The sequence below is a fragment of the Nocardioides sp. SYSU D00038 genome, assembly GCF_016924665.1.
Lineage (GTDB): Bacteria > Actinomycetota > Actinomycetes > Propionibacteriales > Nocardioidaceae > Nocardioides.
Genome location: NZ_JAFFJT010000023.1, coordinates 113,206 through 170,876, shown reverse-complemented (window position 1 = coordinate 170,876; position 57,671 = coordinate 113,206). Strand labels below are relative to the sequence as shown.

Annotated in this window: 52 protein-coding genes (2 of these 52 only partly in view); 24 read left to right on the top strand and 28 right to left on the bottom strand. The window is 73.8% G+C overall.

The features are described 5' to 3' along the window. The 5 genes in view from JT721_RS21440 to JT721_RS13485 are tightly spaced (at most 26 nt apart) and all read left to right on the top strand, a layout consistent with a single transcriptional unit that may run on beyond the window. Positions 1-1,603 carry the 3' portion of a TIGR03773 family transporter-associated surface protein gene (locus JT721_RS21440; RefSeq protein WP_205473662.1) on the top strand. 1,052 nt of this gene lie to the left of the window's left edge, so only the last 1,603 of its 2,655 coding nucleotides appear in the window; its start codon lies beyond the left edge, outside the window; it ends in the stop codon at positions 1,601-1,603. Beyond that, the gene (locus JT721_RS13500; RefSeq protein WP_205473661.1) at positions 1,600-3,153 is read left to right on the top strand and encodes an anchored repeat ABC transporter, substrate-binding protein; all 1,554 of its coding nucleotides are present in this window, start codon (positions 1,600-1,602) and stop codon (positions 3,151-3,153) included. Before JT721_RS21440 ends, JT721_RS13500 begins: the two co-directional genes overlap by 4 nt. Positions 3,154-3,179: 26 nt before the next feature. Next, positions 3,180-4,127 (top strand): choice-of-anchor M domain-containing protein, encoded by a 948-nt coding sequence (locus JT721_RS13495; protein WP_205473660.1) that lies wholly within the window; start codon positions 3,180-3,182, stop codon positions 4,125-4,127. Further along, positions 4,124-4,867 carry an anchored repeat-type ABC transporter ATP-binding subunit gene (locus JT721_RS13490; protein WP_205473659.1) on the top strand — a complete coding sequence of 248 codons (744 nt, stop codon included), beginning with the start codon at positions 4,124-4,126 and terminating at the stop codon, positions 4,865-4,867. The genes JT721_RS13495 and JT721_RS13490 overlap by 4 nt, the downstream gene beginning before the upstream one ends. Continuing rightward, on the top strand, positions 4,864-5,766 hold the full coding sequence (locus tag JT721_RS13485) for an anchored repeat-type ABC transporter permease subunit (RefSeq protein ID WP_205473658.1): 903 nt from the start codon (positions 4,864-4,866) through the stop codon (positions 5,764-5,766). The genes JT721_RS13490 and JT721_RS13485 overlap by 4 nt, the downstream gene beginning before the upstream one ends. Here the strand turns inward: JT721_RS13485 and JT721_RS13480 are convergent. From JT721_RS13480 to JT721_RS13470, 3 genes are read right to left on the bottom strand one after another with little or no spacing between them, the layout of a single operon-like run. Continuing rightward, positions 5,760-6,176 (bottom strand): hypothetical protein, encoded by a 417-nt coding sequence (locus JT721_RS13480; protein WP_205473657.1) that lies wholly within the window; start codon positions 6,174-6,176, stop codon positions 5,760-5,762. The genes JT721_RS13485 and JT721_RS13480 overlap by 7 nt on opposite strands. Then, the gene (locus tag JT721_RS13475; protein ID WP_205473656.1) at positions 6,173-6,901 is read right to left on the bottom strand and encodes a TIGR03943 family protein; all 729 of its coding nucleotides are present in this window, start codon (positions 6,899-6,901) and stop codon (positions 6,173-6,175) included. The genes JT721_RS13480 and JT721_RS13475 overlap by 4 nt, the downstream gene beginning before the upstream one ends. Beyond that, complete coding sequence (locus JT721_RS13470) at positions 6,898-7,821, bottom strand: permease (protein WP_307828044.1); 924 nt, start codon at positions 7,819-7,821, stop codon at positions 6,898-6,900. The genes JT721_RS13475 and JT721_RS13470 overlap by 4 nt, the downstream gene beginning before the upstream one ends. 244 nt (positions 7,822-8,065) lie before the next feature. Here JT721_RS13470 and JT721_RS13465 point away from each other — a divergent pair, with 244 nt between their 5' ends. Together JT721_RS13465 and JT721_RS13460 are read left to right on the top strand one after the other, a co-directional pair. After that, positions 8,066-8,485 (top strand): Fur family transcriptional regulator, encoded by a 420-nt coding sequence (locus tag JT721_RS13465; RefSeq protein WP_205473654.1) that lies wholly within the window; start codon positions 8,066-8,068, stop codon positions 8,483-8,485. A 204-nt stretch (positions 8,486-8,689) separates the two neighbouring features. Beyond that, positions 8,690-12,334, top strand: coding sequence for a hypothetical protein (locus JT721_RS13460; RefSeq protein WP_205473653.1), 3,645 nt, complete (start codon positions 8,690-8,692; stop codon positions 12,332-12,334). A 2-nt stretch (positions 12,335-12,336) separates the two neighbouring features. On the opposite strand, the gene JT721_RS13455 is transcribed toward JT721_RS13460, so the two are convergent. Continuing rightward, a complete protein-coding gene (locus tag JT721_RS13455) occupies positions 12,337-13,689 on the bottom strand; it encodes a serine hydrolase domain-containing protein (RefSeq protein ID WP_307828043.1) in 1,353 nt (450 codons plus the stop codon). A 96-nt stretch (positions 13,690-13,785) separates the two neighbouring features. On the opposite strand from JT721_RS13455, the gene JT721_RS13450 reads away from it, so the two are divergent. Continuing rightward, entirely contained in the window at positions 13,786-14,211 is a 426-nt protein-coding gene (locus tag JT721_RS13450; protein WP_205473652.1) for a hypothetical protein, read from the top strand. Here the strand turns inward: JT721_RS13450 and JT721_RS13445 are convergent. Next, positions 14,197-15,990: a GAF domain-containing protein gene (locus JT721_RS13445; protein WP_205473651.1), complete on the bottom strand. Its 1,794-nt coding sequence runs from the start codon at positions 15,988-15,990 to the stop codon at positions 14,197-14,199. The two genes, JT721_RS13450 and JT721_RS13445, sit on opposite strands and share 15 nt — an antisense overlap. Before the next feature lie 153 nt (positions 15,991-16,143). On the opposite strand from JT721_RS13445, the gene JT721_RS13440 reads away from it, so the two are divergent. The 7 genes from JT721_RS13440 to JT721_RS13410 are packed head-to-tail and all read left to right on the top strand — an operon-like array spanning position 16,144 to position 23,899. Continuing rightward, on the top strand, positions 16,144-17,262 hold the full coding sequence (locus JT721_RS13440) for a sugar ABC transporter substrate-binding protein (protein WP_205473650.1): 1,119 nt from the start codon (positions 16,144-16,146) through the stop codon (positions 17,260-17,262). Then, complete coding sequence (locus JT721_RS13435) at positions 17,259-18,842, top strand: sugar ABC transporter ATP-binding protein (RefSeq protein WP_205473649.1); 1,584 nt, start codon at positions 17,259-17,261, stop codon at positions 18,840-18,842. Before JT721_RS13440 ends, JT721_RS13435 begins: the two co-directional genes overlap by 4 nt. Further along, positions 18,839-19,819: an ABC transporter permease gene (locus tag JT721_RS13430; RefSeq protein ID WP_205473648.1), complete on the top strand. Its 981-nt coding sequence runs from the start codon at positions 18,839-18,841 to the stop codon at positions 19,817-19,819. Before JT721_RS13435 ends, JT721_RS13430 begins: the two co-directional genes overlap by 4 nt. Next, a complete protein-coding gene (locus JT721_RS13425) occupies positions 19,816-20,835 on the top strand; it encodes a hypothetical protein (protein WP_205473647.1) in 1,020 nt (339 codons plus the stop codon). The genes JT721_RS13430 and JT721_RS13425 overlap by 4 nt, the downstream gene beginning before the upstream one ends. Next, a complete protein-coding gene (locus tag JT721_RS13420; protein ID WP_205473646.1) occupies positions 20,828-21,670 on the top strand; it encodes an SMP-30/gluconolactonase/LRE family protein in 843 nt (280 codons plus the stop codon). Before JT721_RS13425 ends, JT721_RS13420 begins: the two co-directional genes overlap by 8 nt. 11 nt (positions 21,671-21,681) lie before the next feature. Continuing rightward, on the top strand, positions 21,682-23,307 hold the full coding sequence (locus JT721_RS13415; RefSeq protein WP_205473645.1) for a long-chain fatty acid--CoA ligase: 1,626 nt from the start codon (positions 21,682-21,684) through the stop codon (positions 23,305-23,307). A 46-nt stretch (positions 23,308-23,353) separates the two neighbouring features. Beyond that, positions 23,354-23,899 (top strand): cupin domain-containing protein, encoded by a 546-nt coding sequence (locus JT721_RS13410; RefSeq protein WP_205473644.1) that lies wholly within the window; start codon positions 23,354-23,356, stop codon positions 23,897-23,899. Between the two features lie 365 nt (positions 23,900-24,264). Here JT721_RS13410 and JT721_RS13405 read toward each other — a convergent pair whose 3' ends face one another. Together JT721_RS13405 and JT721_RS13400 are read right to left on the bottom strand one after the other, a co-directional pair. Then, positions 24,265-25,341 (bottom strand): GTP-binding protein, encoded by a 1,077-nt coding sequence (locus JT721_RS13405; RefSeq protein ID WP_205473643.1) that lies wholly within the window; start codon positions 25,339-25,341, stop codon positions 24,265-24,267. After that, positions 25,341-25,592 (bottom strand): type B 50S ribosomal protein L31, encoded by a 252-nt coding sequence (locus tag JT721_RS13400; RefSeq protein ID WP_205473642.1) that lies wholly within the window; start codon positions 25,590-25,592, stop codon positions 25,341-25,343. Before JT721_RS13400 ends, JT721_RS13405 begins: the two co-directional genes overlap by 1 nt. Here JT721_RS13400 and JT721_RS13395 point away from each other — a divergent pair. Further along, entirely contained in the window at positions 25,579-26,001 is a 423-nt protein-coding gene (locus JT721_RS13395) for an HU family DNA-binding protein (protein WP_307828041.1), read from the top strand. The two genes, JT721_RS13400 and JT721_RS13395, sit on opposite strands and share 14 nt — an antisense overlap. A gap of 94 nt (positions 26,002-26,095) precedes the next feature. On the opposite strand, the gene JT721_RS13390 is transcribed toward JT721_RS13395, so the two are convergent. The 10 genes from JT721_RS13390 to JT721_RS21435 all read right to left on the bottom strand — a co-directional run bounded on the left by JT721_RS13390 (position 26,096) and on the right by JT721_RS21435 (position 38,982). Further along, complete coding sequence (locus JT721_RS13390; RefSeq protein ID WP_205473640.1) at positions 26,096-27,628, bottom strand: ABC transporter ATP-binding protein; 1,533 nt, start codon at positions 27,626-27,628, stop codon at positions 26,096-26,098. Next, the gene (locus tag JT721_RS13385) at positions 27,625-28,461 is read right to left on the bottom strand and encodes an ABC transporter permease (RefSeq protein ID WP_205473639.1); all 837 of its coding nucleotides are present in this window, start codon (positions 28,459-28,461) and stop codon (positions 27,625-27,627) included. The genes JT721_RS13390 and JT721_RS13385 overlap by 4 nt, the downstream gene beginning before the upstream one ends. Next, positions 28,458-29,426: an ABC transporter permease gene (locus JT721_RS20970; protein ID WP_205473638.1), complete on the bottom strand. Its 969-nt coding sequence runs from the start codon at positions 29,424-29,426 to the stop codon at positions 28,458-28,460. Before JT721_RS20970 ends, JT721_RS13385 begins: the two co-directional genes overlap by 4 nt. After that, positions 29,423-30,970, bottom strand: coding sequence for an ABC transporter substrate-binding protein (locus JT721_RS13375; RefSeq protein ID WP_205473637.1), 1,548 nt, complete (start codon positions 30,968-30,970; stop codon positions 29,423-29,425). The genes JT721_RS20970 and JT721_RS13375 overlap by 4 nt, the downstream gene beginning before the upstream one ends. A 248-nt stretch (positions 30,971-31,218) precedes the next feature. Further along, positions 31,219-31,371, bottom strand: a complete 153-nt coding sequence (locus JT721_RS13370) for a hypothetical protein (protein ID WP_205473636.1) — start codon at positions 31,369-31,371, stop codon at positions 31,219-31,221. Between the two features lie 122 nt (positions 31,372-31,493). Next, positions 31,494-34,157: an ABC transporter permease gene (locus tag JT721_RS21775; RefSeq protein ID WP_205473635.1), complete on the bottom strand. Its 2,664-nt coding sequence runs from the start codon at positions 34,155-34,157 to the stop codon at positions 31,494-31,496. Continuing rightward, positions 34,154-35,920 (bottom strand): FtsX-like permease family protein, encoded by a 1,767-nt coding sequence (locus JT721_RS13360; RefSeq protein ID WP_205473634.1) that lies wholly within the window; start codon positions 35,918-35,920, stop codon positions 34,154-34,156. The genes JT721_RS21775 and JT721_RS13360 overlap by 4 nt, the downstream gene beginning before the upstream one ends. A 1,453-nt stretch (positions 35,921-37,373) precedes the next feature. Beyond that, positions 37,374-38,060 carry an ABC transporter ATP-binding protein gene (locus JT721_RS13355; RefSeq protein ID WP_205473633.1) on the bottom strand — a complete coding sequence of 229 codons (687 nt, stop codon included), beginning with the start codon at positions 38,058-38,060 and terminating at the stop codon, positions 37,374-37,376. Beyond that, positions 38,057-38,641 carry an ATP-binding cassette domain-containing protein gene (locus JT721_RS13350; RefSeq protein ID WP_307828040.1) on the bottom strand — a complete coding sequence of 195 codons (585 nt, stop codon included), beginning with the start codon at positions 38,639-38,641 and terminating at the stop codon, positions 38,057-38,059. The genes JT721_RS13355 and JT721_RS13350 overlap by 4 nt, the downstream gene beginning before the upstream one ends. Then, positions 38,629-38,982, bottom strand: a complete 354-nt coding sequence (locus JT721_RS21435; RefSeq protein WP_307828039.1) for an ATP-binding cassette domain-containing protein — start codon at positions 38,980-38,982, stop codon at positions 38,629-38,631. The genes JT721_RS13350 and JT721_RS21435 overlap by 13 nt, the downstream gene beginning before the upstream one ends. Before the next feature lie 173 nt (positions 38,983-39,155). Between JT721_RS21435 and JT721_RS13345 the strand changes: the two genes are divergently transcribed. From JT721_RS13345 to JT721_RS13335, 3 genes are read left to right on the top strand one after another with little or no spacing between them, the layout of a single operon-like run. After that, positions 39,156-41,270, top strand: coding sequence for an MMPL family transporter (locus JT721_RS13345; RefSeq protein ID WP_205473632.1), 2,115 nt, complete (start codon positions 39,156-39,158; stop codon positions 41,268-41,270). 24 nt (positions 41,271-41,294) lie between these two features. Further along, positions 41,295-42,449, top strand: coding sequence for a sensor histidine kinase (locus tag JT721_RS13340; RefSeq protein ID WP_307828038.1), 1,155 nt, complete (start codon positions 41,295-41,297; stop codon positions 42,447-42,449). Then, positions 42,446-43,090, top strand: coding sequence for a response regulator transcription factor (locus JT721_RS13335; RefSeq protein WP_205473631.1), 645 nt, complete (start codon positions 42,446-42,448; stop codon positions 43,088-43,090). Before JT721_RS13340 ends, JT721_RS13335 begins: the two co-directional genes overlap by 4 nt. Positions 43,091-43,176: 86 nt before the next feature. On the opposite strand, the gene JT721_RS13330 is transcribed toward JT721_RS13335, so the two are convergent. The 11 genes from JT721_RS13330 to JT721_RS13280 form a co-directional block, all read right to left on the bottom strand. Continuing rightward, a complete protein-coding gene (locus tag JT721_RS13330) occupies positions 43,177-44,346 on the bottom strand; it encodes a thiolase domain-containing protein (protein ID WP_205473630.1) in 1,170 nt (389 codons plus the stop codon). Next, positions 44,340-45,863, bottom strand: coding sequence for a class I adenylate-forming enzyme family protein (locus tag JT721_RS13325; RefSeq protein ID WP_205473629.1), 1,524 nt, complete (start codon positions 45,861-45,863; stop codon positions 44,340-44,342). The genes JT721_RS13330 and JT721_RS13325 overlap by 7 nt, the downstream gene beginning before the upstream one ends. 2 nt (positions 45,864-45,865) lie before the next feature. Beyond that, on the bottom strand, positions 45,866-46,459 hold the full coding sequence (locus JT721_RS13320; protein WP_205473628.1) for a carboxymuconolactone decarboxylase family protein: 594 nt from the start codon (positions 46,457-46,459) through the stop codon (positions 45,866-45,868). Beyond that, on the bottom strand, positions 46,456-47,163 hold the full coding sequence (locus JT721_RS13315) for an ABC transporter ATP-binding protein (RefSeq protein ID WP_205473627.1): 708 nt from the start codon (positions 47,161-47,163) through the stop codon (positions 46,456-46,458). Before JT721_RS13315 ends, JT721_RS13320 begins: the two co-directional genes overlap by 4 nt. Beyond that, positions 47,156-47,884: an ABC transporter ATP-binding protein gene (locus JT721_RS13310; protein WP_205473698.1), complete on the bottom strand. Its 729-nt coding sequence runs from the start codon at positions 47,882-47,884 to the stop codon at positions 47,156-47,158. The genes JT721_RS13315 and JT721_RS13310 overlap by 8 nt, the downstream gene beginning before the upstream one ends. Continuing rightward, entirely contained in the window at positions 47,881-48,903 is a 1,023-nt protein-coding gene (locus tag JT721_RS13305; protein ID WP_205473626.1) for a branched-chain amino acid ABC transporter permease, read from the bottom strand. Before JT721_RS13305 ends, JT721_RS13310 begins: the two co-directional genes overlap by 4 nt. Continuing rightward, positions 48,900-49,811, bottom strand: coding sequence for a branched-chain amino acid ABC transporter permease (locus JT721_RS13300; protein ID WP_205473625.1), 912 nt, complete (start codon positions 49,809-49,811; stop codon positions 48,900-48,902). The genes JT721_RS13305 and JT721_RS13300 overlap by 4 nt, the downstream gene beginning before the upstream one ends. 64 nt (positions 49,812-49,875) lie before the next feature. Further along, complete coding sequence (locus JT721_RS13295) at positions 49,876-51,192, bottom strand: ABC transporter substrate-binding protein (protein WP_205473624.1); 1,317 nt, start codon at positions 51,190-51,192, stop codon at positions 49,876-49,878. Between the two features lie 15 nt (positions 51,193-51,207). Beyond that, positions 51,208-52,008 (bottom strand): cyclase family protein, encoded by an 801-nt coding sequence (locus JT721_RS13290; protein WP_205473623.1) that lies wholly within the window; start codon positions 52,006-52,008, stop codon positions 51,208-51,210. A gap of 20 nt (positions 52,009-52,028) precedes the next feature. Further along, positions 52,029-52,994, bottom strand: a complete 966-nt coding sequence (locus JT721_RS13285; RefSeq protein ID WP_205473622.1) for a fumarylacetoacetate hydrolase family protein — start codon at positions 52,992-52,994, stop codon at positions 52,029-52,031. Between the two features lie 110 nt (positions 52,995-53,104). Then, entirely contained in the window at positions 53,105-54,736 is a 1,632-nt protein-coding gene (locus JT721_RS13280) for a helix-turn-helix domain-containing protein (RefSeq protein ID WP_205473621.1), read from the bottom strand. Between the two features lie 98 nt (positions 54,737-54,834). Between JT721_RS13280 and JT721_RS13275 the strand changes: the two genes are divergently transcribed. The 5 genes from JT721_RS13275 to JT721_RS13255 form a co-directional block, all read left to right on the top strand. Beyond that, entirely contained in the window at positions 54,835-55,452 is a 618-nt protein-coding gene (locus JT721_RS13275) for a TetR/AcrR family transcriptional regulator (RefSeq protein ID WP_205473620.1), read from the top strand. Between the two features lie 44 nt (positions 55,453-55,496). Next, complete coding sequence (locus tag JT721_RS13270) at positions 55,497-56,048, top strand: GNAT family N-acetyltransferase (RefSeq protein WP_205473619.1); 552 nt, start codon at positions 55,497-55,499, stop codon at positions 56,046-56,048. A gap of 132 nt (positions 56,049-56,180) precedes the next feature. Continuing rightward, on the top strand, positions 56,181-56,882 hold the full coding sequence (locus tag JT721_RS13265) for a nitroreductase family protein (RefSeq protein ID WP_240340682.1): 702 nt from the start codon (positions 56,181-56,183) through the stop codon (positions 56,880-56,882). Next, positions 56,879-57,574, top strand: a complete 696-nt coding sequence (locus JT721_RS13260) for a nitroreductase family protein (RefSeq protein WP_205473617.1) — start codon at positions 56,879-56,881, stop codon at positions 57,572-57,574. Before JT721_RS13265 ends, JT721_RS13260 begins: the two co-directional genes overlap by 4 nt. After that, positions 57,571-57,671, top strand: the beginning of a protein-coding gene (locus tag JT721_RS13255) for a zinc-binding dehydrogenase (protein WP_205473616.1). The gene runs 853 nt beyond the window's last position; only the first 101 of its 954 coding nucleotides appear in the window; its start codon is at positions 57,571-57,573; its stop codon lies beyond the right edge, outside the window. Before JT721_RS13260 ends, JT721_RS13255 begins: the two co-directional genes overlap by 4 nt.

Below are 57,671 nucleotides of genomic sequence, written 5' to 3'. Positions count from 1 at the left end.
GACCTGGCGCCTCGATGCCGTGGACGGCCCCGGTCAGCTCTTCGTCCACCAGCTCGGCGCGTTTGGCAGCGTCACCCGGGTGCTGGGCACGGCAGCGGGGTGGCCACGTCAGCTGTCGATCCCGCGCAACACCCACGCCCACGCCACCTGGTCGTTCACGAGGCCGGGCACGTACCGGGTCGCGACCACGCACAGCGCGCGGCTGACCTCCGGTCGCACGGTCACCTCCAGCTCGACGCTGTTCTTCCAGGTGGGCCCCTGCCAGCAGGGGGCGCGGCCCACCGCTCCGGTGGCCCCGTCGGTGCTCGTGGCGGCCGACCGGCTGGTCGCCGCGAACAGGGGTGGGGTGGTGGCGACGCCGCGCACGGTCGCCGCCGGTGACCGGCTCTCGCTGCGGGTGCCGGCCGCCGAGCCCGGCAGCTGGGCGATGCCGGTGCTGGCGAGCCGCGGGCAGCGCCAGCTCGGCTGGCGGACCGCCGGTGCCGCGCGGTCGCTGGTCGACGTGCGCGTGCCTCCCGGCACTCCGGCGGGCCGGCACCGGCTCGCCGTCTACGCCAGCGACCGGCTGCTCGGCTGGGCGCCGGTGACCGTGGCTCGCAACGCCTCGGGCAACCCGGGCAGCTCGGGCAACTCGGCGGGCGGACCCGCCTCGAACCCGTCGGCGCCGCCGGCGCCGTCCGCGGCGCGTGGGCCCGGCGCGCCGCCGGCGCCGCAGGCCCCGGTCTGCGTGCCCGCGCCGACCGCCAGCGGCGCCGAGGGCTCGGCCGGCGGAGCCCAGGAGCCGACGGGACGGCAGACCCCGGTGAGCGACGGACACTTCGACTTCGGCGCCGAGATCGCCGGGGGAGCGCTGGTCGCCCGGGTCAAGGACGACCGCACCCAGCCGCCGAGCTGGGTGGTGCCGGAGTCGGTGCGCTTCGTGCTGGATGAGGGCGCCCGCCAGCAGGTGCCGGCCGGGTCGGCGTACGCCTTCCTGGGCAGTGCGGGGTCGCCGATCTGGCTGATGCCGCAGACCCAGGCCTCGGGAGTCCCGTGGCTGGGCTGGAACACCCAGCACCCGACCGTCCGGTCCGAGGTGCGGGGGCCGGTGCGGTTCACCCTCGACTCGGTGACCGGTCCGGGCCGGCTGGCGATCTACCAGACCGACTCCTTCGGCGGGGTGGGCGACAAGGTGCTCGGCACGGCGCCCGGCTTCCCGCGCTCGTTCGACGTGCCGCTCAACGTGCACGCCCACGCCAACTGGGTCTTCACCGAGGCGGGCAGCTACGACGTCACGCTCACCCAGTCCGCGACCCTGGGCGACGGCCGACGGGTCTCGGACCAGGCGACCTTGTCGTTCACGGTCGGCGCCGGTGCGGGTACCGCCGGACGCGCCGCCCCGGCCTGGTCGCGCGTCCAGGCGAGCCCGTCCGCGACGACCAGTGCGGAGCCGTCGCCGACGGGCGCCCCTTCCGCGCCGCCCGTGCACCGGTCGGCCGTCGGGTGCGTGCTGCCCGACACGGGTGCTCCGGCCGGGCTGGTCCCCTTGGCGGCGGCCGCCCTGGTGTCGGTCGCCGGCGGCCTGGGGCTGCTGGTCCTGGCCCGCAGGAGACGGTCGGCGTGAGGCGGGTGACCGCCGCCGCGGTGGGGGTGGTCGCCGCCTGCCTGGTGACCGCCTGCGCCCCACCGCCGGCGCTGTCCGACCGCAGCGACCGGCTCCAGGTGGTGACCACCACCGGACTGCTCGCCGACATCGTCGGCGAGGTGGGCGGCGACGACGTGGACGTGGTGCCGATCGTCCCCGACGGGGCCGACCCGCACTCCTACGAGCCGACGCTGCGCCGCGCCCGCGACGTGGTCTACGCCGACGTGGCCTTCAGCAACTACCTGCTGCTCGAGGAGCACAACGTCATCAAGACCCTCGACGCCAACCTGCCCGAGGACGCCGTCAACGTCTCCCTGGCCGAGGACGCCGTGAAGTACGCAGCCGAGATCATCCCGATGGTGGAGAAGGTTAACCTCGACACGATCTGGCTCGGGTTGCGCGCCGCTGGGCAGGGTGAGCGCTACGGCGCCAGCCGCGTCTCCGACGTGCTGCTGAGCGCGACCGGGCTGGAGGGCCCGGGCCGGATGGTCGGCTACCTCACCGGGTCCTTCGGCGACCCCGAGGTCTACTTCGACAGCGGTGACGGCTTCGACGCCGCCGACGGCTGGCGCGACGACACCGCGGTGCTACCGGTCGACGCCCACACGCACATGTCGTGGATGTTCAGCGAGCCCGGCACCTACCGGCTCCACCTCGCCGCACGGATCCAGGTCGACGAGCAGACCGCCTCCGAGCCGGTCGCCGAGGCGACCTTCACCTTCGCGGTGGGGGTGCCGCCCGCGGCGGCGGTGCCCGGCCGCACCGTGCTCGACCACGGTCACGCCGACCTGTCCGTCGACCTCGACGCCGGCACGCTCGGGGTCCGCCACGACCCGAGCGGCGGCGGCGAGGCCACCCAGCGGTCGTTCGCCGCCGAGGAGGTCGTCATCGACGTACCGGCCAAGGCGCTCGTGGAGATCCCGTCCGACCGCCGCCTGGCCTTCCTGGGCGAGCCTGGCACACCCGTGCACCAGCTCGCCCAGGCCGTGCTGGGCAAGCACGTCCACGGCGAGATCGACCCCCACCTGTGGCAGGACGTCGGCAACGTGATGGCCTACGTCGAGCTCATCCGCGACACCCTGGTCGCCGCCGACCCCGACCACGCGCTCGACTACCGCCGGCGCACCAACGCCTACCTCGCCGAGCTCGAGGAGCTCGACGACCACGTCCGCAGCACCATCGCCGAGGTCCCGGAGCACCGGCGCTACCTCGTCACCACCCACGACGCCTTCGCCTACCTGGGCCACGCCTACGACGTCGAGATCGCCGGGTTCGTCACCCCGCACCCCTCGGCGGAGCCGTCGCTGGCGGACCGGCGCAAGCTGGTCGCGACGATCCGCGACCTCGACGTGCCGGCCGTGTTCCTCGAGCCCGGCCTCGCCGCCCGGGCGCCCGTGCTGACCCAGGTCGCCGACGAGGAGGGCGTCGACGTCTGCCCGATCTACGGCGACACCCTCGACGACCGGGTCTCGTCGTACGTCTCGATGATGCGCTTCAACGCCGAGTCGCTCCGTCGCTGCCTGTCCTGACCCCCACACCCTTCTGAGAGAGACCGATGCCGTCCTTCCTGTCCCGTGTCCTGCCGCTCGCAGCACTGCTGCTGCTCCCTGCGGCCCCGGCGTCCGCGGACGACCTGTCCCAGCAGATCGACGAGGGCCAGGCCGTCGCCGAGGGCCCGGCCGTGCTGGAGCTGGGCCACGTCGACCTCGGCCCCCGCTACGTCGACGGCGACTGGTCGCTCATGATCCACGACGACACCAAGGTCGAGGGCTCGGTGTGGCGCTCGCCCGACCGCACCGTCGTCAGGGTGGCCGACACCGCCGAGCGCGAGGTGCCGGACGACCCCGCCTACGCCTTCCTCGGCGTGCCGGCCGGGCAGCCGGTGCACGTCGTGCCCCAGACCCAGGACACCGAGGTGGTGTGGCTGGGCTGGAACACCCAGGACCCCCAGGTGATCGAGCGCGTCGATCGCGGCGTCACGCTCTCGCTCGCCGCGGTCGAGGGTCCCGGCGAGCTCCTCGTCTACCTGCAGGACGGCGGCTTCGGCGCCCCCGACGTGCTCTGGGACTCGCGGGCGACGGGGCAGCCCCAGGACCTCTTCGTCGACGTCAACACCCACACGCACGCCAACTGGGTGTTCACCCGTCCGGGCACCTACCTGGTCTCGGTGACGGCGAGCGCCACCCTGGTCGACGGGTCCGAGGAGACGACCACCCGCACGCTCCGGTTCGCGGTGGGCGACGAGACCGATCCCCAGCAGGCGCTGGCGGTCCCGCCGCCCCCTGCCGAGGGTGCTGCCGACGACCCGACCGACCCCGCCGACGACCCGGCCGGCGCCGTGACCGCGGACCCGGAGGGCTCGGCCGCGTCCGACGACGAGGGCGGCCTGCCGGTGCTCGTGCCGGTCGCGGCCGGCGCGCTGGTGCTGGCGCTGCTCGCCGGGCTGGTCGTGGTGCGCGGACGGCGCGCGCGGGCCGCGGCGCTGACGGGAGGCGACCGGTGATCCTCGAGATCCGCGGCCTGGCCGTCGACCTGGGCGGCCGCGGGGTGCTGCGCGACGTCGACCTGCGCGTCTCCTCCGGCGAGCTGGTCGGGCTGATCGGCCCCAACGGCGCGGGCAAGACCACGCTGCTGCGCGCGGTCCTGGGGCTGACCCCGACCCGCGCCGGGTCGGTGTCGGTGGACGGCGACCGGGTGCGACCGCGTGCCGGGACCGTGGGCTACGTCCCGCAGCGCCACGAGCTCGACTGGTCGTTCCCCGTGTCGGTGGAGCAGGTGGTGCTGACCGGCCGCACCGGCGCCTGGCGACCGGGGCGGCGGCCCCGGGTCGAGGACTGGCGCGCGGTCGACCGGGCGCTGGAGCTGGTCGAGATGCAGCACCTGCGCCAGCGCCAGGCGGGCCAGCTGTCGGGTGGTCAGCGGCAGCGGGTGCTGGTCGCGCGGGCGCTCGCCCTCGACCCCGGTGTGCTGCTGCTCGACGAGCCTTTCACCGGCCTCGACCTGCCGACCCAGGAGTCGCTGCTGGTGATGCTCGGCGGCCTGGCGGCCGCGGGCCGCGCCGTGGTGCTCACCACCCACGACATCGCCTCGGCGCTGTACACCTGCCACCGGGTGGTGCTGCTCAACCGCACCGTCGTGGCCACCGGCACCGCCTCCGAGCTGCGACACCGCACCGAGGTGTGGACCCGGACCTTCGGGGTCGGGCCCGACAGCCCGTTCCTCTCCGTCGTCAGGGCCTCGTGATGTCACCCCTCGACTTCCTCGGCGACCTGCTCAACCCCGACCTGCGCTTCCTGCCCAAGGCCCTGGCCGTGGCGGTGATGTCGTCGGTGGTGTGCGGCGTCGTGGGATGCCACGTGGTCCTGCGCGGGATGGCGTTCATCGGGGACGCGGTGGCACACGCGGTCTTCCCCGGCCTGGCGATCGCCTTCGTCGTGTCCGGCAACCTGATCGTCGGGGGCATCGTCTCCGGGGTGCTGACCGCCGTGCTCATCGCGGTCTTCAGCCAGGGCGGACGGTTGCGCGAGGACTCCGTCATCGGGGTCTTCTTCGTCGCGGCGTTCGCGCTCGGGGTCGTGATCATCTCCCGGGCACCGGGCTACGCGGGATCGCTCCAGCAGTTCCTCTTCGGCTCGTTGGCCGGCGTGCCCGACCGCGACCTCGTCGTGATCGGCGCAGTGGGGCTGCTCGTGCTCGCCGTGCTCCTGGTCGTCCACCACCCCCTCGTGACCGTGTCCCTCGACCGCGAGATGGCCCGGGCGCTGGGGCTGCCGGTCTTCGTCTACGACCTGGTCCTCTACGTCCTCGTCACGCTCGCGGTGGTGATCTCGGTGCAGACCATCGGCAACGTCCTGGTGCTGGCCCTGCTCGTGGCCCCCGCCGCGACGGCGCGGCTGCTGACGGACCGGCTGGTGGTGATGATGGTCGTCTCGCCGGTCATCGGAGCGGTGTCGGCGCTCGTCGGCATCTACGTGTCGTGGACCTGGGACCTACCGGTGGGCGGGACCATCGTGCTCGTGCTCGCCGCCGCGTTCCTGGTCGCCTGGCTGGTGGCGCCCCGGCACGGGCTCCTCGCCCGGTCGGGACGGCTGCCGGCGGCGGACGACGAGCGCGCGGTGCTGGTGACCAGCGCCGTTCAGTAGGTCGCCGGGCAGGCCGTCTCGAGGAACCGCGAGAACTCCGCGAGCTCCACCGTGGTGGCCTGCGAGGGCTCGCCGAGCAGACCGGCGACGAAGCCCTCGAGCCCGGCTCGGATGGGCTCCGGCACCGGCAGGGCCGAGCCGAGCTCCCGGACCTGCCGGGCGGCCTCCTCGACCTCCCGGCGCGAGACCTCCGTGCCGTTGGCCAGGTTGTTGGCGTGGGTGACCGCCATCCGCTCGAAGGCGGGGCAGAAGGTCTCGATGCTGGTGACCGGCGGTGGGCTCGACGGCTCTGCCGCGCCCGCGCCGGCGTCGTCCTCGCCGGGGTCGCGCACCAGGAGCGCAGCCACGACGACCCCGCAGGCCACGACGCCGAGCACTGTCCGACGGACCAGCCGCTCGAGCGCGCTCACTCGTAGGTCTGTCGCGGCTTGTCGACCGGGGTCACCTCGCTGGCGGCCATCACCGGAGCCGAGTCCATCGAGGAGCCGGACCCCTCGACGTAGCGACCGACCACGGAGACCCACTGGTCGCGCGGCGGACGGTCGGCGTCCCGGACCTCCACCCGGAAGGCGAGCGCGTCGGCGGCGCAGCAGCCCAGCGTCAGCCGGGTGACGAACCACGCGTCCTCCTCGTGGGTGACGAAGCCGACGAGCTCGACATCGCGCTCGACCAGCGTCGTGCCGCCGCTCTGGGCCCGCCAGACGAACTCCTGGACCGGGATGGCCACGACCCCGCCGTCCTGGAGCGGCTGGAGGTCGCCGGGCGCGGCGGCCGCGGCCTGGTTCGCCCTGCGCTCGGCGAGGTACGAGCCGAGCTCGGGCGGGTAGATCGTGAAGAGCACCAGGCCCGGGAGCAGGATCAGCCACGCCGAGGCCGGCACGCCGTGGGCTCCGTGGTCATGGCCGTGGCCGTGGCCGTCGTCCCCGGCGTGCGGGTCGCCGTCCGGCTGCCGCCCGTCCTGCCCGCGGCCGGCGAGGACCGGCCCGATCGCCAGGAGCAGGAGCAGCACGCCGCTCGCGATGAGCGGCCACCGCATCCACGCGGTGACGTAGCGCAGGTAGCCGTCGCCCAGCGCGAGGCGGAGCAGCACCGCACCCAGGAAGGCCAGGACGATGCCCTGGGTCGGACGAGTCACAGCAACCACCATCCCGTCAGGCTCGCCGCGACCACGGCCGTGCCGATCACCACCGGCACGAACTGGCGGGCGAACGCCCCGCCGAACTGCCCTGCCTCCATCGCCGCGAGCTTCACGTCCATCGCCGGCCCGACCACCATGAACACGAGCTTGGCGGTGTCGGAGAAGGCGGTGAAGCTGGCCGCGACGAAGGCGTCGGACTCGGAGCAGAGGGCGACGACGAAGGCGAACAGGGCCAGGGTGACAACGCCCAGGACCGCCTGGCCGGCCACGGTGTCGACCCAGCTGCGCGGGACGAAGCTGTTGACGGCGGCAGCCAACCCGGCGCCGACGACCAGGAAGCCGCCCGCGTGCAGGAAGTCGTGGCGCACGGTGGCGACGAACCGCCCCCGCGCGCTGGCCCCCTCCGAGAGCATCGGCGCGGTGCGTCGCACCGGCAGCCGGTCACCACGCGAGAGGCACCACCAGCCCACCAGGACGGCGGTGGCCAGCGAGGCCGCGAAGCGGGCCGCCACCATCTCGTGCTGGCCGGGGAACGCCACGGCGGTGGAGACGAGCACGGCGGGGTTGATCGCGGGTGCGGCCAGCAGGAAGGTCAGGGCCACGGCGGGCGCCACCCCGCGTCGCATCAGGCTGCCGGCGATCGGGACGGCGGCGCACTCGCACCCCGGGAGGCCGACGCCGGCGACGCCCGCCACCGGCACGCCGAGCACCGGGTTGCGGGGCACCACCCGTCGCAGCACCCGCTCCGAGAGGAGGATGGAGATGGTGGCCGAGAGCAGCACCCCGGCCACCAGGAAGGGCACCGACTGCACGACGATGGCGACGAAGATCGTGCTCCAGGTCTGAAGGCTCGCGACCTCCAGGCGGGGCGCGATCCAGCTGCCGGCTAGCATCACCCCCAGCAGCGTTCCGCCCACGATCTCCGGCTGCCCGAGCACGGGTCTCGGCGGAGTCCCCGGGGGGACGGTGGTGCGGCTCTCGGACGTCGCCATGGCTCCTCGGATTCGTCGGACTGAGGCCCATTATCGATAGGAACGACCGAAATGCCACGCACGCCGCGCGGCGGTGTGGACGGCGACCCGATGCGGGCCGCGGAGGGGCGCGGCCGGCCCCGGTGCGGCGGACGTCCGGGGGGCACCCGGCGCGGGGTAAGTTTCCCCCGTGACCGACAGTCGTCCCCGGAGCGCCGCCCCGCGACAGCGGCAGACCCGACAGTGGCAGGTGCTGCAGGCCGAGCTCAGGGCCACCGACGACTTCCGCAGCGCCCAGGACATCCACGCCGCCCTGCGGCAGCAGGGCGAGACGGTCGGGCTGGCCACCGTCTACCGCACCCTGCAGACGCTGGTCGACGCGGGCGAGGCCGACCAGGTGCAGACCGATGCCGGCGAGGCCGTCTACCGCCTGTGCAGCCCGACCCACCACCACCACCTCGTCTGCCGCCAGTGCGGTCGCACGGCCGAGATCGAGGGCCCGGCGGTCGAGCGCTGGGCCTCCAAGGTCGCCGAGGAGCACGGGTTCGTCGACGTGCGGCACACCGTGGAGCTCTTCGGCCTCTGCGCCTCCTGCAGCCGCGCCTCCTAGCCGGGCGCGGGCGCTGCGCTCGTGGCAATGGCACCTTCGGGCTATTGAGCCGGTCTGGACCACGGCCCACCATCGACGGTGGGGGTCGATATGCACGCAATGGTCAGGACGTTGGTCGCGACGGTTTCCGTCGCCCTCGTGACGGGCGTCCTCACGGCGTCCCCGACGACATCGGCGGTGGCCGCGGGGCCGGACGATCCCGTGGTGCTCACGACGATCCCGGGTTTCACGGTGGAGGGGACGCCGGTCTCCGGCACGACGTGGACCTGGGACCCCGTGACGACGCAGACCGACGTCGTGATCGGCGACGTGCCGCTCCCGCCGCAGTGCACCGGCATCCCGGGCGAGGACGCGCCCGAGGACGTGCGGCTGTGCATCGGCGAGACCTACGTCAAGCAGCAGCTGGGCACCGGCACCACCGTGCCCGAGCCGTTCATCGAGACCGTCGGCATGGGCGGCTCCAACGGCTTCTTCCGGCCCAACCTCGCGTGGCTGGAGGAGGAGGCGGTCGACGCGATCAACGTGCTGCACGGCACCGACGACCCGGACATCCTGAGGAGCTACCTCCGCGGCGAGATCCGGGCCTACATCCTGGCGCGGCTCAACAGCATCCTGAACCTGCGCCTCTACGACCCCGAGCGGATGACCTCCGACGAGCGGCGGACCTACGACGACCTGGTGCGGTTCCTCGTCTCGCGGGAGGTCGCCCGCGCCAAGAACGCCCTCGCCGAGTACGAGCGGTGGGAGAAGGACCCCTGCAGCTACCCGATCCCGCCGCGGCCCAACACCGAGGTGCCGCTGTTCACCAACCCGGCCAACACGGCGGCGCGCTGCAACCGGGCCTACGGCTACCAGCAGATGTTCGAGTACGCCAAGAACCCGCCCTCGGTCGAGGCGTTCGAGGCGTGGGGCACCTACCGCCACCCCACGCCGATGCTCCAACACGCCACCCACCCAGAGGTCAGGAAGATGGCCGCCGGGATGGACTACGGGGTGGCGACCCTCTACGGCATGGGGGGCAGCGTGCTCGGCGCCGGGGTCGCGGCCACGATCACCGCCGCCACGCCGAGGCTCTCCGGCGCCGTGCAGAAGGCGCTGTCGCCCTACACCCGCTCGTACTTCGACGTGGAGAACGTGACCCAGACGATCAAGGTCGTCAGCAAGGCGGTCCGCGGGGCGACCCTGGTCTTCGGCATCGTGGGGGCCGTCCTCGACGTGCTCATCACCACCGCGATCGCGATCTGGCAGCTGGTCGAGGAGGCCACGGTGCCTCAGACGTTGCGGCAGCGCCACGAGCAGGCGGCCCAGAACGACGACCCGCTCGGGATCGACGCGCTGGCACCCTCCTACGCCGGCCTCGACATGGAGACGGGCGAGCGACCCGAGGGCGCCCCGGCGCCGTTCCACCAGACCCCGGCGTTCCAGGAGCAGCTGCGCGGCATCGTCAGCGAGTGGACGATGTTCGAGGGCGGCAAGGTGCGACCCGACCCCGAGACGGGTCACGACGACGTGCTGCCGGACGACGGCGACGTCTGGTTCGACGACGGCCCCGAGGACGGCAGCACGCTCCCGGTGTCGACCGCCGTGGTGGCGGCCAACGACGAGACGACGACCGGCCAGCCGGTCATCTCCCGCAAGGTCCACTTCAGCCGTGGCCACCTGATGGTGGCCCCGAGCGTGCCGGGCGGGTGGGGCACCGCGAGGCCGCAGGGCTCGGTGCGCTACGAGATGCCGGACGGCACCCCGGCCCTCATGTCGATCCGGCTCATCGACCCGGACGGCGCCGGCCCGCAACCTCCTCAGCGGCGGTTCGTCATCACCGAGCTCGGCGAGGAGCGGAGCGATCCCTACCTCACCGACGAGTGGCTGGTGAAGAGCTTCGGCAACGAGCCGCAGACCTACCGGCTCGTCGACGCCCACCCCCGGGTGCAGCCGGCACTGAGCGTGGTCCCGACGCTCCAGGGCGCACTGCTCCCCGGCCGCGACGTGGTGCTGCGTGCCCACGCCAGCCAGGCCGTTCCGGTCGGCCACGCCTACCGGTGGCGGGTCGACCGGCTCGACGACGAGGGCCGGCCCACGACGATCCAGACCCACGCGCAGCCGGCGTTCGTCACCGACTTCGACGAGCCCGGCGACTACCGCGCCGTCGTCGAGCTGGTCGACCTGGACGACCAGGAGGTCACGGCCACGGGCTTCATCGAGTTCACCGTGGCGGTGCCCAACGTCGAGGTCGTCAAGGCGGAGCTGGTCGACGAGCGGCTGACCCACGACGGCAACCTGTTCGTCGACCTCGAGCTCGCCCAGGACACCCCGGGCGACACCTTCGACGTGCAGATCGAGTGGGCCGACGACAACCGCGGCAACCGGGTGGTCCGCGACTACACCGTCACCTGCCAGGACCTCGGCGACGGCGGGTGCCTCACCCAGCCGCTCACCCAGGGTCCGCCCTCGGCGCCGACCAACCAGAACTGGAGCGCCTCGCCGGTCTTCAAGCTCCCCGAGGACCAGTCGTTCCTCGAGGACGTGACGGTCACGATCACCAACTCCTACGGCTACCGCACCACCCAGAGCTTCAAGATCGACGGCGAGCACCGGGCGACGTACGACGACCGCACGCCGTACACGCGGATGCCGGTGGGCGTCCACAGCGAGGTGGTGATCACCAGGGTCAAGCCGTCGGAGGTGATCCCCGACGCCACCATCGGGATCGCACCGTTCATCGGAGAGATCGCCGACCAGCTTCCCGCCGGGCTGACCCCGGCGGTCGACGGCCCGGACGACCAGGGCCGGTACACGCTCTCGGTGGTCGGCAAGCCGGAGACGGCCGACCTGGGCCTCTACTCCTTCTACTTCCCGGTCGACCAGCTCTCCGGCGGGATCTCGCTGCCCGAGAGCCGACCCGCGCCGGCCCAGGCCGTGCTGGCGATCGTGCCGACCCTCCTGGAGGGCTACCGCGCGATCCTCTCGGGCGTCCCCTCCGGCGACACGAACGTGATCACCCGGACGGGCTTCCCCGAGTGGGTCGTGCAGGTGCCCTACGAGCCGTCGCTCGACGCCGCCGACCCCACGGCCGAGCCCGGCTTCACCGGCACCGTCGTCTGCGACCTGCAGAGTTCGGGACAGCAGGTGCCCGGCTTCCCCAAGCCGTGCGCGGTGGACCAGCCGTTCCCGTTCCCGGCCGGCGCGCCCGACGGCGACTGGGAGGTCAGCGTGCACGTCGAGACCGCCGGTCCCGAGCCGGTCGACCCGACGCCGTACACCCGCGGCCTCACCACCCGGGTGCTGCGGGCCACGCTGAGCCGCGACGGCGCCCGGTCCGACGCGCTGACCGAGATGCTCCGGCTGAAGGTCAGCGACATCCTCGGCAACGTCGACAACCCCACCGGCCCCGTCTCCACGCCGTACTCCTCGCGCGGGTTCCAGGTCACCTGCCGCTTCGGCACCGCCGCCGCGACCCGCTGCCTCGACTCGGGCACCCAGCAGGTGCTCCGGACCCCCGGCCCGCACCGGGTCGTGGTCCGGGTACGCGCCCCCGACGGCACGACCATCGAGCGCCAGCTCGCCTGGACCGTCGCCACCCCGCCCCGGAGGCTGCAGGTCCGGGCCCCCGGCACCGCCCGGGCCGGGGACAAGGTGCGGGTGCGGGTCGGCGGCCTGCTCCCCGGGGAGCGGTTCACCGCGACGTTCCTCGGCAGGAGGGTGCGCGGCGTCGCGACCGCGCGCGGCACCGCGGTGGCCCGATTCACCGTCGGCAAGCGGGTCCGCGGAGTGAAGAAGGTGACCGTCCGCGGCGCTACCAAGCAGCGGGTCGGCTCCGACCGGGTCCGGGTGGTCGTCCGCCGGCGCTGAGGTCAGCTCGCCCGGTGGAGCGTGATCGGGTGCCCGCCCTGCTCAACCGTGATCGAGCCGTCGTCCGCCAGCAGGACGCGGAGGTCGAGGTGGTCGGTCGTCAGGGTCGTGGCGCCCTCGCGACGGAGGGTGACCGGCGGCTGGTGGGGGACCGTGAGCACCACCCGGCCGTCGTCGTCCGCCAGGGTGACGACCAGCCCGTCGTCGCTGCAGTAGGTGCCGGCGCGGTCCGCCAGGACGGTCACCCCCTCCGCTGCCGGACCCTCTTCAGGGACCACGTCGTCCCACCCCAGCACGGTCGCGACCGCGCGCAGCACGCTCGTCACGACCGGCGTGCCGTCGTCGCCGTTGGTCATCACGACGGCGCCGTGCCGACCGCGCAGGCCGGCCACCGCGGCGCACCGGAAGCCGACGTTGGAGCCGGTGTGGCCGAACCAGGCGGGTCCGTCGTCCCGGACGGCGACGAAGAAGCCGAGGCCGACGTGGGTCATCCGGGTCAGGTCGGGACCCGACGGCAGCGCCACGACGGGCGTCAGCAGCTCTCGCGCGGTCGCCGGGGCGAGGATCGCGCCGGCCTCGCCCGCGTAGGCCCGCTGCACCCCGTCGAGGAACCGCAGGTAGTCGGCGGCCGTGGTCCACAGGCCGGCCGCGCACTCCTCGGGCTGCACCCGCCAGCCGCCCGGCACCGGCCGCGAGCCGGCCAGGTGGCCGTGTGCCCGCTCGGGGTCGTCGAGGTCCTGGGCGAACGTGCTGTCGTGCATGCCCAGCGGCTCGAGGACCAGCTCGGCGAGGAGCTCGTCGGCGCGCGTCGCGGTCACCTCCTCCAGCACCAGCTGCAGGAGCGACGTGCCGGCCCCCGAGTAGCGGAAGCGGAGCCCCGGCACCATGTCGACGCGCACCCCGGGCGCGTTTGCGGGGTGCTGGCCCCCGAGCGACTCGACCAGCGTCGGGACGCGCTCCCCCCGCCGGTAGCCGGGGAACCCGGGGTGCGCGGTGAGGCCGGCGGTGTGGCTGGCCAGCTGGCGCAGGGTGAGCCGCGGTCGCCAGTCGCCGCTCGGCGGCACCGCCCACCGGGTGAGGTAGTCGGACACGTCGGCGTCCAGGTCGAGCAACCCCTGCTCGATCAGGCGCATCGCCCCGACCACGGCCACGGGCTTGCTCATCGAGCAGGCCTGCAGGCGCGTCGTCGACGTCAGCCGCTCCCCGGTGGCGGCGCGACTCGTGCCGAGTCCCTGGTCCAGCACGACCTCGCCCGCCTCCCGGACCGCCACCGAGCAGCCGGGCACGCCGTACCGGTCGAGCACGTCCTGGGCGTCCGGTGAGATCCGGTCGAGGTCGGGCCGTCGCGCACGCACGCCTCCACCCTCCCCGGGCCGAGCGATCCGGGCAACCGGCAGGAGCGCACCGGGGCTGCGGAGTCACGAACCAGGCGGCGGGCTCGTCCACCAGGCATGCGACCCACCACGCTCCACGTCACCACCGGCCTCCTCACGGCCTCGGCGCTCTACGTCGGGCCGTGGGCGGCGCTCGCGCCGCGGTCCTTCTACGACAGCTTCCCAGGGTTCCACCGGGTGTGGGTGGGCGTGGACGGGCCGTTCAACGAGCACCTGGTCCGCGACGTGGGCGGGCTCTACCTGGCGCTCGCCGTGGCCGGGGTGATCGCGCTGTGCCGCCTGGACGCCACGGCGCTGCTGGTGCTGGGTGGGGCCTGGACCGTCTTCGACCTCACCCACCTGGTCTACCACCTGCACCACCTGGCCGAGCTCGCGGCGCTCGACGCGGTCGGCAACGTCGTGGCGCTCGGCGGCACCCTGGTCCTGGCCCTGCACCTGTTGGTGCACGGCCTCCAGCGCAGCGTCGTCTCAGCCGGTGAGTGACTGACCGCGCAGCTCGTGCAGCCGCAGCGCGAGCTGGAGGTGCAGGGCGCGGTCGGGCGACCGCCATCCCGCGCCGAGGAGCGCCTCCACCCGGTGGAGGCGCTTGTGCAGGGTGTTGAGGTGGATGTGCAGGGTCCGGGCGGTCCGGCTCAGGTTGCCGGCGTGGTGGAAGTACGCCGTCAACGTCGCCACGAGCTGGGTCGAGCGGAGCGCGTCGTGGGCGGCCAGCGGCTCGACGGTGTCGCGCAGCAGCGCGTCCAGCTCCTCGCTCCGCTCGGGATCGAAGACGAGGGCGAACATCGAGTAGCGGCCCGCCGTCGTCCCCTGGTCGGTCACGCCGAGCGTCTGCATCAGCCCGCAGCACCGGCTGGCCAGCTCGAAGGCGCGACCCCAGCCCTGGTCGACCACCCGCTCCGCGACCACCCGCACCGGTGTGCCGAGGTCGCGCCGCAGGCGCGCGTGCAGGCTCTCGGCCACCTCGGCGACGTCGGTGGCGTGGGCCAGCATCGTCGCCCGGCCCAGGTGCTCGCCGGCGAGCCCGCCCCAATCGCCGGAGAGCTGGTGCAGCCGGCGGCTGACCTCCGCCGGCGACCGCGTGGCCGACGCGGCGACCACCAGGACGTCGAGGGTGGCGACGTCGATGCCGCGCGCCTGGGCCCGGGCCCGCTGGGTGGGTCCCACGGGCGGCGAGGAGACCAGGAGCTCGGTGAGCAGCTCGCCGCTCACGCGCTCCTCGGCCTGGGCCACCGCCGTCTCCTTGAGGATCAGCAGGCCCATGATCTGGGCGGCGCGCTCGAGGGTGCGGATGTCGACGGGGGCCGGCTCGTGCGACCGGGTCAGCAGCAGCGCGCCGAGGTGGCTGTCGCCGGCCTGGACGGTGGCGGCCGTGCGCCACACCCCCGTGCTGTCGGTGGTGGTGGCCCACCGGCCCGACTGCCGGGCCTGCTCGACGGCGTCGGGTGAGGAGCGCTGCACTGCCGGCTCCGGCGCCCCGTCGGGACTCCCGGCGGCGATCACCGCACCGGTGCGGTCGAAGACCGTGACCGTCCCCTGGAGGTGGTCGACGAGGAGCTGCGCGATCTCGGCTGCGCCCCCACCCTTGAGCACCACGTGGGTGAGCGACTCGTGCACCGCCTGGGCCCGCTCCATCACCGCGACCTGCCGCTCGATCGTCTCGTACGCCGACTGCAGCTCCTTGAGTGCCGACCGGGTCTCGTCGTAGAGGCGTGCGTTGTTGAGCGCGACGGCCGCGTGGTCGGCGAAGGCGCTGAGCAGGGCGACCTCGTCGTTCTCGAACGGCCGCTCGGTGCGGTCGGCCGCGAACAGCACTCCGACGACCTCGTCGCCGACCAGCAGCGGCACGCCCAGCAGGGCCACCATCCCCTCCGGCAGCACCAGGTCGTCGAAGCTCCGGTCGTGCGGCACGTCGCGGGTGGCGAGGTAGTTGCTCACCCAGGCCGGCGCGCCGGTGGCGATGACGCGCCCCCCGACCCCGGTGCCCGAGGGCACCCGGGCGTCGGCGAACGTCGACGAGATCGTGCCCTCGGAGGCCTTGAGCGTCAGCTCACCGTCCGGTCCGAGGAGGGACAGGTAGGTGAAGTCGGTGCCGATGAGCTCGTGGGCCGCCCGCACGATCGAGTCCAGCACCACGTCGGTCTCGCCCAGCGCCGTCAGCGACCGCGCGGTGGCGTAGAGCGAGCTCAGCTCGCGCTCGCGCCGCTGGCGGTACGACGCCAGGTCGGGACTCGCGGTCCGGTAGCCACCCGCGTCGGTCGTCACCCGGTGAGTGTGGCCCAGGGTGGAGGAATCCGCCACCGAGCGCGGCACAACGGTGTGGGGATCACCCCTCTCTGGGGTGCTCCAGCCGCCCTAGTGTTCCGGCAACCGAGCTGTGGCGCACGCCACATGCCCCGCGTTCCTCCAGGAGACTCCATGCCCAGGTCCACGCTCAAGCACGTCCTCGGGGCGCCCGTCCGGCGCAACGACTCCTCCCTCCCCGGCGGCCCGCTGCCCGGCCGTCCGCGTCGCGGACGCTCCGTCTCGCTCCGGCTCGCGGCCGGGCTCGGCGCCCTCGCCCTGACCGCCGCGGCCTGCGGTGGCGACGACGGCGGTGGCGGCTCCGGCTCCGACTCCGGCGGCGGGGACGCCGGCGGACTCGACGGCAAGACGATCAACTTCGTGGGCTACGGCAACGACAACCCGTGGGGTGCCTACTACAACCAGGTCTTCACCGACGGGCTCGAGAGCCAGGGCGCGGAGGTCGTCGACCTCACGACGATGGATCCGGGCACGGCGGTGACGAACTTCAACCAGGCCATCTCCAACCAGCCCGACATCATCGTCGCCGCCCTGCTCGACACCTCCTCGATGATCGTGCCGATCCAGAAGGCCAAGCAGGCCGGGGTGCCGGTGCTGGTCTTCGACGGCCGGCCGGATCCCTCGGTCGAGGGCGACGTGCTGCAGGTCCTCTCCGACAACGAGGCGCTGGGCGTCGCCGCGGCGCAGAACCTGGTCGAGGGACTCCAGGCCCAGGGCAAGGAATCCGGCAACATCATCGTGATCACCGGCACCGCGTCCGGGTTCGCGTCGCAGGACCGCATGGTCGGGTTCGACGCCGAGATGGCGAAGTCGCCCGACTACGAGGTCATCGAGGTCGAGGACGGCAACTGGGACCCGGCGTTGACCGGCAGGATCGCCACCCAGCTGTTCGCCAAGCACGGCTGCTCCGGGGTGCAGGGCGCCTACGGCATGGCCGACTACCAGGCGCTGGCGATCATCGCCTCGGCCAAGCAGGCAGGGTGCGAGGTGGGTGGCGACGACGGGCTGATCGTCACGGGCAGCAACTGCTTCAAGTCCGGGATCGACGCCATCCGGGAGGGCACCCTCTACGGCACGGCGACCGAGGACCCCGGCACCATCGCGCAGGAGACGGTCGACTACCTGGCCGCCTACTTCTCCGACGACAAGCCGGACGAGAAGGTCGTCGTCGCGGAGGAGCGGGTCACCGCCGCGAACGTCGACGAGTTCGCCGAGCAGTGCAGCAAGGCGTGACCGTCGCGTCCACGTCCGCGCGGACCGGCCACGAGCTGGTCCGCGTGGACGGCCTGGTCAAGAGCTTCGGGAGCACCCGGGCCGTGCGCGGGGCGTCGTTCGGCATCGAGGCGGGGGAGATCCACGCCCTGTGCGGCCACAACGGCGCCGGCAAGAGCACGGTCGTGAAGATGCTCTCCGGGCAGGAGGACCCCGACGGCGGGGAGATCTCCATCGGCGGCGAGGTCGTCGACCTCCGCAGCCGCCAGGCGGCCCAGCGCGCCGGCGTGGCGCTGGTCGACCAGGAGCTCAGCGTCGTGCCGTCGCTCAGCGTCGCCGAGAACCTGATGCTCGGCGACGCCCGCACCGGCTGGCTCAACCGGGCTCGCCGTTCGCGTCGGCGGTTCCGTGCGCTGCTCGACAGCGTCGGCCTCACCCACGTCGCCCTCGACCGGCCGCTGTCGTCGCTGGGCATCGGCGAGCGGCAGCTGGTCGAGATCGCCCGGGCCCTGGGCCAGGACGCGCGGCTGCTGATCCTGGACGAGCCCACCGCGACCCTCAGCGACGTGGAGAGCGAGTACGTCTACGCCTCGGTGCGCAAGGTGGCCGCCACCGGCTGCGCCATCCTCTTCGTCTCCCACCGGCTCGGCGAGGTGCTGGCCCTGTGCGACCGGGTCACGGTGATGCGCGACGGCGCCGTCGTCGCCACCGCAGCGGCGGACGGGCTGACCGTCGACTCGCTGATCGAGCAGATGCTGGGGGAGGCGCCCTCCCGCCTCGACCGGACCCGGGCCGGGCGGTCCGGCGACGTCGTGCTGTCCGTGACCGGGCTGTCGGTGCCGGGTCGCGTGCACGACTTCAGCATCTCCCTGCGGGCCGGGCAGGTGTACGCCGTGGCCGGGCAGCTCGGCTCGGGTGCGTCCGACGTGCTCCGCGCGCTGGCCGGGCTGGTGCCGGCCGCGACCGGCGTGGTCGAGGTCGACGGTCGGCGGGTGCGCACCGGCCGGCCCACCGTCGCCAGCGCCGCGGGCATCGCCTTCGTCTCCAACGACCGCAAGACCGAGGGACTCTTCCTCGACAAGCCGATCGGCTGGAACCTCCTCGCGACCCGCCTGCCCACGCTCACCCGCCTGGGCGTGGTCAGCCGCGCACGGTGGTCGCGGTCGGTGGCCGAGCTGCTCGGGGTGTGCGCGATCGAGCCGCACCGCGCCCGCGACGCCGTGGGGTCGCTGAGCGGCGGCAACCAGCAGAAGGTGTTCGTCGGTCGGTGCCTGCACCGCGACGACGTCCGCGTCCTCCTGCTCGACGACCCGACCCGCGGGGTCGACGTCGGCGGCCGAGCGGCGATCCACGACCTGCTGCGTAGCGCCGCCACCGACGGGCTCGCGGTGCTGTTCAGCTCCACCGAGCTCGAGGAGCTGCTCGACCTGGCCGACGTCGTGGTCACCATGCACAAGGGCGATGTCGTGCGCACCCACGTGGGCGACACCGCGGGCTCGGTGCTGCTGCGCGAGATCACCCACGGAGGTCACGACCCCCACGACCCCCGCGACCCCCACGACCGCGGGGTCGGAGCGCCGGCGAAGGAGCTCCTGTCGTGAACACGCTCACCGTCCCGGCGTCCGGGGCGACCGCACCGAGCCGGAGCCGCCGCCGAGGCGACCTGGCCACCGACGCGGTGGTCGTCGTGGCCGTCGTCGCGGTGCTGGTCGTCGGCCTGTCCACCGACCGGTTCGTCTCCTACGCCAACCTCAAGGCCATCCTGACCTCGGCGAGCCTGGTCGGCATCGCGGCCCTCGGCCTCACCCTGATCATGGTCGGCGGGGCCGCGGTCTCGCTCGCGATCTCCCAGACCGTGGCGGCGAGCGGGATGGTGTTCCTGTCCGCCCAGTCGCTCGGGCTCGTTCCCGCCCTGGTCCTGGCGGTCGTCTGCGGCGCCGTGGTGACCGGCCTGCAGGGCGCGGTGGTCGGCTTCGCCGCGGCCAACCCGGTGGTGCTCACCATCGCGGCCAGCTTCGCGATCACCGGGGTCGCGACCGGTCTGACCGGTGGGACGTCGGTCTCCCCGTCGGGCACCGGCTACGACGTCCTCAACGCGACGCCCGGCGGGGTCCCGCTCTGCGTCTTCGTGCTCCTCGCGCTCACGGCGGTCGTCGAGTGGGTGCTGCGGCGCACCGGGTTCGGCCGGTCGCTCTACCTCGGCGGGGAGAACCGCCGGGCCGCCCGGGCGGCCGGTCTGCCGGTCGGCCGGACCACCACGGTGGCGTGGCTCGGAGCGGGATCGCTCTTCGCCGTCACGGCCGCGTTCACCGCGGCGTTCAACACCGCGGCCAACGTCAACCTGGGCGGCACGCTCACCTTCGACGCCATCGCCGCGGTGCTGGCCGGCGGCACCCCCATCTCCGGCGGCCGTGGCTCGGCGGTGCGCACGCTGGCCGGCGCCGTGCTCATCGCCGCGGTCTCCGACATCCTCCTGCTGCGCGGCTACTCCACCGGGGTGCAGATCATGGTGAAGGGCGTCATCGTGCTGCTCGTCGTCGTGCTGGTGCACCTGCGCTCGAAGGGACGTGCCTCGTGACGTCGCACCCGCTCGGCCGCCCCGCGGTGCTGCTGCCCCTGACGGCGTTCGGGGTCACGCTGGTCGCCTTCGTGCTCGTGCCCACCTACTCCGACGCGACCATCGGCTCCTTCGACGTCTACAACACCCTGCAGATCTTCGCCCGACTCGGGCCGCTCGCGCTCGCCCTCGGCCTCACGATGATCGCCGGCGAGTTCGACCTCTCCGTCGTCGGCACCTACGCGCTCGGCGGGATGCTCACCGTCCAGCTCGGCCAGGAGCACGTCGCCCACGGCGTCCTCGCCGCCGTGGGTGCGGGTGCGGCGATCGGTCTGGCCCAGGGCTGCCTGATCGCCGGGCTGAGGCTGCCCTCGATGCCGGTGACGCTGGCGACCTACATCGCGCTGCTCGGCCTGACCAGCGCGCTGTCCGGCGGCCTCACCAAGACCTACGCGAACGTCGACGTCATCCTCTGGGTCGACCAGACGGTGCTGACCTGGTTCTCCCCGCGCAGCCTGATCACGCTGGCGCTGTTCGCCCTGGCGGCCCTCGTGCTCGCCGCCACCCGGTGGGGCCGGGAGCTGCGGGCCATCGGGGGTGACCGGCGCGCCAGCAGGGTGGCCGGCGTGGCGGTCGGCCCGCTGCTGGTCGGCACCTTCGTCGCGTCGGGTGTGATCGCCGGCCTGGGTGGCTCGCTGCTCAGCCTGAGCCTCGGGTCGGCCAACCCCGACCCGGGCGTCCAGCCGCTGATCCTCGCGGCGGCCGCAGCCCTGCTCGGCGGCGTCTCCCTCGCCGGGGGTCGGGGCAGCGCCGTGGGCCTGCTCGGCGGCATCCTGGCGGTGGCCCTGCTGGCCGAGATCGCCACGGTGACGGCGCTGCCGGCGTACGTCACCCAGCTCTTCTACGCCGGACTGCTCGGCATCATCGTCGTCGTCGACGCACCCGACCTGCACAGCGCGCTGGTCCGGCTCCGCGCCGACCTCGGGCCCGGGAACGCCCGGGTCCCCGCCCACCCAGCGAGGAACCCCCATGTCTGACCTCTCCCTGATCTTCTCCGACCTCCGGTTCCCCGAGGGGGCTCGGTGGCACGGCGGCCAGCTGTGGTTCTCCGACATGCACACCGGCCAGGTGTTCCGGTCCGACCCCGCGGGGCGGACCCTCGAGGAGGTCGTGGTCGTCGACGACCAGCCCTCGGGCCTGGGCTGGCTGCCTGACGGGTCTCTGCTCGTCAGCTGCATGCTCGACCGGGTGGTCCGGCGGCTCGGGCCGGACGGCGGGGTGAGCGTGTTCGCGGACCTCTCGGGCCTCACCGAGGCGCCCGTCAACGACCTCGTCGTCGACCCGGCCGGTCGGGTCTTCCTGGGCGGTTTCGGCTACGACCTCTACGCCGACGCACCGCAACGGCCAGGGCCGATCTTCCGCATCGACCCGGACGGCACGCCGACGGTCGTCGAGCACGACATGACGTTCCCCAACGGCTCGGTGGTCCTGCCGGGCACCTCGACGCTGGTGGTCGCCGAGACCTGGGGCGCCCGGCTGAGCGCGTTCGAGATCGACGAGCGCGGTGGGCTGGTGGCCAAGCGAGTGTGGGCCGAGCTGCCGGAGGGTTCGACCCCCGATGGCATCTGCACCGATGCCGCCGGGGCGGTGTGGGTCTCGTCGATCACCACCTCGCAGTTCCTGCGGGTCGAGGAGGGCGGCCGGATCACCAAGGTCATCGACGTCGACGGCCGCTGCGCGACCGACTGCGTGCTGGGCGGGCCGGACGGGCGCACGCTGTTCCTGCTCACCTCCAACAGCTGGATGCCGGACGAGACCACGGTCCGCGAGGGCCGCATCCAGGCCGTGCAGGTGGAGGTGCCCGCCCCGTGATGCGAGGCCTCATGCAGGACCGTCCCCTCACCCTGCCCTCGTTGCTGGCCCGGGCCGAGCGCAGCTTCGGGCACAAGCGGGTGATCACCGGCGGCGCGACGGAGACCGTCGCGACGTGGGCCGAGGTGGCACCCCGGGTGCGCCGGCTGGCGCACGTCCTCGACGCCCTCGGGGTGCCGGCGGGGGCGTGCGTGGGCACGTTCGCGTGGAACAGCCAGCGACACGTCGAGCTCTACCTCGCCGTGCCCAGCTCCGGACGGGTGCTCCACACGATCAACCACCGGCTGCACGCCGACCAGATCAGGTTCATCGTCGACGACGCCGCCGACGACGTCGTGTTCGTCGACCGCACCATCCTGCCGGTGGTGTGGCCGCTGGTGGCGTCCTCCGAGCGGGTCCGCCACGTCGTCGTGATGGACGACGGCGGCGACGTGCCGCTGCCCGACGACCCGCGGCTGCTGGACTACGAGCAGCTGCTGGCGGAGCAGGAGGACCGGCCGATCGCCGTCGCGGTCGACGACGAGGACGCCGCGGCCTCGCTCTGCTACACCTCGGGGACGACCGGCAACCCCAAGGGCGTGCTCTACAGCCACCGGTCGGTCGTGCTCCACAGCCTGCTGCTCCTGGGCGCCGACGTCTTCGCGCTGAGCGAGGGCGACGTCGTCGCGCCCGTCGTGCCGATGTTCCACGTCAACGCGTGGGGGCTGCCCTACGCCGCCATGCAGTGCGGCGCCGACCTGGTGCTGCCCGGGCCCGCGACGGCGCCCGAGGAGCTCGCGTCGCTCCTGGCCCGGCACCGGGTGACCTTCAGCGCCGCCGTCTCGACGGTCTGGCGCGACCTCCTGCCCCACCTCGACCCGGCCGGGGTCGGCAGCCTGCGGCACATCGCGTGCGGGGGAGGGGCGGTCGACGACGCGCTCTCCCAGGCCTACGAGGCGGCGATCGGCATCCCGCTGACCAACGCCTGGGGGATGACCGAGACCAGCCCGGTCGTCACGACGTCGCGCCTGTCGACGTCCCACACGGGCCTCTCCGCCGACGCGCGTCGGCGGCTCCTCGGCACCCCCGGCGCTGCCGTGCCGCTGACCGAGATCCGGGTCGTGTCCGACGACGGCGTGGAGCAGCCCCGCGACGGCACCACCCCCGGCGAGCTCCAGGTGGCCGGGCCGACGATCGCGAGCGCCTACTTCGGCGCCGACGCCGGTGCGGCGAGCTTCACCCCCGACGGTTGGCTCCGCACCGGCGACGTCGCCACCATCGACGACCTGGGCTACCTGCGCATCGTCGACCGCACCAAGGACCTGGTGAAGTCGGGCGGCGAGTGGATCTCGTCGGTCGAGCTGGAGAACGCGATCATGGCCGACCCACGGGTGCGGGAGGCCGCCGTGATCGGGGTGGCGGACCCGCGCTGGGGGGAGCGCCCCGTGGCGTGCGTCGTACCCGTGCCGGGGGTCGACCTCACCGTCGACGACGTGCGCGAGCACCTGCGCGACAGGGTCGCCTCGTGGTGGATCCCCGAGCGCGTCGAGCTGCTGGGCGAGATCCCCCGGACCGCCACCGGCAAGTGGGCCAAGCAGGAGCTCCGCCGGCAGTTCGCCCGCGAGGACGCCCCGACCACGAGTCCCCAGCCCTCGTGACCCGCCGATGACCGGACCGAACCAGACCGAGAGACCAGGAGCGCCCATGCCAGCCGAGCCACGCCTCATCGTCACCGGCCACGACGACGCCGGGCGTGCCGTCTTCGTCGAGGACCGGCACCCCGATCCCGTGAGCGTCCGCGCCCTGCCCGGCGCGGACTTCTACCTCCTCTGGGGGACGCCGGACGGCGGCGCCACCGTGGGGGAGCGGGACCCGGCGCCGGTGCTCCGTCCGTACTTCCCGGGGCTCGGTGGCAGCCGGGCGCTGTTCCTCCGCTGGGCGCCGCACTCGTCCGAGTCACAGACCGCCCACGACCCCCAGGTCGTCGCCGACGAGGTGGCCGAGAAGCTCCCCGGCCTGCTGGACCCGTTCGAGGACGGCGACGACGGCATGCACACCACCGACACCGTCGACTACGCCATCTGCCTGGAGGGCGAGCTCTGCCTGACGCTGGACGACGGGGCCGAGGTGACGCTCACCCCCGGCACCTGCGTCGTCCAGCTCGGCACCCGGCACGCCTGGCAGAACCGCAGCGACCGGCCGGCGCTCATGTGCTACGTGCAGATCGGTGCGCGTCGCGTCGCTGGTTGAGGAAGTTGCGCTAGCAACTGTCTCGAAACCCCGGAGGACGAGAGCCCTCCCGTCCCCACCGCAGGGCTTTCGTCCCACCGGGTTTCGAGACAGGACTTCGTCCTTCCTCAACCAACGATGGGTGCCCGACGCGCCGGTGGTTGAGGAAGCTGCGCTAGCAACTGTCTCGAAACCCCGTAGGACGAGAGCCCTCCCGTCCCCACCGCAGGGCTTTCGTCCCCTCGGCTTCGAGACAGGACTTCGTCCTTCCTCCAGCACCGGGAAACCCCGGAGGACGAACGCCCTCCCGTTCCCACCGGAAGGGCCTTCGTCCCGCCGGCTTTCGAGACAGGACTTCGTCCTTCCTCAAGCACCGGTGCGCGTCGTCAGGCGACGCGGCGGATCTCGCCGAGCCAGGGCTCCAGGCCGTCCTCGTGGACGGCCCAGGTGTGCTGGTCGAGCAGCGCCTCGGTGCGGGTGAGGAGCAGGTCCTCGAACGCCGCGACCAGGTCGCTCGGCGCGGTTCCGACCCCGGTGACGAGCAGCCGGGTCATCGGTGCCCGAAGGCCCCAGGCGCTGTGGCTGCCGATGCTGAGCTGCCCGCCGGCGCCGGACCACTCCAGGAGGTCACCGGGACGGGTCGGCAGCCAGAACGCACCGCGGGAGCGGTGCCGCCCCGCCCCGAGCCGCTCGATCTGGTCGAGCAGCCGATCGGGGTGGAAGGGCCGTGGGGAGGAGAGGTCCAGGCGCCAGGCCCGGCTCCCGCGCAGCGCCGGCAGTTCGACATCGAACGCCGGGGCGCACCAGGCGCTGCTCAGACCCACCTGGTGCCGCTGGGCGGTGAGCGCGGTGGCGTCGAGCTCGGCCGCGCCGACGACCACCGGTGCCCCAGGACGCGCCAGGGCGCGCACCAGGTCGGCCGCCTCGACGCCCGGGTCGGCGTCGAGCACGACGAGGTCGGCGTACTCGATCTGGGCGCAGGCGACCTCGCCCACCCCGCGGGCGTCGCCGGGGTTGGTGTGCAGGTCCCGCTCGCGCAGCAGGTCGTCCCCGAGCAGGTCCCGCACGACATCGTCGGTGCCGACGGCGGCCAGCACCGCGCTGAGCTTCAGGTGCCGGGCCAGCCGGGTGTCGGCGCCCAGCACCTGGGCGAGCCGGGCGGCCTCGGTGCCGGTCGGGAGCCCGGAGACGATGGCGCTCCACCGGTGGTCGCGGGCCAGCCGCTCGAGCGTCGGCACGATGTCCTCGCGGAGGGCACAGCTCACGCAGGCGTGCTCGAGCTGGATCTGCTCCCGCTCGACGACACCGGTGGCGTCGCTGACCGTGCGGGTGAGCACCTGGGTGTGCGGGTCGATCAGGTGGCGCACCGAGACTGCCCGCGGCAGGTCCCAGGCCAGGCTGATCAGGGCGGTGTCCATCGCGACGGGGTCGACCCCCGTCACCACCAGCAACGGCTTCCTCATCACCGGCCCCCGTAGCGGCGCTGGAACCTCTCGACCCGGCCCTCGCTGTCGAGCGTGCGAGCGGTGCCGGTCCAGAACGGGTGGCTGTCGCTGGAGATGTCGACGTCGACCACGGGGTAGGCGACGCCGTCGACGTCCACGGTTTTGTCGTGGTCGCGGCCGGCCAGTGTCGATCGGGTGAGCGTGACCCGGCCGGTCGCCCGGTCGCGGAACGCCACGGGGCCGTACGCGGGGTGGATGCCTGGTCGCATGGCTCGTCTCCTTCTGTTTGAGAACGGTTATCACTATGGCATAGTGCGACCGGCCCGGTCACATCGGGCGAGACGGGTCGCCCGGCACGGTCCCGGCGGGCCCACCACCCATCGATGCGAGGAGAAGCACATGAACCGCAAGGACCTGGTCGAGACCGTCGCGCGGGAGGCCGGGCTGAGCGCGGCCCAGGCCGACGCCGCCGTGGCGGCGGCGCTCGACGGCGTCGTGGCCGCGGTCGCCGCGGGGGACAAGGTCACGCTGCCGGGCTTCGGCAGCTTCGAGCCGCGGGAGCGTGCGGCTCGCTCCGGGCGCAACCCGCAGACGGGTGAGGCGCTCGAGATCGCCGCCAGCGTCGCACCGGCCTTCAAGCCCGCCGCGGCGTTCAAGCAGGCGGTCGCCGGACGCTGATCGGGGCGTGTTGAGAGGGGCGGGGGCCAGTGCGGTCCCCGCCCCTCGTGCGTCCGTCGCCGGGTGCCGGCCCGGCGCGCGGGGCCTGCGAGGCTCAGGTCACCGCCGCAGCCACCGGGTCGGGCCCGGTCGTCCGGCCACCCGCCGCCGCGGCGTCGTCCCCCAGCCGGACCTGCCGGTGGGCGACGGCACGGGCCAGGTCCTGGTTGTGGGTGACCAGGAGCAGGGCGCAGCCGTACTCGGTGACCTCCGACATCAGGCTGTCCATCGTGGTCGCCTGGGTGGCGAGGTCCAGCCTCGACGTTGCTTCGTCGGCGAAGACCAGGGCCGGCCGCGGGAGCATGGCGCGGACGATGGCGATGCGCTGGAGCTCGCCGCCCGAGACCTGGCTCGGGCGCCGCTGCAGGATCTCGTACGGGAGACCTACCTCCTCGAGCAGCGCACGGAGCCGGCTCGCCCCGGCGCCGTGCCGGCGCACGACGTCGCGCAGGGCCACCTCGAGCGGCACCCGCGGCGGGAACGAGAGCGCGGGGTCCTGGTAGAGCTTCTGCAGCCGGCCACCCGCGGCGGCGGCACCGTGCGAGACCGAGCCGTGGTCGACCGGGGTCAGGCGCAGCAGCGCGTTGCCCAGCGTGGTCTTGCCGACCCCGCTCGGACCCGTCAGCGCCCAGCGCTCACCCGCTCGCACCTCCAGGGAGAAGTCGTGGAACAGCGGGTCCGACCCGTAGGACTTGCTGATCCCTCGCGCGGTGATCAGGGGCTCGCCCGCCGGGTCCGGCGCGGCGACGTCGCGCATCCAGGGGTAGGTCCAGCGCGACGGCTCGGCGGCGACCAGCGCCTGCGTGTAGGCGTGGCCGGGCGTCGTGAGGACCTGCTCCGCGGGCCCGGACTCCACCACGGTGGCCTCGCGCATCACCAGCACCGAGCCGCCGAGGCGCCGGGCCAGCTCGAGGTCGTGGGTGATCGTCAGCAGCAGCCCTCCACCGGCGAGGTGGGCCTCGAGCAGGTCGGCCAGCTGGTCGAGCGAGTGACGGTCGAGCCCCTTGGACGGCTCGTCCACGATCAGGATGCGCGCACCGCCGATGGTGGCCGCCGCGTGGGCCACCCGCTGGGCCATGCCGCCGGACAGGGTGTGCGGGTACGCCGCACCGGCGTGCGCCAGCCCCAGCCGGCTCAGCCGCTCGTCGGCCAGCCGGAGCGACCTCGGGTCGCGAGGCCGCCAGGAGCTCGCCCCCTCGGCGACCTGGGCGCGCACCCGCATCGTGGGGTCGAGCGCGAGCGCCGGCTCCTGGGGAAGCAGGGCGAGCTGGCGTCCCCACAGGTGGCGCCGGCCAGCCGTCTCGGCGAGGTCGAACCGGGTCCTCCCGATGCTCATCGACCCCGTGGCGGAGAGCTCGCCGGGCAGGGTGCCCATGAGGGCGTGGGCGAGCACCGACTTCCCCGAGCCGCTCTCACCCACGATCGTGAGCGCTCGGCCGGCGACGAGGCGGAGGTCGTCGACCTCGGCGAGCAGCGTCGTGCCGTGCCGGACGGCGGCGTGGTGGACGACCAGGTCGTGGGCGGCCGGTGCCTGGTCGTCCGGCGCCTGGTCGGCCGGTGCCTGGTCCGTCGGAGTCTGGTCGGTCATGGACGCACCTCGGGGTCACGCAGGGCCAGGAAGCAGATGGTGAGCAGGAAGAGCACCGCGATCGGCGCGATCGAGAGCCACGGCGCTACGTCGTAGAACGGGAACGACTCGGTGATCATCAGGCCGAGCTCGGCGCGCGGCGGCTGCAGGCCGACCTTGACGAAGCCGAGCGTCGACATCGCCAGGATCGAGGTGACCATGCCGAGCGAGGCCAGGGTCGTGAGGAGCGGACGCAGGTCGGGCCACAGGTGGCGCCGGACGACGTGGAGCGCCCCGAGCCGCAGCAGGCCGGCCGCCTCGACGGCCGGGGAGCCCAGCACCAGGCCGCTGCGGGCGCGGACCACGCGGAAGTACTCCACCCACTGCGCGAGGGCGAGGCCGAGGTAGAGGGCCCACAGGCTCCCGCCCGACGCGAGCGCGGAGACGAGCAGCACGACCAGCAGGGCCGGGATGGCCACGAACGCCTCCGACACCGCCCGGAGCACGGCGTCGATCCAGCCGCCGAACCAGGCCGAGGCGATGCCCGCGACGGTGCCCAGCACCAGTGCGGTGGCCACGCACAGGGCCGCCAGCACCAGCGACAGCCGGGTGGCGTGGGCGAGCCGGGCCAGCACGCTGCGGCCGTAGTCGTCGCGCCCGAGCGGCTCGTCCAGCGACGGCGCCTCGAGGTAGCGGCCCAGGTCCTGCGCGGTCGGGTCGGGCAGGAGCAGCGGGCCGAGGATCGCGAGCGCGGCGAGACCGAGGAGCCCCGCGACCGCCGCCCGGCGTCCGAGGGGACGGCGGCGGGTGCCGACGCCGACGCCTGCGCCCGCCTCCAGGAGCGGCGTGGTCATGCGGCGACCTCCAGGCGACGGGGGCGCGGGTCGAGCCACAGCACGGCCAGGTCGACCAGCGTGTTGACGGCGACGATGAGCAGGGCGAGCACGAGGGCGGTCGCCTGGAGCACCGGTACGTCACGCCAGAACACCGCGTGCACCATCGCGTGGCCCAGCCCCTGCCAGGAGAACAGGCTCTCGACGACGACCACGCCCTCGATCAGGATCACCGCCTGCACGCCGAGGTAGGGGACCAGCACGACGGCGGCGTTGCGGACCACGTGTCGCACCAGCACCCAGCGCTCCGGGAGCCCCTTGGTCTGGGCGAACTGCACGTACGCCGACGCGCGGACCTCCACGACGGCGTCCCTGGTGATCCGGGCGACCAGGCCGGAGAGGCCGATGCCGAGCGTGAGCGCGGGCAGCACGATGCTGGCTGCGCCGCCGTGTCCGACCGCCGGCAGCAGACCCAGCTGGGCGGAGAGGACCACGACGAGCAGCAGGCCGAGCAGGAACGGCGGCACCGCCCGCACCGACGCCACCCAGGCGGTGGCCAACCGGTCCATCGGCCCACCGGGCCGTCGCGCGGCCAGCACGCCGGCACCGGCACCGATGACGATGGCGATGGCGAGCGACACGGCGGCGAGCTGGAGCGTGCCGAGGAGGTAGTAGCCGACCTCCTCGACCACCGGGCGCGACGTCACCAGCGACCGGCCGAGGTCGAGCTGGAACAGGTCCAGCAGCCAGTCGGCGAGCTGTCGCCAGGCGGGCCGGTCCAGGCCCAGCTCGGCCCGCACCGCGTCGGCGGCCTCCTGGTCGACCAGGTCGTAGCCGTAGCGCCCGGCCGCGATCCGGTAGGCGGCGTCCCCCGGGAGGGTCCGCACCACCAGGAAGCACAGCACCGAGACGAGCACCGCCACGCCGAGTCCCTGGCCGCCCCGGTGCGCCAGGACGCGCGCGAGCTCCTTGCGGCGCGGGGTCACGACGACCACGTCAGCCCGGTGATCCGCCACGTCGTCTCCAGCGGGTCCATCACGAAGCCCTCGACCCGGTCGCTCACCGCGGCGTTCATGCGGTACCACGCCACGGGGATGAGCGGCAGCTCCTCCTGGGCGACCCGCACGATCGTCTCGCGGTGCCTGGCGGCCTCGGCCTCGGGGGCGCCCGCCAGCAGCGCGTCGATCGCGGTCTCGACCCGCGGGTCGCGCCAGTTCATGACGCCCCAGTCGTTGCCCTCCGGGGCGAAGACGGTCGACACGTCCACCAGGGGGTCGGAGACCAGGGCGAAGTGCTTCGCGATGAGCGCGAGCTGCAGGCTGCCGTCGGCCTGACCGGCGGGGATCTCGCTGGAGTTCGTCACCTCCACGTCGAGGCGCACGCCGACCTCCGCCAGGGCGGCCTGGATCGCGGTCGCGAGGGCCGGCAGCTCGGGGCGGTCGGGGTAGGTGAGGAGCTCGAGCTCGAGGGGCTCGCCGTCGCGCTGGACGGTGCCGTCGGCTCCGGGGGTCCACCCGGCCTCGGCGAGCAGGGCGCGCGCCCGGTCCTGGTCCTGGGTGAGCGGCTCGAGCTCGGGGTGCCATGCGGTCAGCGACGGCGGCAGCAGCTGGGTCGCCGCCAGCTCCTCCTCGCGCAGCACCGCGTCGGCCATCGCCTCCCGGTCCAGGGCCAGGCTGAGCGCCCGCCGCACCCGGACGTCGCCCAGGACGGGGTGGTCGGCGTTCAGCTTCAGCAGGATGGTCCGGGGTTGCAGGCTCGACTCCATCCGCACCCCGTCGGAGCCCTCGACCCGCTGGCGGCCGGCCGGCTCGAGGCCGAACACGACGTCCGCCTGGTCGCTGGTCGCCATCAGCGCTCGCGACTCGGGCCGACCGACCGCCTGGAACGTCACGTTCTCGACGTCCGGCGCCTCGCCCCGCCACTCGTCGGACCGCGTGGTCCTGATCGACGCCGGGAGCTCGATGTCCTCGATCTCGTACGGGCCGGTGCCGATCACCTCCGTGACCTGGTCGCGCTCGTCGTACGACGCGGGGGCGAGGATCGCGGTGCTGTAGTGCGTCAGCACGGCGGGCAGCGTGAGATTGGGCTGCTCGAGCTCGAAGGTGATCGCCGATCCCTCGGCATCGATGCGCTCGATCGGGATCTCGGCGAGCGGGCTGGCCTCGACCGCGGCGGCCCGCTCGACCGCCGCCACGACCGCCTCCGCCGTCACCGGCGTGCCGTCGTGGAACGTCGCCCCGTCCACGAGCTCGAACCGCCACTGCGTGTTGCCGTCGGCGGCGGCCCACTCGGTGGCCAGGCCGGGAGCCAGCTCGCCCTCGAGGTCGCTGGTCACCAAGGTCTCGGTCACCTCGAGGCGGGTGAAGATCTCGCCGTCCGCGGTCGGGTCGAGGCTGTGCACCTCGAACGGCCCGGCGATCCGGAGCGTGTCGGACGGCGCGTCGCGGCCGGGGCCGGAGCCGCAGGCGCTGACCGCGAGGAGTCCCGCGGTCAGGGTGGCGGTGAGGGGGGTGCGCAGGAGTGCTCGCATCAAGGCGCCTTCCGGGGAGCTGGGTGGATGGCGGCACCGTAGTGATAACGGTTCTCACTGTCAAAGCGATCCGGCAGTCTTGCGGGCGCCGCGACCCGCAGCACGAGGTCAGGCCCGGTCGGGCCAGCCCTCCAGCGGTTCGTAGTACGACACGAGGGGGCGCTCGATCGCCGTCGGATGAGTTCGTCCCTTCGTGTTCCACACGTCGCCCGGCTCGCGCGCCCTCCCGACCGCAGCCGGGCGAGGCCTCAGGAGGGTCGTCGGAAGAGCTGGACCGTGCCCAGCAGGAGGCAGAACATCGCGATGTAGACACCGCGGCGGTCCTCCGCCCAGTGGGCCAGGAGCGTCCAGATCAGGGCCAGCCAGTACAGGCCGGGGACTGCTCGGAGGGCGGCACGCATCGGGGGCTCCTCCGTGACTCGTACGCGGGACGGGCGCGAGTCTAGGGCCTCAACCGGCCCTGACCAGGCCTCCCGGCGCTGACGCCTGCTCGCCACTGTGCGCTTGGGCGCGGTAGACACCGTCAGGTCCGCAGCAGGCGGGCGAGCGGCGTCCGTCGCACCCGGTGCCAGTCGAGCAGGGCGAGGGTCACGGCACAGCCTGACAACAGCACCACGGAGCCGGCGGTCCACCACGGCACCACCGGCCCCGGTGGCTCCGGTGCGCCGGTCAGGTTGTCCAGGGAGAGCGACGCGAGCAAGGTCCAGGCGCATCCGACGCCGATCACCAGCCCCGCCGACGCCGCGACCAGCACCGGGGTGACGACCTCGCCGAGGAGCGTGCGGCGCAGGTCGCGGTCGGAAGCCCCGAGGGCCCGCAACCTGCCGAGCGCCGTGGTCCGGGCCGGCGCGTCGACGGACGTCGCCAGCGCGACCGCCAGCAGCGCCAGGACCACGAGCACCGCGCCCGACGCCGTCGCCAGGCGGACCATCGCCGAGGGCAGGGCGGCTCCGCGCCGCCGCTCCAGCTCGGCGGCGTACGTCGTCACCGCACTCCCGGGGGTCCGCGCCGCGGCTGCGTCGAGGGCCCGCGCGGCGCCGGGGCCGACGGCCCAGACGGCATCGGGCGCGGCGGCGACCCCGGCCGCGGCCAGGGCCTCGGCGTCCACGACCAAGACGGGATCGGTCGAGCCCCCGACGTCGGGGGCGGTGCCGACGACCTGTAGCGGGACGCTGGCGTCCTCCCACCGCAGGGTCGGATCGTCGCGAAGACCCTCGGGGCCACCCCGGAGCAGCGCCGGCACCCGCTCAGCCGTCGTCGGCCGCAGCCGGGTCAGTCGGGGTGCGTCGGGCAGCTCGCTCGCGCGCAGGAGCCGGTCGTAGGCCGCGGCGTCGACCACGGCCAGCCGGACGAACGCCGAGCCGCCGTGGGCCGAGACCCGGACGCCGTCCTCGATCCGCACCGCCGCGGCCGCACGCACGCCGGTGGCGTCGGCGACCTCGCGGGCGACGCTCGCCAGGGTCGGGTCGGGCCGGGCGTCGAGGCGCGCGTCGCCACCGACGACCGACCGGGCACCCTCGGCCTGGCCGTCGTGGAGGGTGACGGCCAGGGCGGCCCCGAAGGTGGTCGCCGAGACGGCCACCACGACGGCCAGCACCGGCAGGGCCCGGGTGCCCGACCTGACCAGGCGGGCGGCGACGAGGAGCGGACCCGCACCGACCGCGCGGCGCGTCCTGCGGAGCATCCAGCGCAGCGCCGGCGGCGCGAGGCGGACCAGCACCACCGCACCCGCCAGCGGCACCCACGTCACCGCGCCGGCGGCCGTCAGGTCGCCGCCGCCGGCACCGTCGCCCACCACCCCGCGCTGGCGCAGCGCCGCGACGGACAGCGCGGCCGCCGCCAGCACGGTGAGCTCCAGGCCGAGCCGCCGCAGCTGCGCCGCTCGCGCCCGCGTGCGGCGTGCCGACCGGTTGGCCGGCACCCGGAAGGTCGGTGCGTCGGCGGCGGCGACCCCGAGCACGGCGGGCGCGACCGTCGCCACCACGAGCACGGGCACCGACCAGGCCCACCCCACGGATCCCGCGACCAGTCGCACGACGGCCAGGCCGGTCGCGGCGCCCAGCGCTGCGACCAGCAGCGACTCCACGACGAGCTCGGCGGCGATACCGGGCAGCCCCGCGCCCCGCTCGCGCGCCCCCCGCAACGACCCGGTGCGCCGGCGGACCAGCAGCCGGCCGGCGAGCACGAGCACCAGCCCGGCTGTGACGAGCGACCCGACGAGCAGCACCTGCGCCTGTCCCTGCGCGGCGCGGACCTGCGCCCGTCCGTTCCGCACCACGGTGCCGAGCAGGCTGTCCCAGGTCGTCTCGCCGAGGCCCAGCGCGGCGCCCGACTGCAGGGTCGCGACCGTCCGCTCGACCGACGCCGAGCGACGCCAGGTCACCGCCGCTGCCTCGGGCGCGAACACGACGCGCCGGCGCAGCGCGTCACCCGGGAGGGCCAGCCGGAGGTCGGGCAGCGACTCGGGGGAGACGAGGGCCGCAGCGGAGGTGCGCCGCTCGGTCCCGGAGCCGCCGGTGGTGGGGTGCAGCAGCGGCGCGGCGACCTGCCACACCTCGTCGCCCTCGTCGCCCGGCTCGAAGGCGCCGCTGACCTCGACGTCCACGGACCGACCGTGCTCGTCGCGGGTGGCGATGCGGTCGCCCACCTCCAGGTCGAGGGCGCGCGCCGCGGCCGCAGACACCGCCACCTGCACCGGCGGCTGCCCACGCCCCGCGGGCGCCGCCCGCGGGGGTCCGCCCTGCGTGTACGACACGCGCGGCCCGCCGTCCGCGGCCTCGACGAAGGCGAGCTGCAGGTAGCGGCCCGGGCCGGCGTCGAGGAGCTGCAGCGAGGTCGTCGTGACCGACACGACCCCGGGCCGCAGCACCTGTGCGAGGTCGCGGGGCATGGCCTCGCGCACCAAGTGGGCGTCCTGGCGCAGCTGCGTGGCCGTGCCGGAGTCGCGGGTCTTGCCCGCGGGGTCGTCGTACCACTGCGGCAGGGTCGCCACCACGGTGCCCCGCTGGCCGGCGTCGCGCACGGCGGCAGCCATCGCCCGGTCGGCGGCCCGCTCGCCGACGGGTGGCACGGCACCCACCAGGGCCACGGTCACGCCCACGACCGCGGCGACGAGGAGCAGCAGCCACCGGTCGGCACGCAACCGCCCGCGGACCGTGGGCAGGTGCAGCCCCACCGACCCCGTCACGGCGTACCGTCCCGGAGGTGCGAGGGCGGGGCACCCCGGGCGAGGAGCGTGGTGAGCACCCACGTCACCGCGAGCGCCCCCAGCACCAGCCCGCCGACCACGGCCAGCTCGCCCGGCCACGACCAGGCCACGGCGGGGGCCGGGACGGGTGCCGCGCCCACGTCGGAGCGGACGAGGTGCGGCGCGACGAGCACGGTCGCCACCGCCCCGAGGAGCGCACCGACGAGGGCCAGCGGCAGCAGGAGCAGGAGGTGCTCGGCGAGCAGCAGCCGCGCGGCGTCGCGCCGCGACGCACCCAGCGCGCGGAGGCGGGCCACCGCCACCGACGCCCGGGACCGGTCGGCGCCGACCACGAGCACCACGGCGGCGAGGAACAGCGCCCCGGCGAGGGTCAGCAGGACGAGGACGGCGGTGGGCACCGCGACCCGCAGGGGGCCACGGGCGAGCTCGGCCGCCACGCCGTCGCGCGTGGTGACGGTGCCCAGCCCGGCCGACCCCAGGGCCGCCACGGTGGCGTCCGATCCGTCGGACACCCACCACGCGTCGACCACGGGGTCGAGACGTCCGGCCTCGATGAGCGCGCGCGAGAGCGTGTCGGCATCGGCGAGGACGGCGACCTGGCCCGGCGCCGACGGGACGTGGGGCACGACGGCCACCACCTCCAGGGGCAGCGCGGTGTCGCCCACGACGGCCGCGAGCTCGTCGCCGACGTCCGCGCCGACCGCCTCGACGAGGTCCTGCGAGACGGCGACCGGCACGAGCGGTGGCGCGGCGAGGACGGTCGCGAGCACGTCGGCTCCCGTGTAGCCGAAGTACTCGAGGTCCACCTCCACGGACGTCCGCAGCAGGGTGCCGACGCTCGTCGCGCGCAGCTCCGCCACGGCCGAGCTCACGGGGTCTTGCTGCTGCAGCGGGAGCAGCTGCCACGGCGGGTCGTCGCGGCCCGCGTCGTCCCCGGCAACCGTGGTCGGGATGGTCAACGTCGCGCGCAGCGTGGCCGGGCCGGCCGTCGCGGCCCCCGGCTCGGTGCCGGTCGCGCCGTCGAGCTCGAGTCGCAGGGCGACGAGCGCCAGACCGTCACCGGGAGCCGTCGACCACTCCAGCGGGTGGGACTCGCCGTCGAGGGGGAGCTCGCCGGCGGGGACCGCCGCCCGGAAGCCGTTCCGGTCCTGGAGCACCGCCGTCACCCTCGCGCTGAGGGACGTCCCGGCCGGTCCCCGCCCGCGCAGCAGCACGCCGTCGCCGTCGTCGGGGAGGGGGATGCCCTCAGGTGCCCGGTCGGAGGCAAGCGCGCCGCCGACCCCGGCCCACGTGGCGCCGGGGTCGAGGCGGCCGCGGAGCAGCGCCCCCGCCTGCCGGGAGTCGACGGCGACCAGCACCGGACGCGCCCCCTGCGGGCCGACGTAGCGACCCAGGGCCAGGGGTCGGTGGATGACCGGCGAGACGACCGCGCCCGGTGCCTGGCCGGCCGCCGCCTCGACCCGGCGGGCGTCGGGGAGCTCGGCCGGAGCCGGCAGGGTGAGGGCGAGGTCGGTGCCGACCCGCAGCGCGGCCTGGTCCTGCTGCGAGCGGTCCCACGTGGTCCGCAGGGCCAGCGCGAACACCGCGGCGGCGACCGCGGCGGCGACCAGCACCATCGCGGTCGCGGCGTGGACGCGCCGCGCCGCCTGCTGCGCGGCCAGCGGCAGCACCAGGCCGCGCGACCGGCCGGCCGCCGTCGCGGCCCAGCCCAGCAGCACCGGCACGAGCCGTACGCCGAGCACGGTCAGCGCGGCGAGGCAGAGGACCGGCGCCGTCGTGACGACGACGTCGCCGGCACCGCCGGACGCGGGCTGCCCGCGCAGCTGCCACCAGGCGACCGCCGCGGCGACGAGGAGGAGCAGGTCGAGCGCGGCGGGCGAGCCGTCCGCGTGGCGAGGGGTCGGCCGCGGCTCGCGGCCGGCTCGCGGACGTCACCAGCGTCGCGGTGAGCACGGCGGCGGTGCCCAGCACCGCGAGCACCAGCGCCCCGGTGACGGTCGGTCCCTGCTGGAGCCCTGCCGCGGAGAGGTCGTCGCGGTGGGTGAGCCGCGAGTGGAGGAGCGCCGCGGCAGGCACCGCGAGCCCGCCGGCGAGCACCGCGAGCAGGGCGGCCTCGACGGCGGCGACGCAGACCTGCTGCCGACGACCGAGTCCCATCGCGACGAGCAGGTCGCGCTCGTCCTCGCGGACGGAGCCGACGAGTCGGCCGGTCAGGAGGGCCGCCGCGAGGGCCAGCGCCGTACCGAGCAGCAGCACCACGAGGACCGTCGACCGGGTGCTCGCCCGCTGAGCGTGCAGGTGCGACAGCGCGGCGGGCAGGTCGGACCCCAGCCGGGTGAGCCGGGCCCGGTCGCCGACCCGGGCCGACAGCAGGCCCGGCGCGTCGGCGAGCAGATGCTCGGCCCGCCGCAGCGAGGCGTCGTCGGCCAGGTCGAGCGCGGGGTGGGCGGTGACGCGCAGCGCGTTGATCGACGACCCGCTGCCGAGGAGTGCCTGCTCGTCGACGACGAAGGGGCCGTAGGTCGGAGCGGCTTCGAGGCCGTCGCTGTAGGCGGGGGAGAAGCCCGCACCCTCGAGCGGGTCGCGGTCCCACTCCAGGACGGCCCGCGGACGGAAGATGCCGACCACCACCACCCGGACGACGGTGTCGACCCCACCGAGGCCGCGCTCCTCGCCCAGCTCCACCCGGTCACCGACCTCGAGCCCGAGCACGCGAGCCGTCGTGTCCGGTACCACGGCCTCCGCGCGGCCGCCGGCTCGCGCGGTCGTCGCGGGCGGCGCGGGCCAGCGGCCGGTCGTCAGGTCCGCCCGGTGCGCCAGGGCGTCGGTCGCCACGAGGTACGCCTGGCTGCCGGGACGTGCTCCGTCCGCCGCGAGCCGCCGCAGCCGCGAGGTGACTGTGGTCTCCCGCCTCGGACGCATCGGGGCGAGCACGTCGTCGACCACCTGCGCGGCCGCCTCCTGCGCCGCTGTGGCCTCGCGACCGTCGAGGTCGACGAGGAAGGCCGTCACCCCCAGCTGGTCGGGATCGGACCGCTGGACCGCCTCGCGGAAGGCACGGTCCTGCGTCACGTCGAGCACCAGCGCGCACGTCCCCACCAGCGTGCCCGCGATCGCGACCAGCGCGACCACGGCACCCAGCAGCCGTCGCTGCACGACTGCTCGGCGCAGCGCCAGGAAGAGCATCCGTCCGCCTCAGCCGTCGACCCGGCCGTCCGAGATCGTCACGACCCGGTCGGCGAGCGCCAGCAGCACCGCGTCGTGCGTCGCCACCACGGCGGTGACCCCCTCCGACTCCACGACCGCGCGCAGCAGTGACATCACCCCCAGCCCGGTCTCGGTGTCGAGCTGGCCGGTGGGCTCGTCGGCCAGCAGCACCCGCGGCGACCCGGCGAGCGCCCGGGCGATGGCGACCCGCTGCTGCTGGCCGCCGGACAGCTCCTCCGGCCGTTGCAGCGCGTGGTCGGCCAGACCCACGAGGTCGAGCAGCAGGGCGACGCGCTGCTCGCGCTCGGCGACCGGCGTACGCCGCAGCCGCAGCGGCACGCCGACGTTCTCGGCGGCGGTCAGGGCGGGCAGGAGGCCGAAGGTCTGGAAGACGTAGGAGATCGTGTCGCGTCGCAACGTGCTCAGGCCCTCCTCGTCGAGCGCGGTGACCTCGGTGCCGTCGACCCGCACCGTCCCCGCGTCGGGCCGGTCGAGGCCGCCGAGCAGGTTGAGCAGCGTGGTCTTGCCCGACCCCGAGCGGCCCACCACGGCGAGCATCTCGCCGGGCGCCACGTCCAGCGAGGCGTCGTGCAGCGCGGGGACGGGGGCGGCGGCGGTGCCGTAGGTGCGGGTGAGGCCGCGCGCGGCGACCATCGGGTCGGCGGTGCTGCTCACGTGCCGCCCCGGTCGGAGTGGTCGTCCCGGTCGGAGCGGATCTGCACGTGGTCCTCGGCGAGCGACAGCCGGACCCGACGGGTCAGGTCGAGCGCCTCGCGGTACTCGCGGGGCAGCTGCACGCGCCCGGCGCGGTCCATCACCGCGAACTCCTCCGCCCGGCCGGGCGCGTCGGCGGTCTCGTGGCTGCGGAGCACCTCGCTGCTCGTGCGGCCGTCGCGGATCGCGACCGTGCGCGCCACCTGGCCGCTCACCTCGGCGTCGTGGGTGACGACCACGACCGTGACGCCCAGCTCGCGGTTGACCGTGCGCAGCGCGGCGAACACCTCCGCGCCCGTCTCGCTGTCGAGCTCCCCGGTGGGCTCGTCGGCGAGCAGCACCCGCGGTCGGTTGGCGAGCGCCACGGCGATCGACACCCGCTGCTGCTCCCCGCCGGACATCTCCGCGGGCCGGCGGTCGGCGCAGTGCGCCACGCCGACGAGCTCGAGCAGCTCCGCCGTCCGCTTCTGACGTTCGCGTCGCGCGGCCCCGGCGATCGTCAGGGGCAGGTCGACGGCGTGCCGCGAGGTCAGGTACGGCACGAGGTTGCGCGAGGTCTGCTGCGCACGAACCCGACGACGTGCCGGCGGTAGCGCACCCGCTCGCGCCGCGACAGGTCCACCAGGTCGTGCCCCGCCACCCGGGCGCGGCCGGCCGTCGGCGAGTCCACGCCCGCCAGCACGTTGAGCAACGTCGACTTCCCCGACCCCGAAGCACCGACCAGGGCGATCATCTCGCCCTCCTGAACGAGCAGGTCCAGACCCTGCAGGGCCTGCACCTCCACCGACGCCGACTGGTAGATGCGCACCAGGTTGTCGCACACCACCAGCGCGTCGTGCCCGAACTCGGGGAGGTGTCGTGGGGGAGCGGGAAGGTTCAGCACGGCTCCACCCCGTTCCCCCTCGCCTCGCGCGCGGCCCGATGCTAGCAGTGACCCAGGTCACACCGCTCTCGAGCCGCCCGCCGAACGCCGTCCGTCGTACTCCCCGCGGAGTACGCCGAGGTGTCTGCCGCGGCCGGACGCGTCGGTCCGGGCGGCTTGGCAGCGTGGTCGCCATGACCACAGAACTCCAGGCGCCCGGCCGAACCGGTGCCGAATCCACGACGAAGAGATCGCGATCCAAGACCCTGCTGCCCTGGGTCGTGGTGGCTGTGTGGGTCGGGCTCGTGGTGGGTGGCTTCGCACTCGCCGGCAAGCTCGACTCGGTGACCCGCGACGGCCAGGTGGACTACCTGCCCGCCAGCGCCCAGTCCACCAGGGTGCTCCAGGCCGAGGCCGACCTGCCTGGCGGCGAGAACGGCCTGCTGGTGGTCGTCTACGAACGGCCCGGCGGTCTCCAGCCGGGCGACCGGGAGGCGGCCTTGCGCGGCCACGCCGAGCTGGCGGAGCGCTTCGGCACCGACGCCGACGCGCCGCCCGAGATCGTCGACTCCGCCGACGGCACCGCCCTGATGTACGCGCTGCCGCTGGACCGCGAGGCGGTCGCCGAGGAGGCAGGCGCCACCGCCGATGCGCGTCGGCTGCTCGCCGACACGCCAGACGGCCTGGACGTCCACGTCACCGGCCCGACCGCGCTCGGCGCCGACATGGACGAGGTGTTCGACGCCGTCGACTCGAGGCTGCTGCTGGCGACGGCCCTGGTGGTGGCGGTGCTGCTGATCCTGACCTACCGCAGTCCGCTGCTGTGGCTGGTCCCGCTCGCCGCCGTCGGGGTCGCGGCGGTCACGTCGATGGGTGTCGTCTACGCACTGACCCAGGCCCTCGACTTCACGATCACCAGCATGAGCTCCGCGCTGCTGATCGTCCTGGTCTTCGGCGCGGGCACCGACTACGCACTGCTCCTCGTGTCGCGCTACCGCGAGGAGCTGCACCACCACGAGCGGCCGATCGACGCGATGCTGGCGGCCCTGCGGGGGGCCGGGCCGGCCATCCTGGCCTCGGCGGCGACGGTGGTCGCCGGCCTGCTGTGCCTGCTGGCCGCGGACCTCAACAGCATCAGCAGCCTCGGCCCGGTCGGTGCGGCGGGCATCGGGGCCGCGCTGCTGGTCATGCTGACGCTCTTCCCGGCGCTGCTGGTGGTGCTCGGGCGCCGCGTCTTCTGGCCGTTCGTGCCCCGCTTCGGTGCCGAGGTGCGCGCAGCCGGGTCGCGGTGGGCCCGGCTCGGCGATCTGGTCGCACGCCGCCGCGTCGTCGGCTGGCTGGTGCCGCTGGTCCTCCTGGGCGGCCTCGCGCTGGGCACCGTCGGTGTCAACAGCGCCCTGCCGCAGCTGGACCAGTTCGCCCGGTCGGCACCGGAGTCGGTCACCGGGGCGAAGCTGATCGAGGCGCGCTTCCCCGAGCAGGGCGGTCAGCCGCTGACCGTGATGAGTCGACCCGACCACAGCCGCGAGGTCCTGGCTGCCGTCGAGGACACCGACGGGGTGGTCAGGGCCGAGATCGGCCGGACCGGCGAGGACTGGGTGGAGATCTCGGCGATCCCGGTCGACCCGCCGGAGAGCGCGGGTGAGACGGCCACGATCAAGGACCTCCGGGAGAACGTGCGCGAGGTCGCCGGCGAGGACGCGCTGGTCGGGGGGCCGAGTGCCGAGAAGCTCGACGAGGCGAAAACCAACCGGAGCGACCGCAACCTGGTGATGCCGCTGATCCTGCTGGTGGTGCTCGCGATCCTCGGGCTGCTGCTGCGGTCGATCGTGGCTCCGCTGGTGCTGGTCGCCACCGTCGTGGTGTCGTACTTCGGAGCCCTCGGGGTGTGCAACCTGGTGTTCGACCACGTGCTCGGGTTCGCCGGGCTGGAGTCGTCGGTGCCCCTGATCGGGTTCCTCTTCCTGGTCGCGCTCGGTGTCGACTACAACATCTTCCTGATGACCCGGGTCCGGGAGGAAGCCGTGCGGCACGGCACCGTCGACGGCACGAAGCGTGGCCTCGCGACGACCGGAGGCGTGATCACCTCGGCCGGCGTCGTGCTCGCGGCGACGTTCGCGGTGCTGGCCTCGCTGCCGCTCGTCATGCTCGTCGAGATCGGGATACTGGTGGCCGTCGGCGTGCTCATCGACACCCTGCTGGTGCGGTCCATCGTGGTCCCCGCGCTGACGATGTCGCTGGGCCCGCGGATCTGGTGGCCCAGCAAGCTCTGGCGCGCGAACGAGGACAGAGTCGATGACCGTGTGTGAACGATGATGGCGCTCCGTCCGCCAGTGGCCGACCGGCTGCTGGCGGCGGGGTCGTTCGTGCTCGGCGTCGTCGTCGCGACCACGCTCGAGACGATCGACTTCGACGGCGAGCGGAGCGTGGACGGGTGGGCGGTCGCGCTCCTGGGCGCGGTCTCGGTGCCGCTGCTGGCCCGCCGGCGCTGGCCGATCGCCGTCGTCCTCGTCGTCCTCGTGGTGTCGACGCCGTACCACCTCCTCGACTACCCCCACGAGGCCACGTTGCCGGCCTCGCTGGTGGGGGCGTTCGCGGCGGCGCGCTACAGCGCACCACCGCGGCGGGCGGCCGCCGCCCTGCTCGCGATGGCCACGGTGACCGTGCCGGTGCTCGCCGACGAGACGTCGGGGGCACCCACCGATGCCCTCCTCGGCGTCGGTTGGCTGTTCATGGCCTTCTTCGCCGGGCTGGCCGTCCGGTTCCACGACAGCTGGAGGTCCGCCGTCGCCGCGCGGCTCGAGCAGGAGCGTGCCGACGAGGTCGAGCGGCGGGTGGCCGAGGAGCGGGTCCTGATCGCCGCCGAGCTGCACGACGTCCTGGCCCACGGCCTCGCGGTGGCGAACGTCCAGGCGTCGGTCGCCGCGCACCTGATCGACCAGTTGCCCGGGCAGGGGGACACGCCACTGCAGGAGCTGTCCACCACGCTCCACGACCTCTCGGACACGAGCCGGGCCACGCTCCAGGAGCTGCGCGCCGTCCTCGACGTGCTGCACGGCGGTGAGGCGGGGTCGACCGACCCGGCGCCCCACCTCGGCGAGCTGCAGCGTCTGGTGGACGTGGCCGAGGCGGCCGGGGTCCGGGTCGACGTGGAGGCTGACGGGCTGGACGACGAGCTGCCGTCGACGGTGTCCGTCGTGGCCTACCGGATCATCCAGGAGTCGCTCACCAACGTCGTGCGGCACTCGACGGCCGAGCACGCGACCGTCCGGCTCGAGCAGGACGGCCACCGGCTGCGGATCACGGTCGTGGACCACGGGCCCCCGCGGCCGGGCTCGACCGCGACACCGGCCGGCTTCGGCATCGCCGGGATGGCAGGACGCGCGCAGGCCCTCGGTGGTGAGCTGTCCGCCGGGCCGGTCGACTCCGGTGGGTTCGAGGTGTCGGCCTGCCTGCCCCTGCCGGAGACGTGGCGGGTGCCGTCGTGATCCGGGTCCTGCTCGCCGACGACCAGGCCCTGGTGCGTGGGGCGTTCGCGCTGCTGGTCGGCTCCGCCGCCGACATGGAGGTCGTCGGCGAGGCCGGCACCGGCGACGAGGCGGTGACGCTGACCCGCGAGCTGCGCCCCGACGTCGTCCTGATGGACATCAGGATGCCGAGCACCGACGGCATCGAGGCCACCCGGCGGATCTCCGCCGACGACGGGTCGAGCGGCAGCAAGGTGCTGATCCTGACCACGTTCGAGACCGACACCAACGTCCTGCAGGGTCTGCGCGCCGGGGCGTGCGGCTTCCTGCCCAAGGACACCCGCCCGGACGCCCTGCTGGACGCCATCCGCACGGTTGCGGCCGGGGAGGCGCTGCTGTCGCCGGGCGCGACCAGGGCGGTGATTACCCGCGCGCTGAGCCACCCGGACGCTCCGGCGCCCGAGCGGCTGGCCAGCCTGACGGCGCGCGAGCGCGAGGTGCTGCGGCTGGTCGCCGCGGGCCGGAGCAACCAGGAGATCGCGGCCGAGCTGGTCGTCAGCCCGCTGACCGCCAAGACCCACGTCGCCCGCATCCTCGCAAAGCTGGGCGCCCGCGACCGGGTGCACCTCGTGATCGCCGCCTACGAGGCCGGGCTCCGCTAGGCGCTCCGCGCAGGATCCGTCCTTCCGGAGAGGCAGCAGCAGGACCCGGCGTCCGCTGTCCGCCGCGCCACGACACGATCACGAGCTCAGGGTGCAGCGAGGACGGTGACGTGGTTGGCCACCGCGAGCCCGCCCATGTTGTGCACCGCGCCGAGGCGGGCTCCCGCGACCTGGTGCCCGGGGAAGGTGCCGGTGAGCTGCATCGCGACGCAGACGTGCTGGGAGACGCCGGTGGCCCCGACGGGGTGACCCTTGGATTTCAGGCCGCCCGAGGGGTTGACCGGGAGGACGCCACCGGGCAGGACCAGGCCCTCCTCGAGGGCACGGCGCCCCTCGCCGGGGCCGGCGAGCCCGAGCACCTCGTACATCCGCAGCTCGGCGATGGTGAAGCAGTCGTGGAGCTCGACGAGGTCGAGGTCGGTCGTCGAGACGTCCGCGTCGGCCAGGGCTCGGTGCCAGGCGAGCTCCGTCGCGGCGAAGGCCAAGGGGTCGCGGCGCGACGACGGCAGGTGGTCGTTGGCAGCGGCCCACCCCACGACGCGGACGGCGCCGTGCCGCTCCGAGGTCGGCCGGTGGCCGAGGACCAGCGCGGCGGCGCCGTCGGAGACCGGGGAGCAGTCGGTGCGTCGTAGCGGTGCGGCGACCACCGGGTTCCGCTCGGACGTGGTGGAGCAGAACTCCTCGCCGAGGTCCTTGCGCAGGTGGGCCAGCGGGTTGGCGGCCCCGAGGCGGTGGCTCTTGGCGGCGATGGCACCCAGGGTGTCGGCCACCGGCCCGTGGCGTCGCTCGTACTCGCGGGCGACGTCGGCGAACAGGCCGGCGAACCCGCTGGTCGACGAGGTCCCGGCGGCGTCGTAGTCGGCGCCCAGGAGGGCGGAGCCCACGGCCTCGGGCGGGATGCCGGTCATCTTCTCGACGCCGATGACCAGGATCGTCGTCGCGCGCCCGGCGAGCAGGTGGGTCAGGGCGGTGTGCACGGCCGCGGAGCCTGACGCACAGGCGTTCTCGACCCGCAGCGAGGGGACCCCGAACAGCCCGTCGTCGATCTGGAGGGGGAGCGAGGACGGGAACCCCAAGGGGTGCATGCCCGAGTTGAAGTGACCGACGACCACGAGGTCGACCTGCCGTGGGTCGACGGCCGCGTCCGCCAGGGCTGCCCGTCCCGCCTCGACGACGAGCGACTCGAGCGTGGCCTCGGGCCGCTTGCCGAACTGCGTGTGGCTCCAGCCCAGCAGCAGCGGGGTCCTGCTCACCATCCGGTCCACCGTCCTCGGAGCTGTTTCTTGTCGATCTTGCCGACGGCCGTGGTGGGCAGCTCCTCGACGAGGACCACCGCCTTCGGACGCTTGTAGGCGGTGAGCGCGCCGCGCGCGGCGGCGGCTATCTCGTCCGCGCTGACGCCTCCGCCGTCGGGGATCACGAAGGCCACGACGGCCTCGCCCCAGTCGGGGTGGGGCACCCCGGCGACGGCGACCTCCTTCACCCCGTCGAGCTGGGCGAGCACCTGCTCGACCTCGCTGGAGTACACGTTGAGCCCGCCGCTGATGATCATGTCCTTCTTGCGGTCCACCAGGTGGAGGTAGCCGTCGGTCGTGAGGTAGCCCAGGTCACCGGTGTGCAGCCACCCCTCCCGGAGTGCTTCGCTGGTCTCGTCGGGACGGGCCAGGTATCCCTCCATCGTGTACGGCGTCCGGGCGGTCACCTCGCCCACCTCGCCCGGCGCGCAGGTCGACCCGTCACTCGCCCGGACCCGGACCTCGGCCATGACGACGGGCTGGCCACAGCTGGTCAGGCGGTGCCCGCCCTCGGCGTCGAGGCGGTGGTCGTCGCGGCGGAGCCGGGTGAGGAAGTTCGGTGCCTCGGACTGCGCGTAGAGCTGCATGAACACCGGCCCGAGGAGGCGCAGGCCCTGCTCCAGCCTGTCCCTCGTGATCGGCGCGGCCCCGTAGAGGATCGTCCGCAGCGAGGTGCCGTCGAAGTCGCCGCGGCTGACGACGGCGTCGAGGAGCCGGTAGATCATCGTGGGGACGAGGAACAGGTAGCTGACGCGGTCCTGCTCGATCCGGTCCAGGACCGACTCGACGTCGAACCGGTCCTCCACCAGCACCGTGGCGCCCTTGGTGAGGGCGGCCTGCAGCAGGAACCCGGCGCTGTGGGGGAGCGGCGAGGTCAGCAGCAGGACGTCGTCGGCGGTGAGCTCCATCTCGATCAGGTGCGACAGCAGGTTCATCGCGATGCCCCGCTGCGTGTGCACCGCGCCCTTGGGGCGGCCCGTCGTACCGCCGGTGTACATGATCAGCGCGCGTGACGACGGGGGCACCGTGCCGTCCTGCACCACGGGCTCGTGGCCGAGGGCGTCCTGCCACTCGTCGGCGTCGCCACCGACCACCAGGGTCTGGGTGACGGCGCCCGAGGCGCGGGCCTGCTCGACCGCGGCCAGCCGGTCGTGCTGGACGACGCACACCGTCGCTCCCGAGTCGCCGATGATGTAGGCCTGCTCGTCGACCGAGAGCATCAGGTTGAGCGGCACCTTCGCCCCACCCAGGAGGGCGACGGCGAGGTCGGCGACGACGTACTCCGCGCAGTTGCGCAGGACCAGCGCCACGGGGGTGCCGGGGCCGACCCCTCGCTCACGGAGGCTTCCCGCGACCGCCCGGGCCGCTCGGTCCAGCTCCTCGAACGTCCAGGTGCGGCCGTCGACCACGAGCGCCCGGCGTGCGCCGTGGCGGGCCACGGCGTGGCAGAGGTAGTCCCGGAGCACGGGATCGCGCACCGTCACTGCTCTCCTGCCTCGTGCGGATCGGTCACCCGGGCCACCCGCATCGCGAGTGCGAGCGCCCGGTAGAGACCGACCAGCCACACCGCCTCCTGGACGCGCGGCCACCCCAGCTGCTCCACAGCACGCTCGAAGTGCTCGTCCTCGACGTCGCCGGTCCGGCACAGCTCGCGCGCGAGGGCGGCCACCCGCGGGGCGTCGTGCGGCAGCGGAGCACCGTCGCGCAGGGCCAGTGCCAGGTCGTCGGCCAGGCCGACCCTGCGGGCGAGCGGTAGGTGCCCGGCCCACATGTAGCCGCACCGGTCGTGCGCTGCGACCACGAGGACCACGGTCTCCCGCTCGACGGGCGACAGGAGTCCCTGGCGGAAGCTCCCGGCGAGCTCGAGTACGGCGCGACCGACGCGAGGGCTGGCGACCATCAGGTCGAACGGGCCGCTGAGCCGGCCCGCGTCGTCGACCGGGCCGACGCCAAGGCCTGCGTCCGACCAGTCGGCTCGGATCGTGGTCGCCAGGTGCTGCTGGTCCTCGGTGAGTGGCCCGGCCGACGTCCACGGGACGCGACCGAGGCTCGCGATGGTGCCGCCGGTGCTCATCGTTCCCCCAGGTACGCCGAGCGGACCCGGTCGGAGCGCAGCAGCTCCGCGCCGGTGCCGGTCAGGACGATCCGCCCGTCGGCGAGGACGTAGCCCTGATCCGACAGCGAGAGGGCGCGGTGCATGTTCTGCTCGGCGAGCAGCACCGTGACGTCCTGGGCGGTGACGGCCTCGATCACCTCGAAGACCTGGTCCACGACCATCGGCGCCAGGCCGAGGGACGGCTCGTCGAGGATGAGCAGGCGCGGGCGCGAGACGAGGGCCCGACCCAGGGCGACCATCTGCTGCTCGCCGCCGGACATGGTCCCGCAGAGCTGGCGCGAGCGGGCCTTGAGCACGGGGAACATCTCGAAGGCCAGGTCCACGCCGGCGTCGGCCCGCTCCCGGGCCGCGCGGTGGTGCAGGCCCAGGCGGAGGTTGTCGTGCACCGTCATCTCCTTGAAGAGCCGACGCCCCTCGGGCACGATCGCCATGCCCAGCTGGGGACGGTCGGCCGCCGCCCGGCGGGTGATGTCCTCACCGTCGAGGAGGACCTGGCCCGAGGTGACCGGCTGCATGCCCATCAGCGCCTTGACCAGGGTGCTCTTGCCGGCGCCGTTCGCCCCGATCAGCGAGACGGTCTCGCCGGCGGTCACGTCGAGGCTCACCCCTCGGAGCGCAGCGGCCTCTCCGTAGCCCACGACCAGGTCTCGTACCTCAAGCATCGACAGGTCCTCCCAGGTAGGCCTCGACGACGCGGGCGTCGTCGAGCACGTCGGTCGGGGTGCCGTCGGCCAGGTTGCGCCCCTGGTTCAGCACGTACATCCGGTCGGCTATGGACGAGACGGCCCGCACGTTGTGCTCGATGTAGACCACCGCCATGCCTCGGTCGCGCAGGGACGAGATGAGGTCCAGGCCCATCGCCACCTCGCTCGGGTTGAGGCCGCCGAGCACCTCGTCGAGCAGGATGAGCTGAGGATCGAGCGCGATCGCCCGAGCGATCTCGAGGAACTTCCGCTCGTGCAGCGTGAGTGCCCCGACCTGGGCGCCGGCGTGCGCGGCGAGGCCGACCTCCTCGAGCACCTCGTGTGCTCGGTCGATCGCCTCGACGCGGCCCGTGCGGTGGCGGCCGAACATCGATGCGGTCGCGACGTTCTCCGCGACGGTGAAGGAGCCCAGGGGTCGCGGCACCTGGAAGGTCCGGGCGATACCGGCCTGGGCCCGCTGGTGCGGCGGCGTGCGGGTGAGGTCCTTGCCCGCGAACTCGACCCTGCCGCCGGACACCGGGAGCGAGCCGGCGATCGTGCTCAGCAGGGTGGTCTTGCCCGACCCGTTCGGCCCGACGAGTCCGACGATCTCGCCCTCCGACACCGCCAGGTCGACCGACGACAGGGCGGCGACACCGCCGAAGCGCTTGGTGACTCCGGTGCAGCGCAGCAGGCTCATCGCGCGCCTCCCGTCGTGGCAGTCGTGGCGGTGGTCGTGCCGGTGGTCGTGCCGGTGGCGGTCGGCCGACGGCGCGGGATGGCCCCCGAGATGCCGTGGGGCATCAGGGCGATCACGACCACGAGGGCCAGACCGAGGATGATCTGCGACAGCTCGGGGGAGCCGATGTCGAGCAGCGCCTCCCGCACCAGCACCACCGAGGCGGCTCCGATGAGCGGTCCCCACCAGCGGGTGATCCCGCCGAGGATCGTCATCATGATCACCAGCAGCGGGATGTTGAGGGTGAACACCGCCCCGACCTCGACGTACCCGAGGAAGACCGCCTGGGGCGCGCCGGCCAGGCCGGCCAACCCCGCGCTGGCCGCGAACGTCAGCACCTTGTAGCGGTACGTGGGCACGCCCAGCGACTCGGCGACGGCCTCGTCGTCACGGATGGACCGGAGCGCCGCCCCCCACCGGGTGGTGGAGGTGGCGATCGCGACGCCGGCGGTGGCGGCCGCGATCGCGGTGCCGACGACGAACTGGTGCCCGGTCGACTCGCCGATCCAGGTGTCCGCCGCGAGCTCGCGGACGAAGACCCCGGTGCCGCCGTCGAGGAACGCCAGGTTGGACACGACGGCCACGACGATGAAGGCCATCGCGAGCGTGATCATCCCGAACAGGTCGCCGGCGAAGCGTGGGGAGGAGAACACCGCGATCCCGACCACGAGGGCCAGGGCCGCCGCCACCAGCCCGGCGACGACCAGCGCCACGGCGAACGGGGCGTCGGTGTGGCGCAGGACGGCCGCGGTGGCGTAGACGCCGATCCCGAAGAACACGCCGTGCCCGAAGCTGGCGTAGCCGGAGTTGCCGGAGAAGAGGCTCCAGCTCAGGGCGAGGCCGATCCAGGTGACGAACTGGAACCCGAAGGCGATCACGAAGTCGGACCCGAACGACGGCACCAGGGCCATGGCGAGCAGGGCGCACAGGACGACGGCACCGAACTGCCGCCAGAGGGAAAGGTCGCGGAACGGGGTCATGCGAGCCTCCTCGAGGCGGTCGCCTCGCTCACGAACCGGCGCACCGGCTGGGCGGCGAGGAACAGGAAGAGCACGCCGAAGGTGACGGCAGGCGCCCACTGCGGCGGGAACCACAGGGACCAGGCGTTCTGGATCATCATGAGCACGACCGCCGCCACGAGGGCCCCGAGCGGCCGGCCGAGACCGCCGAGCATGGTCGCCACCACGACGATGCCGATCCACTGCAGCGGCAGGGTCGGGCTCAGCGGCATCCGCAGGCTCACGACCATGCCGGCGACGGCCGCGCTCGACGCGGCCAGGCCGGACACCGCCAGGGTGATCGGCACGACCCGCACGCCGAGGGTCCGGGCGATGTCGGCGTCCTGGCGCATCGCCTGCACGGCGCGGCCGGCGCGGGTGCGCCGCAGCGCCCACGCGGAGACGCCGACCATCAGCACCGCGCAGACCAGGGCCAGCAGGTCGACCGGCTGCACCGCCAGCTGTGGCAGCGGCTCGGGGAACCGCAGGCTCGTGGTGAAGCCGTCGGAGAGCCGGGGGCGCAGGTTCAGCAGGTCGGGGCTCCAGACCATCGAGGCCACGCTCTCGGTGACGATGAACAGGGCGAAGGTGATGAGCAACGTCGTGAACGGCTCGGCCCTCAGCACCAGGAAGAGCCACTGGACGGCGACGCCGACCACGAAGAAGACCGGCACCGTCACCAGGAGCGTGAGGAGGGGGTCCCAGAGCTGCTCGGTGACGAGGCTGTAGGTGAGGTAGGCGCCGAGCAGGGTCAGCGACAGGTGGAAGAAGTCGGCCACCCCCAGGTGGCCCCACTTGACGCTGAGGCCGAGCGCGATGCTGCCGAAGAGACAGCCCAGCAGGGCACCGTTGAGGAGCGTCTGGGCGAGGGCGAGCGACGATACGGACATGACGACCTCTCAGGTCGGGCCGCCGTGACCCCCGGTCCACCGGGAGCCACGGCGCGCGCTTCGGTCAGGGGTTGTAGTCGATCTCGGCACCGCTGACGTCCTCGGGCCACACCAGCACCCGGGTCCCGTCCTGCACCTGGGCGACGCGGTTGATGTCGGCGCCGTAGTTGTTGTAGCCGTCGAAGTTGAGCGTGCCGACGACGGTCTCGACCTCGTTGGCGTTGAGCCACTCGATGACGGCCGCGTTGTCCGCGCCGGCCTCGAGGATGCCGGTGAGCAGGATCTGCCACGCCGCGAGGCCCGCCGCCGCCTGCGTCTCCACGAGGGGGAACACGCCCTCCTCCTCGGCCACCTCGCTGTAGCTCTTCGCGAAGTACTGCGCGACCGGGCTGCCGCCCAGAGGCTCGTGGTGCTCGTAGATGGAGGAGATCATCATCCCCTCGGCCTTGTCCCCGAGGTCCGCCACGGCCGGGGGCGCCGGCAGGGCGACGTAGATCGAGCGCGGCTCGTAGCCGATCCCGTCGAAGGCCTGGTAGAGGTTGGTGATGTCCGCCCCCAGGCCGCCCACGTAGACCAGGTCGGGGTCGGCAGTCTGGATCCGAAGCGCGATGGAGCTGAAGTCCGTCGTCCCCAGGTCGTACTCCAGGTCGCCGGTGATCTCGGTGCCGGCCTCCTCCAGCGCCTCGACGACCGCGCCGCGGTAGCTCAGCGTCGTCGGGAACTTGGCGGTGGCGAAGAACGCCGTGCTCGGCGGGTTGCCGCTCGACTCCAGGGCCGCCACGACCGCGTCGGCCTGGGCGTCGAACATCCTCGCCGGGTCGTCCACGCCGCCGCCGATCTGCCAGGCCGGGAAGTGGTTCTCGCCGATCAGCTTGTCCGGGGCGCCGTTGGTGGCCGTGGGGTAGGCGTAGCCCGCCCGGCTGACGGGCCCGGCGCCGGCGAGGGTGGCGGCACCGCCGTACGGGCCCATCACGAAGTCGACGCCGTCGCCGATCAGGCGCTCGTAGTTGGAGGTGACCGTGCCGGGCGTCGACTGGTCGTCCAGGACCCGCCACTCGAGGGGGCGGCCGTCGAGGCCGCCGCAGTCGTTGACCCAGTCGGTGACGAGTCCGGCGACCGCGTTGTGCAGGGTCGCGGTCGGCGCGAGCGGGCCGGTGAGGCTCAGGGAGCCGCCGACGACGATCGGCTCGCCCGTGGGGGTCGCGCCCTCGTCGCAGGTCATGCCGGCGACCGGGGCCACGAGCTCGGCGTCGGGGAGGTCGGCAGCGGCGTCGTTGTCGTCGCCCTCGTCGTCGACGACGCCGCCGCAGGCGGAGAGCACCAGCGCCGCGCAGGCGGTGGCGGCCAGGCCGCGGAGGCGGGGCAGGGAGGTGGTGAGCATGGCGTTCTCCTGGTCTCAGTTGTCGAGGAATGCGACGACGCGGCAGGGCGACGCGCTGGTCTTGGGCAGCTTGAGCGGGAAGAACCCCACGTGGAATCCCGTCAGCGGGAGGGCGGCGAGGTTGTCGAGCTGCTGGATGATGAACGCCTCCTTGTCGGCGATGGCGAAGTGGCCGTCCCACAGCTCCTTGGGGTCGCCGGTGGCCTCGTAGGCCGCCTTCATCACGGGGAAGGGACGGTCCCACGCCATCGCGTCGGTGCCGAGGACCGTGGCGCCGAGACCGGTGAGGTAACGGGTGCCGTCGCCGCTCATGCCGGGGTAGTTGAAGAACTCCGGGTCGGCCGGGGTGTAGCGCTCCTGACCGGTGCGCAGCATCACCGCGTCGCCCTGCTGGACCTCACGGCCGGTGGCCGCGATCGCCCGTTCGAGGGTCTCGATGGTCAGGGCCTCGCCGGGCACGGCCCACTCCCGGACGTCGAGCACCATGCCCGGGCGGTAGAGCTCCTCGAGTGCGATGTCGCTGATGGTGCGCGCCGGCTTGCCCTCGATGAGGCTGCCGCTGTGCAGCGGCGCGTCCACGTGCGTGCCGCAGTGGGTGTTCATCTCCGTGAGCCAGTCCTCGCCCCAGCCCTCGCCGTTGGGCAGGTGCTCGGCCGGGCAGCCGAAGATGTCCATGGTGCGTTGGAGACCCTCCCCGGCGGGGGTGAGGTACTTGATCTTGGGGGCGAGCACCATCTCGAGCGCCCGGTAGGACTCGGGGACGAGCTCCCGGTTGGCGGGGTCGAGCGTGCGGGACAGATCGACGAGCGTGGTCATGTGCGGTGCCTTTCGTTGGGTCAGTAGGGGAGCTGGACGCGGTTGCGGAGGACGCCGATGCCGTGGACCTCGAGCTCCACCTCGTCGCCGTCCTTGAGGCGCTTGCCGATCTCGACGGGGCTTCCCGACAGGACCGTGCCGGTGCCGAGCACGTCGCCGGCGAGGATCGTGCGGCCACGGCTGAAGTGGACGACGGCGTCCTCGAAGGAGTGGTGCATCGTCGAGGACGAGCCCTGCGACCAGACCTCGCCGTTGACCCGGGCCTCCATCCGGAGGTCGTAGGGCGAGCCGAGCTCGTCGGGCGTGACGATGCAGGGGCCGAGGGTGTTGGAGCCGTCGAAGTCCTTCCCACGGGAGGGGCCGAGCTGCGACTCCATCACCGTCATCTGGAGGTCGCGACAGCTCCAGTCGTTGAAGATCGTGTAGCCGAAGATGACCCCGCTCGCGTCCTCCGGGGCGACGTCCTTGGTCGTCTGACCGATGACGGCGGCGAACTCGAGCTCGTAGTCGAGCTGTCGCGTCTCGGACGGCGCGACGATCAGGTCACCGGGTCCGCTGATCGCCGTGTGGTCGGCGGTGTAGTAGACGACCTGGCGCGAGAAGACCTCCGGGGTGTCGAACTTGCCGGTCGCCACCAGCCGCTCGTACTCCGCCTCGGGGTCGTCCGCCGCCGCCGCGAGGCTCCGGGCCATGCCGCGGAACGCCGGCTGCAGGTGCTCGATGAAGAGCGAGCAGTCCCGGAGGCGCGGGGGGTCGGGGAGCGGGGCGCGCAGGGTGACCTCCTGCACGTCGTGCACCGCCTCGGCGGGGTGCGAGTCGCACAGCTCCCGGGCGTCGTCGAGCGCCTCCGCGCCGGCACGCACCAGGGCGAGCATCGAGGCGAAGCGGGGGTCGGCGCCGGACGCCCGGGTCAGGCTGACCGCGGTGTCCCCGTCGAGTGCGCCGACGTGGGTCTCGCCACCGGTGGTGAACGTGATGAGCCTCAAGGTGACCCTCTCCTTCTGTGGGGTGTGACCACCCTCGGCGCCGTGACGGCGGTCACCTAGGGCGTCGCCCGACACAAAGCGACCCGCGGTCTGTCACGGCGTGACAGCCGTCACACGTGGCCGAGGGCGGCACTGAGCTCGTGCATGCGCAGCGCGGTCTCGAGGCGGAAGCGGTCGTCCACGTTGCGCAGGTCGACGCCCAGCACGGCCTCGATGCGGGCGATCCGGTTGCGCACCGTGTTGTAGTGGACGTGCAGGGCGGCCGCGGTGTCGGGCAGGTGGCGGTCGTGGCTGAGGAAGGTGCGCAGCGTTGCGACGAAGGTGGTCCCGCGCTCGTCGTCGAGGTCGAGGAGCGGCCCGAGCACGTCGTGCACCGTCGTGCGCAGGTGGGCCGCCGGCAGGCTGGCCATCCCGAGGATGCCGAGCTCGTGCGCGGTGACCACCGACCCGGTCGTCTCGCCCCGCAGCGCGAGCTCGCACGCGGCCCGCGCCTCGTCGTACGACGTGGAGTAGTCGACCAGGTCGGCGCACGCCCGGCCGATGCCTACCACCCAGCCGTGCCGGGACCGGGCGACGGCGTCGCAGAGCCGGTCGCGCAGCTCGCCGGCCGACCGGCCACGGGGGTGGACGACGCACACCACCCGCCCGCCGCGCTCCACCGTGGGGCTGCCGGGACTGACCGTCCGCAGCAGGTTCGCCAGCTCGACCGCGGGTGGCTCGGCGCCGTCCACCCGGCGGCCGGCCACCAGGATCTGCGCGCCGGGTTGCACGCTGAGCCCGGTCAGGGCCATCCGGGCTCGCACCACCTCCCAGTCGGCCACCCGCCCGGTCAGCAGCTCGTCGACCAGCTCGCCGGTGAGACGCTCGGCCGTGCGCTCCCGCTCGCTGACCCGCAGCAGCTGCAGTCGGAACAGCCCGACGCAGAGGTCGACGAAGGCACGCCCGTCCTCGTCCAGCTCGCGGGTGTGGATGACGACCACCGTGAGGAGGCCGTCGTCGTCGAGCCGCAACCGGGTCACCACGCGTGGGTTGCCCTCGCCCAGCGTGCCCGCGGCGCGGACCAGGGCGCCGTCCTCCTGCCGCAGCTCCACGCGACAGCCGAGCTCTCGGGCGAGTAGGTCGAGGGCCGCGTCGGGCATGTCCTGCTGGGCGAAGCTGCTGGCGAGGCGGGCCGAGGCCTGTGCGTGCCGCAGGGCGCGTGCGGCCCGCTGCTCGGAGTGGGCCGCCCGCGCCTCGCGACGGCCGTCGACGTCGAGCTGGCGGAGTCGGACGCCGAGGTCGTGGGCGATCGCCTCGAGGGTGCCGAGCTCCTCGGTGGTCCACGGGTAGGGCTGGCGGTGCGCCGCGTAGAGGACGCCCAGCGTGACGTCCGCGACGAGGATCGGCACGATGAGCGTCGCCTGGATCCCCTCGTTGTCGATGAGGCGCTTCAGCAGCGGCACCCGCCGCGAGTCGTGGCGGTAGTCACGGCTCATCTGCGGTCGACGCTCCAGCGCCACCCGGCCCCCGATGCCCTCGCCGACCTTGAGCCGCCAGGCAGCGGCCATCTCGGTGGACTCCACACCGTGGTGAGCCCCCATCACGAGGTGCTCCTCCTCGACGAGGCCGGCCCACGACACCGGGCAGCCCAGCACCGTCGCGACGTGGTCGGTCGCGATCTGCAGCGCCTGGGTCGCGTCCTTGGCGGCCAGCAGGTGCCGCAGGTAGTGGGTGGACGCCGCCGGCGGGAGTTCGGTGATCACGGTGCCTCCAAGACGTATCCGCATCCAAAGTTGAACCCGAGTCCACTGTCTGGCAGCGTACGCCCTACGGGGGTGCCTGTCACCAGAGGAGGTGCGCGATGGAGTCGGAGGCGGACGGTTGGTCGCCGCGACCCGCCGGGCCGGACAACGCCCGCACCCGTCGTCGCGGGCAGCGGCGCGACCGCGTCTTCGACGCGGCCGTGGCGCTCATCGTCGAGCAGGGCTACGAGGCCACGACGATGGACGAGATCGCCCTGCGCGCCGACGTGGCGCGGACCTCGGTCTTCAACTACTTCGAGCGCAAGTCGGCGTTCCTCGACGAGTGGTCGGCTCGCCGTCGCGAGCGCGCGTTCCGCTCGCTGCCGCGTGCCGGTGGCGACGGGACGCTTCGCGACGAGCTGAGCGACAGCCTGCGGGTGCTGGCCGACGTCAGCAGTTCCTCTCGCCGCGAGACGACCGCGTTGATCGGTGCCGCCGTCCGCGAGCTCGACCTCCTCGACGACCACCCGCTGACCCACGAGTTCGGTGCCGTCGTCGAGCGGCACCGCACCGAGCTCCGACCCGGGGTCGACCCGCACCTCGTCGCGATGACCCTGACCGTGGGCTACTTCGCCGTCCTCCGTTCGTGGATCGGCACCGGACCGCCGCGCTTCGAGCTGGAGGCTCGCTTCCTCGGGTTGCTCGACCTGCTGATGCAAGGCGCGCTCGACGGCTAGGTGCTCCCGGCCTGCGGGCAGACGCACAGTGAGAGGGTGGCGTCGTGACGCCGGATGAGGTGCGGATCCGCCCGCGCCGACCGGAGGACGTCCCGGTGCTGGCGACGGCGCTGCTGGCGCAGCAGTCCACCACCCGCTACCCGTTCCGCGACCCCCTGCCGGTCCCGGTCGAGGACTTCCTGCACGCACGGGACGCCGCGGGCGCGTGGACGGCCGAGCTGGCCGGTCGGCCGGTGGGTCACGTGTGCCGGACGGGTCCGGCGGAGGGCTTCCCGGCAGCGAGCCTCCTCAACGAGGCGTGCGCGCGGGCGCACGGCTGCGACCCGAGCCGGTTGACCTACGTGAGCGCCTTCTTCGTGGCCACCGCGGCCCGTGGCGCCGGGATCGGCCGACGCCTCTTGCAGACGGTCGTGGACGACATGCGCGCCCATCGTCTGCGCCCGTGCCTGGAGGTGCTGCCGACGCACCCCGGAGCGATGACGCTGTACGTGTCGACGGGTTGGCGCACCGTCCACCGGTTCCGGCCGGAGTGGTTGCGCGAGGTTGCCGGCGACGAGGGACCGGACGTGCACGTGATGGTGCTTGACCGGCCCTGACCAGAGCGCAGCACCTCGTCACGCTCGTCGTCACGTTCGGCGACGAGGTGGCAGCAGGCGACCGTTGCCACTAACATGCCAGCCAGTCGGTATGAAAGGGATGCAGTGCTGGACGATGTGCACGAGGTGCTGATGACCACTCGCTCGGTCCGGCGCCGGCTCGACCTCGAGCGTCCGGTACCGGTCGAGGTCGTCGGCGAGTGCCTCCAGATCGCGCTCCAGGCACCGACCGGGGGGCACGCCGAGGACTGGCGGTTCGTCGTCGTCGGAGACCCGGACCTCAAGCAGCGGATCGGTGAGATCTACCTGCGCAACTACGAGGCCCACGTCCTCGCGCCGTTGCGATGCACCGGGGTCGACGACCCGGCGGTGGCCGGGCGGCTCGGGGTGGGGGACAGCGGGCGGCCGACGGCGCGAACCGAGCGGATCCTTGCCGGGGCCGACCACCTCGCCCGCAACATCGGCCGCGCTCCGTGGCTGGTCCTCGCGTGCGCGACCCGCCCGTCACCCGCGGGCGGTGGCCCGGGGACCTGGTCGGCCGTCTACGGCTCGGTCTACCCGGCCGTCTGGTCCTTCAACCTCGCGTTGCGTGCGCGCGGGCTCGGCACCTGCATCACCTCGCTGACCCTGCACTCCGCCGGCGAGGTCGCCGAGCTGCTCGCCATCCCCGACGACGTCGTGCAGGTGACGCTCCTGCCCGTGGCCTGGACGGTCGGCACCGACTTCAAGGTGGCGGCGCGCCGTCCGGTCGCCGAGGTCGCGTCGCTGGACCGCTGGGGCACCCCCTTCCCGTACGCCGACCGCACCTTCGACGAGCTGGCGGGCCGCGCATGAGCACCCGCGTGATCGCCGACGTCGACGAGGTGCTTACGACGACGCGCGCCGTACGCCGCCGCCTCGACCTGGAGCGGCCCGTCCCGCGCGAGGTCGTCGAGGAGTGCCTCGAGCTCGCGCTCCAGGCGCCGATGGGCTCCAACCTCGAGCACTGGCGCTTCGTGGCCGTCGACGACCCGGAGGTGAAGCTCCGGATCGCCGAGCTCTACCGGGAGATCTGGGTCGAGACGGTCGAGGCGCCGCTCGCCGGCGGCGAGGCGGCGACGGTCACCCGGCTCTCGCCGACCACCCGCGCCGACGAGGCCACGGCCGCCCGGCAGCAGCGGGTGCTCGACAGCGTCAAGCACCTGGTCGACCGGCTCGAGCAGGTGCCCGTGCTGGTGGTCGTGTGCAGCGTGAAGCCACTGCCGGACGAGATCGTCGGCGGACGCGCGTCGGGCTACTACGGGTCGATCTTCCCGGCCGTCTGGTCCTTCCAGCTGGCGCTGCGCTCGCGCGGCCTCGGCTCGGTCCTGGCCACGGCGCTCGCCCACCGCGCCGAGCAGGTCGCGAAGGTGCTTGAGCTGCCCGAGGACTGCCGGGTCGTCACGCTGGTGCCGGTCGCCTACACGCAAGGACTGGAGTTCGGGCGCGGGTCGCGGGGGCCGGTCTCCGACGTCCTCGCCTGGAACGGCTGGGGGGAGCGCGCATGAGGGCGGCGTACGTCGCGCGTCCCGACCGCGACGATCCGCTGGCCGCGCTGGAGATCGGCCACCTCGAACCGCCAACTGCGCCCGAGGGCTGGGTGGA

Coding starts and splice junctions, on each gene's coding strand:
- JT721_RS13495 (WP_205473660.1), top strand. CDS start 3,180: ATGCCGTCCTTCCTGTCCCGTGTCCTGCCGCTCGCAGCACTGCTGCTG.
- JT721_RS13265 (WP_240340682.1), top strand. CDS start 56,181: ATGACCACTCGCTCGGTCCGGCGCCGGCTCGACCTCGAGCGTCCGGTA.
- JT721_RS13375 (WP_205473637.1), bottom strand. CDS start 30,970: ATGCGAGCACTCCTGCGCACCCCCCTCACCGCCACCCTGACCGCGGGA.
- JT721_RS13305 (WP_205473626.1), bottom strand. CDS start 48,903: ATGACCCCGTTCCGCGACCTTTCCCTCTGGCGGCAGTTCGGTGCCGTC.
- JT721_RS13440 (WP_205473650.1), top strand. CDS start 16,144: ATGCCCAGGTCCACGCTCAAGCACGTCCTCGGGGCGCCCGTCCGGCGC.
- JT721_RS13395 (WP_307828041.1), top strand. CDS start 25,579: ATGCCTGGTCGCATGGCTCGTCTCCTTCTGTTTGAGAACGGTTATCAC.
- JT721_RS13260 (WP_205473617.1), top strand. CDS start 56,879: ATGAGCACCCGCGTGATCGCCGACGTCGACGAGGTGCTTACGACGACG.
- JT721_RS13390 (WP_205473640.1), bottom strand. CDS start 27,628: ATGACCGACCAGACTCCGACGGACCAGGCACCGGCCGACCAGGCGCCG.
- JT721_RS13410 (WP_205473644.1), top strand. CDS start 23,354: ATGCCAGCCGAGCCACGCCTCATCGTCACCGGCCACGACGACGCCGGG.
- JT721_RS13415 (WP_205473645.1), top strand. CDS start 21,682: ATGCAGGACCGTCCCCTCACCCTGCCCTCGTTGCTGGCCCGGGCCGAG.
- JT721_RS13450 (WP_205473652.1), top strand. CDS start 13,786: ATGCGACCCACCACGCTCCACGTCACCACCGGCCTCCTCACGGCCTCG.
- JT721_RS13315 (WP_205473627.1), bottom strand. CDS start 47,163: ATGCTTGAGGTACGAGACCTGGTCGTGGGCTACGGAGAGGCCGCTGCG.
- JT721_RS13320 (WP_205473628.1), bottom strand. CDS start 46,459: ATGAGCACCGGCGGCACCATCGCGAGCCTCGGTCGCGTCCCGTGGACG.
- JT721_RS13290 (WP_205473623.1), bottom strand. CDS start 52,008: ATGACCACGCTCGTCGATCTGTCCCGCACGCTCGACCCCGCCAACCGG.
- JT721_RS13295 (WP_205473624.1), bottom strand. CDS start 51,192: ATGCTCACCACCTCCCTGCCCCGCCTCCGCGGCCTGGCCGCCACCGCC.
- JT721_RS13275 (WP_205473620.1), top strand. CDS start 54,835: ATGGAGTCGGAGGCGGACGGTTGGTCGCCGCGACCCGCCGGGCCGGAC.
- JT721_RS13310 (WP_205473698.1), bottom strand. CDS start 47,884: ATGAGCCTGCTGCGCTGCACCGGAGTCACCAAGCGCTTCGGCGGTGTC.
- JT721_RS13300 (WP_205473625.1), bottom strand. CDS start 49,811: ATGTCCGTATCGTCGCTCGCCCTCGCCCAGACGCTCCTCAACGGTGCC.
- JT721_RS13370 (WP_205473636.1), bottom strand. CDS start 31,371: ATGCGTGCCGCCCTCCGAGCAGTCCCCGGCCTGTACTGGCTGGCCCTG.
- JT721_RS13330 (WP_205473630.1), bottom strand. CDS start 44,346: ATGGTGAGCAGGACCCCGCTGCTGCTGGGCTGGAGCCACACGCAGTTC.
- JT721_RS13400 (WP_205473642.1), bottom strand. CDS start 25,592: ATGCGACCAGGCATCCACCCCGCGTACGGCCCCGTGGCGTTCCGCGAC.
- JT721_RS13345 (WP_205473632.1), top strand. CDS start 39,156: ATGACCACAGAACTCCAGGCGCCCGGCCGAACCGGTGCCGAATCCACG.
- JT721_RS13405 (WP_205473643.1), bottom strand. CDS start 25,341: ATGAGGAAGCCGTTGCTGGTGGTGACGGGGGTCGACCCCGTCGCGATG.
- JT721_RS13385 (WP_205473639.1), bottom strand. CDS start 28,461: ATGACCACGCCGCTCCTGGAGGCGGGCGCAGGCGTCGGCGTCGGCACC.
- JT721_RS13420 (WP_205473646.1), top strand. CDS start 20,828: ATGTCTGACCTCTCCCTGATCTTCTCCGACCTCCGGTTCCCCGAGGGG.